General features: G+C 70.8%; 56 protein-coding genes (2 of these 56 cut by a window edge). 28 read left to right on the top strand and 28 right to left on the bottom strand.

Translation table 11 applies throughout. The features are described 5' to 3' along the window. Positions 1-101, top strand: the 3' portion of a protein-coding gene (gene paaE, locus FFS15_RS10595) for a 1,2-phenylacetyl-CoA epoxidase subunit PaaE (RefSeq protein WP_137844992.1). The gene continues 1,054 nt to the left of window position 1, outside the view; 101 of the gene's 1,155 nt are visible here — the last part of the coding sequence; its start codon lies off the left edge, out of view; the stop codon is at positions 99-101. A 16-nt stretch (positions 102-117) separates the two neighbouring features. Next, positions 118-885, top strand: coding sequence for an enoyl-CoA hydratase/isomerase family protein (locus FFS15_RS10600; RefSeq protein ID WP_137844993.1), 768 nt, complete (start codon positions 118-120; stop codon positions 883-885). Between the two features lie 10 nt (positions 886-895). Here FFS15_RS10600 and FFS15_RS10605 read toward each other — a convergent pair whose 3' ends face one another. Genes FFS15_RS10605 through FFS15_RS10625 form a run of 5 tightly spaced genes read right to left on the bottom strand, consistent with a single transcriptional unit; the run spans position 896 to position 5,398 of the window. Next, entirely contained in the window at positions 896-1,594 is a 699-nt protein-coding gene (locus FFS15_RS10605) for an ABC transporter ATP-binding protein (protein WP_137844994.1), read from the bottom strand. 2 nt (positions 1,595-1,596) lie between these two features. Then, positions 1,597-2,292, bottom strand: a complete 696-nt coding sequence (locus FFS15_RS10610; protein ID WP_137844995.1) for an ABC transporter ATP-binding protein — start codon at positions 2,290-2,292, stop codon at positions 1,597-1,599. After that, positions 2,289-3,272, bottom strand: a complete 984-nt coding sequence (locus FFS15_RS10615; RefSeq protein WP_137844996.1) for a branched-chain amino acid ABC transporter permease — start codon at positions 3,270-3,272, stop codon at positions 2,289-2,291. The genes FFS15_RS10610 and FFS15_RS10615 overlap by 4 nt, the downstream gene beginning before the upstream one ends. 1 nt (position 3,273) lies before the next feature. Then, complete coding sequence (locus FFS15_RS10620; RefSeq protein WP_137844997.1) at positions 3,274-4,134, bottom strand: branched-chain amino acid ABC transporter permease; 861 nt, start codon at positions 4,132-4,134, stop codon at positions 3,274-3,276. 1 nt (position 4,135) lies between these two features. Next, on the bottom strand, positions 4,136-5,398 hold the full coding sequence (locus tag FFS15_RS10625) for an ABC transporter substrate-binding protein (protein ID WP_137844998.1): 1,263 nt from the start codon (positions 5,396-5,398) through the stop codon (positions 4,136-4,138). Between the two features lie 247 nt (positions 5,399-5,645). On the opposite strand from FFS15_RS10625, the gene FFS15_RS10630 reads away from it, so the two are divergent. The 4 genes from FFS15_RS10630 to FFS15_RS10645 are packed head-to-tail and all read left to right on the top strand — an operon-like array spanning position 5,646 to position 10,707. Beyond that, positions 5,646-6,200 carry a PadR family transcriptional regulator gene (locus FFS15_RS10630; RefSeq protein ID WP_137844999.1) on the top strand — a complete coding sequence of 185 codons (555 nt, stop codon included), beginning with the start codon at positions 5,646-5,648 and terminating at the stop codon, positions 6,198-6,200. A gap of 11 nt (positions 6,201-6,211) precedes the next feature. Continuing rightward, positions 6,212-7,042: an alpha/beta hydrolase gene (locus FFS15_RS10635; protein WP_137845000.1), complete on the top strand. Its 831-nt coding sequence runs from the start codon at positions 6,212-6,214 to the stop codon at positions 7,040-7,042. Next, positions 7,039-9,090, top strand: a complete 2,052-nt coding sequence (locus tag FFS15_RS10640; RefSeq protein ID WP_137845001.1) for an NADPH-dependent 2,4-dienoyl-CoA reductase — start codon at positions 7,039-7,041, stop codon at positions 9,088-9,090. Before FFS15_RS10635 ends, FFS15_RS10640 begins: the two co-directional genes overlap by 4 nt. Before the next feature lie 42 nt (positions 9,091-9,132). Next, positions 9,133-10,707, top strand: coding sequence for an AMP-binding protein (locus tag FFS15_RS10645; protein WP_137845002.1), 1,575 nt, complete (start codon positions 9,133-9,135; stop codon positions 10,705-10,707). Here FFS15_RS10645 and FFS15_RS10650 read toward each other — a convergent pair. Continuing rightward, a complete protein-coding gene (locus FFS15_RS10650; protein ID WP_171013165.1) occupies positions 10,691-11,263 on the bottom strand; it encodes a TetR/AcrR family transcriptional regulator in 573 nt (190 codons plus the stop codon). The two genes, FFS15_RS10645 and FFS15_RS10650, sit on opposite strands and share 17 nt — an antisense overlap. Positions 11,264-11,376: 113 nt before the next feature. Between FFS15_RS10650 and FFS15_RS10655 the strand changes: the two genes are divergently transcribed. Together FFS15_RS10655 and FFS15_RS10660 are read left to right on the top strand one after the other, a co-directional pair. After that, on the top strand, positions 11,377-13,059 hold the full coding sequence (locus FFS15_RS10655) for a CocE/NonD family hydrolase (protein ID WP_249353956.1): 1,683 nt from the start codon (positions 11,377-11,379) through the stop codon (positions 13,057-13,059). After that, positions 13,056-13,511, top strand: a complete 456-nt coding sequence (locus FFS15_RS10660) for a DUF3237 domain-containing protein (RefSeq protein ID WP_137845004.1) — start codon at positions 13,056-13,058, stop codon at positions 13,509-13,511. Before FFS15_RS10655 ends, FFS15_RS10660 begins: the two co-directional genes overlap by 4 nt. Here the strand turns inward: FFS15_RS10660 and FFS15_RS10665 are convergent. Continuing rightward, entirely contained in the window at positions 13,496-14,095 is a 600-nt protein-coding gene (locus FFS15_RS10665; RefSeq protein WP_137845005.1) for a TetR family transcriptional regulator C-terminal domain-containing protein, read from the bottom strand. The two genes, FFS15_RS10660 and FFS15_RS10665, sit on opposite strands and share 16 nt — an antisense overlap. A 95-nt stretch (positions 14,096-14,190) precedes the next feature. On the opposite strand from FFS15_RS10665, the gene FFS15_RS10670 reads away from it, so the two are divergent. The 6 genes from FFS15_RS10670 to FFS15_RS10695 are packed head-to-tail and all read left to right on the top strand — an operon-like array spanning position 14,191 to position 21,293. Then, the gene (locus FFS15_RS10670; RefSeq protein ID WP_249353959.1) at positions 14,191-15,846 is read left to right on the top strand and encodes an ABC transporter substrate-binding protein; all 1,656 of its coding nucleotides are present in this window, start codon (positions 14,191-14,193) and stop codon (positions 15,844-15,846) included. 45 nt (positions 15,847-15,891) lie between these two features. Next, positions 15,892-16,851 (top strand): ABC transporter permease, encoded by a 960-nt coding sequence (locus FFS15_RS10675; protein ID WP_137845006.1) that lies wholly within the window; start codon positions 15,892-15,894, stop codon positions 16,849-16,851. Further along, entirely contained in the window at positions 16,848-17,711 is an 864-nt protein-coding gene (locus tag FFS15_RS10680; protein WP_137845007.1) for an ABC transporter permease, read from the top strand. Before FFS15_RS10675 ends, FFS15_RS10680 begins: the two co-directional genes overlap by 4 nt. Continuing rightward, positions 17,708-19,405, top strand: coding sequence for an ABC transporter ATP-binding protein (locus FFS15_RS10685; RefSeq protein WP_137845008.1), 1,698 nt, complete (start codon positions 17,708-17,710; stop codon positions 19,403-19,405). The genes FFS15_RS10680 and FFS15_RS10685 overlap by 4 nt, the downstream gene beginning before the upstream one ends. Beyond that, entirely contained in the window at positions 19,402-20,835 is a 1,434-nt protein-coding gene (locus tag FFS15_RS10690; protein WP_137845009.1) for an amidase, read from the top strand. Before FFS15_RS10685 ends, FFS15_RS10690 begins: the two co-directional genes overlap by 4 nt. Then, positions 20,832-21,293: a DUF3237 domain-containing protein gene (locus FFS15_RS10695; protein WP_137845010.1), complete on the top strand. Its 462-nt coding sequence runs from the start codon at positions 20,832-20,834 to the stop codon at positions 21,291-21,293. The genes FFS15_RS10690 and FFS15_RS10695 overlap by 4 nt, the downstream gene beginning before the upstream one ends. Before the next feature lie 19 nt (positions 21,294-21,312). Here FFS15_RS10695 and FFS15_RS10700 read toward each other — a convergent pair whose 3' ends face one another. The 5 genes from FFS15_RS10700 to FFS15_RS10720 all read right to left on the bottom strand — a co-directional run bounded on the left by FFS15_RS10700 (position 21,313) and on the right by FFS15_RS10720 (position 26,727). Next, a complete protein-coding gene (locus FFS15_RS10700; RefSeq protein ID WP_137845011.1) occupies positions 21,313-21,780 on the bottom strand; it encodes a DUF3237 domain-containing protein in 468 nt (155 codons plus the stop codon). Next, positions 21,777-23,456 (bottom strand): CocE/NonD family hydrolase, encoded by a 1,680-nt coding sequence (locus FFS15_RS10705; RefSeq protein WP_137845012.1) that lies wholly within the window; start codon positions 23,454-23,456, stop codon positions 21,777-21,779. Before FFS15_RS10705 ends, FFS15_RS10700 begins: the two co-directional genes overlap by 4 nt. Next, the gene (locus FFS15_RS10710; protein ID WP_137845013.1) at positions 23,453-23,944 is read right to left on the bottom strand and encodes a MarR family transcriptional regulator; all 492 of its coding nucleotides are present in this window, start codon (positions 23,942-23,944) and stop codon (positions 23,453-23,455) included. The genes FFS15_RS10705 and FFS15_RS10710 overlap by 4 nt, the downstream gene beginning before the upstream one ends. 85 nt (positions 23,945-24,029) lie before the next feature. Then, positions 24,030-25,406 carry an MFS transporter gene (locus tag FFS15_RS10715; RefSeq protein ID WP_137845014.1) on the bottom strand — a complete coding sequence of 459 codons (1,377 nt, stop codon included), beginning with the start codon at positions 25,404-25,406 and terminating at the stop codon, positions 24,030-24,032. Between the two features lie 22 nt (positions 25,407-25,428). Next, on the bottom strand, positions 25,429-26,727 hold the full coding sequence (locus FFS15_RS10720) for an MFS transporter (protein ID WP_212743140.1): 1,299 nt from the start codon (positions 26,725-26,727) through the stop codon (positions 25,429-25,431). A 74-nt stretch (positions 26,728-26,801) separates the two neighbouring features. Between FFS15_RS10720 and FFS15_RS10725 the strand changes: the two genes are divergently transcribed. Then, on the top strand, positions 26,802-27,491 hold the full coding sequence (locus tag FFS15_RS10725) for an RraA family protein (RefSeq protein ID WP_137845016.1): 690 nt from the start codon (positions 26,802-26,804) through the stop codon (positions 27,489-27,491). 216 nt (positions 27,492-27,707) lie between these two features. On the opposite strand, the gene FFS15_RS10730 is transcribed toward FFS15_RS10725, so the two are convergent. Continuing rightward, positions 27,708-28,373: a GntR family transcriptional regulator gene (locus tag FFS15_RS10730; RefSeq protein WP_171013166.1), complete on the bottom strand. Its 666-nt coding sequence runs from the start codon at positions 28,371-28,373 to the stop codon at positions 27,708-27,710. Positions 28,374-28,494: 121 nt separating this feature from the next. Here FFS15_RS10730 and FFS15_RS10735 point away from each other — a divergent pair, with 121 nt between their 5' ends. Both FFS15_RS10735 and FFS15_RS10740 read left to right on the top strand, forming a co-directional pair. Continuing rightward, positions 28,495-29,913, top strand: coding sequence for an acyclic terpene utilization AtuA family protein (locus FFS15_RS10735; RefSeq protein ID WP_137845018.1), 1,419 nt, complete (start codon positions 28,495-28,497; stop codon positions 29,911-29,913). Continuing rightward, positions 29,903-30,217, top strand: coding sequence for a DUF4387 domain-containing protein (locus FFS15_RS10740; protein WP_137845019.1), 315 nt, complete (start codon positions 29,903-29,905; stop codon positions 30,215-30,217). The genes FFS15_RS10735 and FFS15_RS10740 overlap by 11 nt, the downstream gene beginning before the upstream one ends. A gap of 6 nt (positions 30,218-30,223) precedes the next feature. Here the strand turns inward: FFS15_RS10740 and FFS15_RS10745 are convergent, their stop codons facing one another. From FFS15_RS10745 to FFS15_RS10765, 5 genes are all read right to left on the bottom strand, one after another. Continuing rightward, entirely contained in the window at positions 30,224-30,982 is a 759-nt protein-coding gene (locus FFS15_RS10745) for an ABC transporter permease (protein WP_137845020.1), read from the bottom strand. Continuing rightward, positions 30,979-31,749: an ATP-binding cassette domain-containing protein gene (locus tag FFS15_RS10750; RefSeq protein ID WP_137845021.1), complete on the bottom strand. Its 771-nt coding sequence runs from the start codon at positions 31,747-31,749 to the stop codon at positions 30,979-30,981. Before FFS15_RS10750 ends, FFS15_RS10745 begins: the two co-directional genes overlap by 4 nt. After that, the gene (locus FFS15_RS10755; protein WP_137845022.1) at positions 31,746-32,114 is read right to left on the bottom strand and encodes a DUF1048 domain-containing protein; all 369 of its coding nucleotides are present in this window, start codon (positions 32,112-32,114) and stop codon (positions 31,746-31,748) included. Before FFS15_RS10755 ends, FFS15_RS10750 begins: the two co-directional genes overlap by 4 nt. A 1-nt stretch (position 32,115) precedes the next feature. Beyond that, on the bottom strand, positions 32,116-32,445 hold the full coding sequence (locus tag FFS15_RS10760) for a PadR family transcriptional regulator (protein WP_137845023.1): 330 nt from the start codon (positions 32,443-32,445) through the stop codon (positions 32,116-32,118). A gap of 114 nt (positions 32,446-32,559) precedes the next feature. Beyond that, a complete protein-coding gene (locus FFS15_RS10765) occupies positions 32,560-33,492 on the bottom strand; it encodes a diacylglycerol kinase family protein (protein WP_137845024.1) in 933 nt (310 codons plus the stop codon). A gap of 153 nt (positions 33,493-33,645) precedes the next feature. Between FFS15_RS10765 and FFS15_RS10770 the strand changes: the two genes are divergently transcribed. Together FFS15_RS10770 and FFS15_RS10775 are read left to right on the top strand one after the other, a co-directional pair. Further along, positions 33,646-34,959, top strand: a complete 1,314-nt coding sequence (locus tag FFS15_RS10770; protein ID WP_137845025.1) for an aspartate aminotransferase family protein — start codon at positions 33,646-33,648, stop codon at positions 34,957-34,959. After that, entirely contained in the window at positions 34,956-36,326 is a 1,371-nt protein-coding gene (locus FFS15_RS10775; protein WP_137845026.1) for a threonine/serine exporter family protein, read from the top strand. The genes FFS15_RS10770 and FFS15_RS10775 overlap by 4 nt, the downstream gene beginning before the upstream one ends. A gap of 16 nt (positions 36,327-36,342) precedes the next feature. Here FFS15_RS10775 and panB read toward each other — a convergent pair whose 3' ends face one another. From panB to coaA, 4 genes are all read right to left on the bottom strand, one after another. Next, complete coding sequence (gene panB, locus FFS15_RS10780; RefSeq protein WP_137845058.1) at positions 36,343-37,251, bottom strand: 3-methyl-2-oxobutanoate hydroxymethyltransferase; 909 nt, start codon at positions 37,249-37,251, stop codon at positions 36,343-36,345. A gap of 49 nt (positions 37,252-37,300) precedes the next feature. Continuing rightward, on the bottom strand, positions 37,301-38,149 hold the full coding sequence (gene panC / locus FFS15_RS10785; RefSeq protein WP_137845027.1) for a pantoate--beta-alanine ligase: 849 nt from the start codon (positions 38,147-38,149) through the stop codon (positions 37,301-37,303). Continuing rightward, a complete protein-coding gene (locus tag FFS15_RS10790; protein ID WP_137845028.1) occupies positions 38,146-38,913 on the bottom strand; it encodes a DUF2520 domain-containing protein in 768 nt (255 codons plus the stop codon). Before FFS15_RS10790 ends, panC begins: the two co-directional genes overlap by 4 nt. Before the next feature lie 84 nt (positions 38,914-38,997). Next, the gene (coaA, locus tag FFS15_RS10795) at positions 38,998-39,948 is read right to left on the bottom strand and encodes a type I pantothenate kinase (protein ID WP_137845029.1); all 951 of its coding nucleotides are present in this window, start codon (positions 39,946-39,948) and stop codon (positions 38,998-39,000) included. 66 nt (positions 39,949-40,014) lie between these two features. On the opposite strand from coaA, the gene FFS15_RS10800 reads away from it, so the two are divergent. Together FFS15_RS10800 and FFS15_RS10805 are read left to right on the top strand one after the other, a co-directional pair. Next, positions 40,015-42,600, top strand: coding sequence for a hypothetical protein (locus tag FFS15_RS10800; RefSeq protein WP_137845030.1), 2,586 nt, complete (start codon positions 40,015-40,017; stop codon positions 42,598-42,600). Then, a complete protein-coding gene (locus FFS15_RS10805) occupies positions 42,597-43,907 on the top strand; it encodes an SWIM zinc finger family protein (RefSeq protein ID WP_137845031.1) in 1,311 nt (436 codons plus the stop codon). The genes FFS15_RS10800 and FFS15_RS10805 overlap by 4 nt, the downstream gene beginning before the upstream one ends. Before the next feature lie 4 nt (positions 43,908-43,911). Here FFS15_RS10805 and FFS15_RS10810 read toward each other — a convergent pair whose 3' ends face one another. Next, on the bottom strand, positions 43,912-44,955 hold the full coding sequence (locus FFS15_RS10810; protein ID WP_249353961.1) for a LacI family DNA-binding transcriptional regulator: 1,044 nt from the start codon (positions 44,953-44,955) through the stop codon (positions 43,912-43,914). 88 nt (positions 44,956-45,043) lie between these two features. Between FFS15_RS10810 and FFS15_RS10815 the strand changes: the two genes are divergently transcribed. The 5 genes from FFS15_RS10815 to FFS15_RS10835 are packed head-to-tail and all read left to right on the top strand — an operon-like array spanning position 45,044 to position 48,536. Next, positions 45,044-46,159, top strand: coding sequence for a Gfo/Idh/MocA family oxidoreductase (locus FFS15_RS10815; RefSeq protein WP_137845032.1), 1,116 nt, complete (start codon positions 45,044-45,046; stop codon positions 46,157-46,159). Further along, a complete protein-coding gene (locus tag FFS15_RS10820; RefSeq protein ID WP_212743141.1) occupies positions 46,156-47,076 on the top strand; it encodes a PmoA family protein in 921 nt (306 codons plus the stop codon). Before FFS15_RS10815 ends, FFS15_RS10820 begins: the two co-directional genes overlap by 4 nt. Beyond that, positions 47,073-47,825 (top strand): cupin domain-containing protein, encoded by a 753-nt coding sequence (locus FFS15_RS10825; protein WP_249353963.1) that lies wholly within the window; start codon positions 47,073-47,075, stop codon positions 47,823-47,825. The genes FFS15_RS10820 and FFS15_RS10825 overlap by 4 nt, the downstream gene beginning before the upstream one ends. Next, on the top strand, positions 47,809-48,192 hold the full coding sequence (locus FFS15_RS10830; RefSeq protein ID WP_137845034.1) for a DUF202 domain-containing protein: 384 nt from the start codon (positions 47,809-47,811) through the stop codon (positions 48,190-48,192). The genes FFS15_RS10825 and FFS15_RS10830 overlap by 17 nt, the downstream gene beginning before the upstream one ends. Further along, entirely contained in the window at positions 48,189-48,536 is a 348-nt protein-coding gene (locus tag FFS15_RS10835; RefSeq protein ID WP_137845035.1) for a DUF202 domain-containing protein, read from the top strand. Before FFS15_RS10830 ends, FFS15_RS10835 begins: the two co-directional genes overlap by 4 nt. On the opposite strand, the gene FFS15_RS10840 is transcribed toward FFS15_RS10835, so the two are convergent. Beyond that, complete coding sequence (locus FFS15_RS10840; RefSeq protein WP_137845036.1) at positions 48,511-50,232, bottom strand: glycosyltransferase; 1,722 nt, start codon at positions 50,230-50,232, stop codon at positions 48,511-48,513. The two genes, FFS15_RS10835 and FFS15_RS10840, sit on opposite strands and share 26 nt — an antisense overlap. Positions 50,233-50,435: 203 nt before the next feature. On the opposite strand from FFS15_RS10840, the gene FFS15_RS10845 reads away from it, so the two are divergent. Both FFS15_RS10845 and FFS15_RS10850 read left to right on the top strand, forming a co-directional pair. After that, the gene (locus tag FFS15_RS10845; protein ID WP_137845037.1) at positions 50,436-51,362 is read left to right on the top strand and encodes an ROK family protein; all 927 of its coding nucleotides are present in this window, start codon (positions 50,436-50,438) and stop codon (positions 51,360-51,362) included. Positions 51,363-51,491: 129 nt separating this feature from the next. Continuing rightward, positions 51,492-52,406 (top strand): alpha/beta hydrolase, encoded by a 915-nt coding sequence (locus tag FFS15_RS10850; protein WP_137845060.1) that lies wholly within the window; start codon positions 51,492-51,494, stop codon positions 52,404-52,406. Between the two features lie 16 nt (positions 52,407-52,422). Here the strand turns inward: FFS15_RS10850 and FFS15_RS10855 are convergent, their stop codons facing one another. The 4 genes in view from FFS15_RS10855 to FFS15_RS10870 are tightly spaced (at most 4 nt apart) and all read right to left on the bottom strand, a layout consistent with a single transcriptional unit that may run on beyond the window. Next, the gene (locus FFS15_RS10855) at positions 52,423-52,920 is read right to left on the bottom strand and encodes a hypothetical protein (protein WP_137845038.1); all 498 of its coding nucleotides are present in this window, start codon (positions 52,918-52,920) and stop codon (positions 52,423-52,425) included. Further along, on the bottom strand, positions 52,904-53,710 hold the full coding sequence (locus tag FFS15_RS10860) for a prolipoprotein diacylglyceryl transferase family protein (RefSeq protein WP_137845039.1): 807 nt from the start codon (positions 53,708-53,710) through the stop codon (positions 52,904-52,906). The genes FFS15_RS10855 and FFS15_RS10860 overlap by 17 nt, the downstream gene beginning before the upstream one ends. A 4-nt stretch (positions 53,711-53,714) precedes the next feature. Continuing rightward, complete coding sequence (locus tag FFS15_RS10865) at positions 53,715-54,032, bottom strand: hypothetical protein (protein ID WP_212743142.1); 318 nt, start codon at positions 54,030-54,032, stop codon at positions 53,715-53,717. Further along, on the bottom strand, positions 54,029-54,764 hold the 3' end of the coding sequence (locus tag FFS15_RS10870) for a radical SAM protein (protein ID WP_249353966.1). 863 nt of this gene lie beyond the right edge of the window; 736 of the gene's 1,599 nt are visible here — the last part of the coding sequence; its start codon lies off the right edge, out of view; the stop codon is at positions 54,029-54,031. Before FFS15_RS10870 ends, FFS15_RS10865 begins: the two co-directional genes overlap by 4 nt.

Raw genomic sequence — 54,764 nt, forward strand, 5'->3', positions numbered from 1 at the left:
AGAACTACGCCCTGGAGCCAGACGAGCTCGAACGCGGGTACGTGCTCACCTGCCAATCCCACCCGACGAGCGACCGTGTCGCCGTCGACTACGACGTGTGACGACGAGGAGTCCCTGATGATCGACCTCCGCATCGACGGCGACGTCGCCCACGTCGTGCTCGACAACCCCGCGAAGCTCAACGCGCTCGACGAGCAGGCCGTGCGCGATCTCGATGCCGCCTACGCCGAAGCCGAGGCCGCGGGAGTTCGTGCCCTCGTGTTGCGCGGCGAGGGGCGCGCGTTCTGCGCCGGGCGCGACATCGCCGGCGTCGATCCGCGCGACGACGACGTGCTCGGGTACCTCGGCGGTCTCGTGACGCCACTCCTGCAGCGCATGTCGGCGTTCCCCGCCCCGACCTTCGCCGCCGCCCACGGGGCGTGCCTGGGCGTCGGTCTCGGCCTGCTCATCGCGACCGACGTCGTCTACGTCGCCGACACCGCGAAGATCGGCTCGCCCTTCGCCGCGCTGGGCGCGACGCTCGACTCGGGCGGCCACGCCCTGTTCTTCGAGCGCCTCGGCGCGCACAAGACCCTCGACCTCATCTACACCGGTCGGCTCATGTCCGGCAGCGAAGCCGTCGCGTCGGGCCTGTTCTCTCGCGTGATCCCGGCCGACGAGCTCGTCCCGACCACCGTCGAGGCCGCCGAACGCGCGGCGACGGGCGCGACGGGTGCGTTCCGGGCGAGCAAGGAGCTCGTGCGGCAGCTGCGCGACGAACGCTTGGGCCTGTGGCGATCGATGGATGCCGAGAACGCCGCACAGGCCGCGCTCTGCGACACCGACGACTATCGGGAGGGCTTCGCCGCCTTCCAGGAGAAGCGGAAGCCGCAGTTCAACGGCTGAGACGCCCTCGTCAACCCAGGTACGCGTCCGACAGCAGGTCGTCGGCGACGAGGTTCTCGACGGTGTCGTGACCGACGACCCTGCCCTCCGCGAGCACGTACGCCGACGAGCACAGGCGCTGCACGAGGTGGGTGTTCTGCTCGACGAGCAGCACGGTGAGCCCGCTCGAGCAGATTCCCTCGAGCAGCTCGCGCACCTCGATGACCGCGACCGGCGAGAGCCCGCTGGATGGCTCGTCGAGCATCAGCAGACGCGGCGCCGACATCAGGGCTCGGGCGATGGCGACGAGCTGCTGCTGGCCGCCGCTCAGGCGGCCGGCCGACTCGCGGCGTCGCGCCGCGAGCCACGGCGTCCGCGCGTATGCCTCGTCGAGCCGAACCTTCGTCACCGCGGTCGAGGCGCCCTGGGCGCCGAGCACCAGATTCTCCTCGATCGTCATGCCGGCGAACAGCCGCCGGTTCTGCGGGCACAGCGCGACGCCCGCGCCGACGACCTCGCGCGTCGTCGCCGACGAGAGGTCGCGGCCGTCGACGGTGAGCGTGCCCGAGATGCGCGGCGCCGCGCGCATGATCCCCATCAGGGTGGAGGTCTTGCCGGCGCCGTTCGCGCCGAGGATTCCGGTGACGGTCGCCTCCGGCACGTCGAGATCTATGCCGCGCACCGCGGAGACCGCGCCGTAGCCGACGGTGAAGTCGTGGACGGAGAGCATGCTCAACCTCCGAGGTAGGCGGCGATGACCGCCGGGTCGTTGCGGACGATCTCGGGACGGCCGGCCGACAGCACGCTCCCCGTCGCCATGACGACGACCGAGTCGGCGAGCGCCATGAGGAAGCGCATGTTGTGCTCGACCACGATGACCGAGATGCCGTGGTGATCGCGGATGCCGCGCACGACGGCGCTCAGGTGGTCGGTCTCGCCGACGCCCATGCCGACGGCGGGCTCGTCGAGCAGGATCGCCGCGGGACGCGAAGCGAGGGCGCAGCCGACCATCACGAGCCGCTGCTGCGCGTTGGAGAGGTCTCCGACCCCGCGGTCGAGCACGTCGTCGATGCCGACGTCGGTCGCCACCTCACTGACGCCCATGCCGCCGCGACCGGCGGCGAGGGCGAGCGAGTCCTCGACCGTCCACGTCGGCATGACACGCGTCGTCTGGAAGGTGCGCGTGATGCCGCGGGCGCTCTTGCGGTGCGGCGGCAGCGCGGTGACGTCGCCCCCAGCGAGACGGATGCTCCCGGCCGTCGGCCGCGTGGTGCCGGCGATCATGTTGAGGAGGGTGGTCTTGCCCGATCCGTTGGGCCCGATCAGCCCCAGGATGTGGCCGGGCTCGACGGTGAAGGAGACGTCGTCGACGGCGCGCACGCCGCCGTACAGCTTCGTGAGGCCGTGTACTTCGAGAGTCGCGGTCACCGGTTCCCACCCTTCGGAAGGGCGCGCCCGCGGAGTGCACGTTCGACACCGCCGATGATGCCGCCGGGAACCAGCAGCGTGATGAGGATGAAGATGAGCCCGAGCGCGATCTGGCTGACGCCCGGCTGCAGCTTGAGCAGCTGCGAGAGCCCGACGACGATGATCGCTCCCACCAACGGCGTCAGCAGGCGCCCGTACCCGCCGAGGCCGATGGCGACGAACATCAGGAAGCCCTGCACGAAGGTGAACTGCGACGGCGCGATCACCCCGTTGTACTGGGCGAGCAGCACGCCCGCCCAGCCGCCGAAGACGGCAGAGGCCACCACCGCGATCGCCTTGGTGCGCGCGGTCGGCACGCCGAGGTGCTCCGCGAGGTCTTCGTCGGCGCTGATCGCCTTCAAACGGCGTCCGAAGGCCGATCGGGCGATCACGTCGAAGGCGACGAGGCTCGCGCCGACCGACAGCGCGATGGCGATCAGGACGACGGGGAGCGGCATCCCGAGCCCCACCGGCATGCCGTTCGGGCCGCCGGTCAGCTGACTCTCGTTCGTGAAGACCAACGAGCACACGGCGCCGAAGAAGAGCGTGCCGATCGCGAAGTACTGGCCGCGGGTTCGGCTGAACACGAGGGCCACGAGGGTTCCCGCGAGCGCCGCGGCGACCACGCCCCCGATCGCGGCGAGCCAGAACGGCAGGCCGGAGGCCAGCAGGATCGACGAGCTGTACGCCCCGATGCCGAAGAAGGCCGCCTGCGCGAGGCTCGGGTAGCCGCCGAGGCCCTGCACGACGTTGAGGCCGGTGAGCGCGATCGCCCACACCGCGATGAGGATCGCGACAAGCCCCTGATCGCCGCGGAGGAGCGTGATCGCGAGGTAGACGACGACGGTGATCGCAGCAATCGCGGCATAGGTGCCGGCGGCACCGCGGCGCCTGGTCGCAGCCACGGTCGGGGCGGGGCGGGAGAGGATGCTGGTGCTCATGTCATCCGACTCTCTGTGAGGCGACGGAGCGGATGCCCGTCGGGCGGAAGATGAGGACGGCGACCAGGAACAGGAACCCGAATGCGCTCTGATAGGCCGGATCGATGAACGCGGCGCCGAGGCTCTCGACGAGCCCGAGGGTCATCCCGCCGATCACGGCGCCGAGGACGCTTCCGAGACCCCCGACGACGATCACGACGAACGCGCTCAACAGCAGCGAGTCGGCCATGAACGGCGAGATCTGGAAGGTGGGGGCGAACACGACCGCGGCCAATCCGCCGAGGAGCCCGGCGAGGAGGAACGCGAGCACATACTGCCGTTTGACCGAGATGCCGAGCAGCGCCGCAGCCTCGCGATCCTGCGCGACCGCCCGGATGGAGCGACCGAGCGTCGTGCGGTTGAGCACCAGCGCGAGCACGGTGACCGCGACCGCGGCGGTGATGACGACCACGACTTTCACCCCCGAGATCGCCACGTCGCCGACGTGGAGGATCCAGGTGTCGTAGGGGGTGTCGAGGGCCTTCCCCTCACCGCCCCAGATCACCAGTGCGGTGTTCTGGAGGATGAGGAGAAGACCGAGGGCGATGGCAGGCGCTGCTGCCGGATTGCTGCGGATCCACCGGTAGGCGAGCACTTCGGTGAGCACCGAGAGGATGCCGGCCACCGCGATTCCGGCGGCGGCGGCGAGCAGGAAGGGTGCTCCCGCGTTCTCGACCGACCACGTGGTGTACGCGGCGAGCACCATCACGCCCGCATGCGCGAAGTTGGGGATCTCCATGACCCCGTAGACGAGGGTGAGGCCCAGGGCCACGAGGGTGAAGAGGCTTCCGAGGAACAGCCCGTTCAGCAGCGCCTGCGTCATCTCAGCCCGCCGAGCAGGGGTCGTCGATGACGGTGGCGTCTCCGACCTCGCCGCCGAGCCCGTCGAAGACGAGCGCGGTCGCGATCGACGACGACGCGGTGCACCACTGGGTGACCTCCGACAGGGTGCGCGCGTTGCGGTCGGCGAACAAGGCATCGTCGGGCGAGGCGATCCAGCCGCTGACGGAGGCCGCCGGCACCTCGATCTCAGCGAGGGCGGCACCGATCGCGGCGCGATCCGTGGTCGTCCCCGCCATCGACATCGCCGCGGCGATCACGAACGGCAGGTCGTACGACCACATCGTGAGGTCTTGCGGGTACTCGTCGTACCGCTCCTGGTACGCCTCGGCGAAGGCGCGCGTGGCGTCGCTGTCGGCCGTGAGCGGCGTGGTGCCGGCGCAGTCGTAGTTGTCCGCCATCAGCTCGTTGAAGCCGTCGCCGAGGATCGCCTCGGCTTGCTGCGGGTTCACTCCCGCGCTGTGCATCACGGCGCCCGCGTAGCCCGCCTGGCGCAGCTGCTTTAGCACGGGCAGGATGACGCCCGTGACGCTGCTGAGATAGACGACGTCGGGGTCTGCGGCGAGAGCCGCCGAGATCGCGCTGCCGTAGTCGGCGGTGCCGAGAGGGGCGGACGACACGGTGACGTCGAGTCCGGCATCCGTCCCCTGCTGTTCCATCAGGAGCGTGAGTCCCTCGCCGTACGGCTCGCCCTTGGCATCGATGATGCTGATCGCCGAGGCGCCGAGGACGTCCTCAGCCCATTCGACGCAGCCGATCGTGTAGGTCTCGGACGCGCCCCGCATGAGCACGATCTGATCGCTGTAATCGAGGATGCTCGGGAACGTGCTGTCGAGGATGTTGATCATCGGCACCGGCGTGCGCTCCAGCTGCGGAGCGTAGGTCGACGAGCCGAGGCCGAAGGCGATCACGGGCAGCGCGTCGGATTCCACCATCTGGCGCAGGGCCGCGACGCCGGTCGTGGCGGGATCGCTCTTGTCGTCGGCGTAGTCGAACGCGAGGGTGTACGTCTTTCCGGCGACCTCGAACCCGGTCTCGTTGAGGGCTTCGACGCCCATCTCGATCGCGTTCTTCTGCGCGGGGCCGAGGGTGGAGTACACCCCCGACATCGACAGGATCGCGCCGACGGTCACTTCGCCACCCTCGCCGCCGCCGCCGTCGGCGGCTGGCGCAGGCGAGCTGCAGGCTGTCGTGGCGGTGAGCAGGGCGGCGGCGCACACGGCCGCGCTGAGCGCTCGAATCTTCATTGACCTCTCCTTTGAGTGCAGGGCTCCGGCATCGCCGGAAACGGGAGGGCAGCCCGTCTGCGATGGACAGTAGTCCATTGCAACAAGTTTCACAAACAAGTTGCAAAACCGATGATCGTCGATGCAGGATGGGGATGCAAGAAGTTGCAGAAGCCCGCGACGGCAACGCCGATCGAACTCGACGAGGAGGCAGGAGGTGAGTGGTGTCGACAATGTGACCGAACGGTCGCGTTCGTATGCTGACCGTATGTCGCTCGCCCACGCCATCCTCACCGCGCTCAACGAGAAGTCCGCCTCGGGCCTCGAGCTCGCGCGCCGGTTCGACCGCTCGATCGGCTACTTCTGGCCGGCATCCCACCAGCAGATCTATCGAGAGCTGGCGAGCCTCGAGCGCGACGGCCTCATCCGGCAGCTCGACGTCGATGCTCCCGCCCGGGGGGGCAAGCGCACGTACGAGATCCTGGACGAGGGCCGCGATGAGCTGCGGCTGTGGCTGCTCGCCTCGGAGGAGCCCAAGCTCACGAAGGATGCGCTCATGGTGCGGGTGCGCGCCTCGGCGTCGCTCGGCGGCGACCTGCGCGACGAGATCGCGCGGCACCGCGCCCTGCACGCGGAGCTGCTCGAGGAGTACCGCCGCATCGAACAGCGCGACTTCGCCGCCGACGTCCTGTCGTTCTCCGCGGGCAGGCAGTACCTCGTGCTGCAGTGGGGCCTGCACCTCCAGAAGGCACGTGTCGATTGGGCGGATGCCGTCCTCACCCAGCTCGATGCCGAAGAAGAGCGCGACGCCGCTCCCGAGTGAAGAAGGACCGCATGAACCAGCTGACCGAACCGACGACGACGTCGTTCACGGGTGTCACCGGCGACGAGATCGTCGTGTGGCGATGGGAGAACCCGGGTGCGGCGTTCGTCGCCGTCATCGCCCACGGCTACGGCGAGCACGCCCGGCGCTACGACCACGTGGCCGAGCGCCTCGTCGACGAGGGCGCCGAGGTCGTCGCGCCCGACCACTTCGGCCATGGCCGCTCGGGCGGCGAGCGTGTCGCGGTCGAGACTTTCGACGACTTCGCCCGCGACCTTGCCGTGGTCATCGACGACGCCCGCGCGGCCCGTCCCGGTCTGCCGATCGTGCTGATCGGCCACTCGATGGGCGGCGCGATCGCCACCCGGTTCGTCCAGCTCGGCGGCGCCGGTTCTCTCGACGCTCTCGTCCTCAGCGGGCCGTACATCGGCGGCAACCCGGATCTGCAGGCGCTCGCCTTCCTCGATCCGATCCCCGACGTGCCGATCGATCCGGCGTCGCTCTCGCGGGATCCGGCGACCGGCGAGGCATATGCCGCCGACACCCTCGTCCACCACGGCCCGTTCCTGCGCCAGACGCTCCTGGCGATCGGCACCGGCCTCGACGACATCTCGGCCGGGCCGAGTGCCGGCATCCCCGCCATCTGGCTCCACGGCGGCGACGACTCGGTCGCGCCGTACGTCCACGCCGAACCCGCCGCGCGCCACGTGATCGGCGTCGACGGAGCACACATCCGCTACGACGGCGCGCGGCACGAGATCTTCAACGAGATCAACCGCGACGAGGTGCTCGACGACGTGGTGCGCTTCATCCGCGCGAGTGTTCCCGCTCTCGCCCGATGACCGCGTACCCGCTGCTGCTGTCGCCGCTGCGCGTCGGGCCGCGGACTCTGTCCAGCCGCGTCGTCATGGGCTCGATGCACCTCGGGCTCGAGGAGCGGCCCGGCGGCTTCGAGCGCATGGCCGCCTTCTACGCCGAACGCGCTCGCCGCGGGGTCGCGCTCATCGTGACCGGCGGCGTCTCGCCGAACGCCGACGGGCGCCCGTGGCCCGACGGTGCGGTGCTCGCCGATGAGGGGCACGTACCGCCTCATCGGACGGTGACGGATGCCGTGCACGCCGAAGGCGGGATCATCCTGCTGCAGCTCCTCCACTTCGGCCGCTACGCCGAGCACGACGACCTGGTCGCACCCTCCGGGCTCGGGGCGCCGATCTCACGCCGCGTCCCGCGCGAACTGACGGCCGCCGAGATCGACCGGACGATCGCGGACTACGGCAACGCTGCGCGTCTCGCCCGCCTCGCCGGCTACGACGGGGTCGAGATCATGGGATCGGAGGGCTACCTCGTCAACGAGTTCCTCGCGCCGGCGACGAACCGCCGGGACGACCGCTGGGGCGGAGACAGCGCTCGCCGACGCGCGTTCGCGCTCGCCGTGGTCGCGGCCGTGCGTAAGGCGCTCGGCGCCGACGCCGTCCTGTCGTTCCGGCTCTCGGTCGCCGACCTTGTGCCGGGCGGCAGCACGCTCGACGAAGTCCGAGACCTCGCGCGCGGACTCGAGGAGGCAGGCGTCGACATGATCGTGACCGGCGTCGGCTGGCACGAGGCGCGCGTGCCGACGATCGCCACGAGCGTTCCCCGCGCGGCGTTCGCGGTGTTCACGCGTGCGGTGAAAGAGGCGGTCGGCATCCCGGTCGCCGCATCGAACCGCATCAACACTCCGCAGACCGCCGAGGACATCCTCAGCGCCGGCGACGCCGACCTCATCTCGCTCGCGCGGCCCCTCTTGGCCGATCCCGCCTTCGTCGCGAAGGCGCGCGCGGGCAGCCCCGACGCGATCAACACCTGCATCGGCTGCAATCAGGCCTGCATCGACCACACCCTCGCGGGTGAGGTGAGCTCGTGCCTGGTGAACCCGCGCGCGTGCCACGAGACGGTGCTCGTCCTCGGACGCACCCGCAACGCCCTGTCCGTCGCGGTCGTCGGCGCCGGTCCGGCGGGTCTCGCAGCAGCCACCGCTGCCGCGGAGTGCGGGCATCGCGTCACGCTGTTCGAAGCTCGCGACGACATCGGCGGTCAGTTCGATCTGGCCCGCCGCATCCCCGGCAAAGAGGAGTTCGCCGAGACGCTGCGCTACTTCCGCGGCGAGCTCGCGCGTCGGGGCGTCGAGGTGCGCACGGGCACGGCGGTCACCGCCGCGGATCTGGTCGCCGAGGGTTTCGACGAGATCATCCTCGCGACCGGTGTCGCGCCGCGCGTGCCCGAGATCCCCGGACTCGCCCTGCGGCACGTGGTCGACTACGCCCGGGTGCTCCGGGGCGAGGCGCCTGTCGGCGATCGCGTCGTGATCCTCGGTGCCGGCGGCATCGGCTTCGACACCGCCGTCTTCCTCACCCAGGACGGCGCCTCGACAGCACTCGACCGTGACCGCTTCTTCGCGAACTGGGGCGTCACCGCAGACCCGTCGATCCGGGGCGGGCTCATCGCCCCCGGCCCCGCGAAGAGTCGCCGGACCGTGACGGTGCTGCAGCGCAAGGCCACCAAGCCCGGCGCCGGCCTCGGCCGCACGACCGGATGGATCCACCGCGCCGAGTTGCGCCATCGCGGGGTCGCCTTCTACGCCGGCGTCGCGTACGAGCAGATCACGGATGCCGGCATCGAGGTCACGATCGACGGCACGCGTCGGCAGCTGGATGCCGACACCGTCGTGCTGTGCACCGGCCAGGTCTCGGTCGATCATCTTGACCGAGAACTGCGCGCCCTCGGCGCGCGCCCGATCATCATCGGCGGCGCGCGGCTGGCCGGCGAGCTCGATGCCAAGCGCGCGATCCGCGAGGGCACCGAGGCCGCCGTATCTATCGGCTCGCGCGAGCGCGTCGCCGCAGCATCCTGAGTCGTTCCCGTCCCCATCCCACCGCAGACGAAGAGGTCTCTCGTGACGTTCTCCAGCCCGTTCCCCGATCCCGTGATCCCCGACTGCTCGCTCCAGGAGTTCGTGCTGGGCGCGGTCGATGCCGCCGACGCCGACCGGCCGGCCGTCATCGACGGGCCGAGCGGCGAGGTGCTGACCTACGCCCAGCTCATCGCCCGCGTCGACGCCACCGCCGCGGCCCTCGAAGGCCGGGGCGTCGTCGCCGGTGACGTCGTGGCGCTGCACGCTCCGAACTCGCCGCAGTTCGTCATCGCGTACCACGCGTGCGGCGCGATCGGCGCGACCGTCACGACGGTGCCGGTGCTCTCGACCGCCGATGACGTCGAGCGTCAGCTACAGGCGGCCCGCGCGCGCTGGGTGATCTCGCACCCGGATCTCGTCGCGGTCGGGCGTGCCGCGGCGGAGGTGGGAGGGATCGCGGAGGACAGAGTCTTCGATCTGGTCGCCCTGACCGCGTCGCCCGGTGACCACCCTGTCGGCTGGGCCCCGCCGGAACATGATGCGGTGCTGCCGTTCTCGTCGGGCACGACGGGGCACCCCAAGGGCGTGCGGCTGAGCCACCGCAACCTCGTCGCGAACGTCGTGCAGATCGAGGACCGCATGGGGGTCGACCGCGACGACGTCGTCATCGCCGTGCTGCCGTTCTTCCACATCTACGGCATGACGGTGCTGGTGAACCTCGCGCTACGTCGGCGTGCGACCCTCGTCACCATGCCGCGGTTCGATCTCGCTCAGTTCCTGGCGCTCGTCGAGCGCCATAGCGCCACATTCGCCTTCATCGCCCCGCCGATCGCCCTCGCGCTCGCCAAGCACCCGAGCGTCGACGACGCCGACCTGTCGAGCCTGCGCGAGCTGTTCTCGGGGGCGGCGCCGCTGGACGAGGCGCTCAGTGCGGCTGTCGAGCGCCGGCTCGGCGTGATCATGCGGCAGGGCTACGGGATGAGCGAGATGAGCCCGGTCTCGCATTTCGTCGGCCGCGGCGAATCGGCGCCGCACGCGAGCGTCGGCACACCGGTGCCGGGCACCGAGAACCGCATCGTGGGGCTCGACGGGCGGTCGATCCATCCACCGGCGGAGGGCGTGAGCGAGGTCGGCGAACTGTGGGTGCGGGGGCCGAACGTGATGAGCGGGTACCTCGACAATCCCGCGGCGACGGTCGAGACGCTCGACGCCGACGGCTTCCTGCACACCGGAGACCTCGTCACGGTCGACGCGGATCGCAACGTCTACATCGTCGACCGGCTGAAAGAGCTCATCAAGTACAAGGGCTACCAGGTGCCGCCGGCCGAGCTCGAGGCCATCCTTGTCGCGCATCCACTGGTCGCCGACGCCGCCGTGATCGGCGAGCAGCAGGCAGACGTGGGGGAGATCCCGGTCGCGTTCGTCGTGCCCCGCGGTGACGACGGACTGAGCGCCGAGGAGCTCATCGACTACGTCGCCGAGCGGGTAAGTCCGTACAAGCGCATCCGCCGGGTCGTCTTCTGCGAGACGGTGCCGAAGTCGGCCGCCGGCAAGATCCTCCGGCGCGAACTGCGCGCGCGGTTGGTGGCGATGCCCGTCGCTACGTCAGTGTCGTGATCAGGCGCTCCGCCGCGGCACGCGGCGTCGCGGGATCGGTCGTGGTGGAGGCGATGTCGTTGAGGAACACGTTGTGCAGGGCGATCCCCAGCACGCCGTAGGCGACGGCCTCGCGAGCCGCGGGCTCGGCGGTCGGGTAGGCGACCTCGAGCATCCGGGCGATCGCGCGGTGAGTGCCCTGATAGGCGGCCGTCAGCAGCTCGGCGAGTGCCGGGTCGCCGCGGGCGGCTTCGACGAAGCCGAACACGACCGCGTTGTCATTGCCGGGAGCGGAGAAGTCCGCACCGAACAGGTAGTCCAGGGTGCCGGCGATATCGGAGATTCCGAGGGGGAGGATCGATTCGTCCTGCGCACCCTCGTAGTAGAACTGGCGGGCGCTCACCCGAAGCAGCTCGTCGCGATTGCCCACGAAGTGGCGGACGTGGCCGCGTGACATCCCGGCTTCCTCGGCGATGCGCTCGAGGCTCGCCCCGGTGATGCCGTGCGTGCCGATCGCGCGGATCGTCGCTTCGACGATCTGCTGCGTTCGCTCCTGTGCGACGGACGGACGAGCCATCGGTGCCTCCTTCGGACTCGGCATCCCGACCTTATCGCATTTATTGTCTAGTCGGCCTTGACTAACTACGTTTCGCGCCCTAGCGTGTCTCTCACCGTGAGAGGAGAGACGACGTGGTGGAGATCGTGCATGTGGGGCCGGCGCCCGTCAGTCCCGCCGCGACCGAGGAGCGCGTGCGCATGCGCGACGGCGTGCACCTCGCCGCCGACGTCTATCTCCCCGGAGGCGCGGACCTGCCCGATGATTCACCGGGCGACACGATCCTCATCCGCCTCCCATACGACAAGAGCGGCGACTACACCTACATCCCGCTGATCGCCGAGTACTTCACGGCGCGCGGCTACCGGGTCGTCGCGCAGGACGTGCGGGGCAAGTTCCGCTCCGACGGCGAGGCGCTGCTGTTCGTGAACGAGGTCGACGACGGTTTCGACACGATCGAGTGGGTCATCCGGCAGCGCTGGTCGAACGGGCGCGTGGCGATGTGGGGCGACAGCTACTACGGCTACACGCAGTGGGCGGCCGCGGCATCCGGTCACCCTGCGCTCAAGGCGATCGCGCCTCGCGTGACCGGCACGCAGCTGGGGGAGCCGGTGCGCTTCGCCCCCGGAGAGCGCATCGGGCCCGTCGAGTGGGCGATCACCCTGCTGTACCCGCTGACCTACTTCCACTCCCGAGACGCGTACTTCTGGGACCTCGACCTCGAGCGGCGTCCCTTCAGCGCGCAGGCCGAAGAGGTGATGGCGGAGCTCGGCAGCCGATCGCCGTCGTACGACCTGTGGTACCCGCACCCGGTGCACCTGCCCCGATTCCCCGACGGCAGCCCCTTCGCGGCGCGAGCGGTGCCGACCCTCCACACCATCGGCTGGTGGGACAACTGCGCACCGCTGTCGTGGGCAGACGTCTCCGAGATCGACCGCCACCCGGCGTGGGCGCTGAATCACTTCCTGCGCATCGAGTCGATGGACCACGAGTCGTACTACCTGGACGATCCGGAGTCCGCGCGTGTGGAGCACCGCTCCGAAGCGCAGCTGCGCGCCGAACTGTCGCGCATGCTCGATCCGGCGCTCGACTTCTTCGAGGTGTTCGTGCGCGGCGCCGGTTCGCCCGGCGACATCGCCCGGGTGAGCTGGAACCTCGCGGGTACGCACGGCATGCGACAGTCGGACACGTGGCCGCCGGTCGGGGCCCGAACCTCGGTGCTCTTCGCGACGGCGGACGGGCGACTCGCGGCCGAACCGCCGCTCGAGCGCTCCGTCGTGGAGTGGATCCATGACCCGCGGGATCTCGTGCCGTCGAGCGTCCCCGACGCCTTCTCGTTCCTCCGCTACGCGCCGGACGAATCTCCGCTCGGCTCCCGGGAAGACGTGCTGGTGTTCACGACCGACGTCTTCGAGCGCGCCGTCGACTTCACCGGACCTGTGCGGGCCGTGCTCGTCGCGAGCTCGGACGGGCCGGTCATGGACGTCTTCGTGCGCCTGCTCGACGTCGATCCCGACGGCTCGGCGCTGCGGATCGCGCGAGGGCAGATCCAGATCCGGGATGCCGGGACCCCGGCGCGGGTCGAGATCGACCTGGGGCAGATCGGCTATCGAGTGGATGCCGGGAACCGCCTGCGCGTGCACGTGTCCAGCAGCGACTTCCCCGAGTTCCTGCCGCAGCCGGGCACCGGCGAAGAGCCCTGGGGTGCGGTCGAGACCCGTGTCAACCGTCAGCAGCTGACCCTCGGCGGGGAAGACCCCTTCTGCCTCACCGTGACCGTTTCCGCCACCGACCAGCCATCAGGAGCGTCGTCATGAACGAACCCGTCCTCGAGTACGCCTTCGAGATCCGCGTCGACATCGCGCCCTACCTCCGTATCGGCCGGAGCGTCGACGAGGAACTCACCTTCACCCCCATCACCGGCGGATCCGTCGCCGGTCCGCTGCTCCGCGGCGAGGTGATCGCGGGCGGTGGGGACTGGGCCGTCGAGCGGTCGGGAACGGCGCAGCTCGAGGCGCGGTACCTGCTGCGCGCCGACGACGGAGCCGTCATCGACATCCTTAACCGCGGCTACTACCGGGCCACAGCCGAGGTGATGGCGCGCGTGGAGGCGGGGGAGGCGGTTGCGGAGGAGGAGTACTACTTCCGCACGGCTCCGGTCTTCCAGACCGACTCCCCGCGTCACCGCTGGCTCGCCGAGCACCAGTTCATCGGCTTGGCGCGAGACGAAGACGGCCAGGTCTGCATCCGCGTCTACGTGGTGCGGTGATGGCCCGCATCCACTGCGCGCGGGAGCGCGTCGATCGCGGCGTGGACGAGGCCGCGCACGTGCGCCTCGCTCCAATGCTCGGAATCCTCGATCGTCGCGATGTATGCGCCGCGGACCAGGAGGTAGGCGAGCTGCGCCGCACTATGAGGATCGGCGAAGCCGGACTCGGCCGCGGCCTGCTCGAGGAACGCCTGGAACTCGACCGACTCGTGCTGCAGCGCCTCACGCATCACCGGTTCGACGCTCGCGTTGGCGACGATCTCGAGGATGAGGGTGCGCAGCACCGGATCGTCGCTGGTCGAGCTCAGCGACCAGTCGAGGAGGATGCGGAGCCGGTCGCCGGGCGCCGCCGCAGCGAGCGCCGCATCGCGTTCTCCGCGCCAGCGGTCGCGTCCGTGATCGAGCGCGTTGAGGATGAGCGCCGCGCGCGTGGGCAGGTAGTTCGTCACGAGCGTCGTCGACCCGCCCAGCTCCCCGGCTACCGAGCGGATCGTGACGGCGTGCGCACCCATGGTGCGGGCGACCTGGACGGTCGCTTCGGCGATGTCGGCAAGCCGCTGGTCGGCATCCACCTCTCGAGGCATGTCACACACCCTAACCGTGACCGTAATCTAAATGCAACATTGATATACAACACTGTTGTATAAAGTTGAACCACTTCCACCCGAAAGGATCCGAGATGAGAACTCGAGGCAAGGTCGCCGCGACCGTCGCGGCAGGTGTCGCGCTCGCGATGCTGGCAGGATGCACGCCGCGTGATGCGGATGCGAACCCGACCGACGAGGCCGCGCCCGGCCCGATCGAGCTGGTCACCGCACTCCCCGCCGGAACCGAGGAGATCGACGAGGTGATCTGGGGACTCGTCGAGGGCGAGCCGCGCTCGCTCGTGCCGGGCCTCGACTACAACTTCGTCCAGCCCAACCTCTGCGACAGCCTGCTGCGCGTTCAGCCCGACTTCACCGTCGGCCCCGGCATCGCCGAGAGCGCCGACTGGGTCGACCCGGTCAGCTTCGTCATCGATCTGCGGCCTGACGTCACCTTCTGGGACGGCACCCCGGTGACGCCGGAGGACGTCGTGTACACGCTCGAGCGTCATCGCACCGATGTGACGTCGGCGTTCTACGGCGCGTTCGTGCTCGTCGCACCCGAGGGCGGCATATCGGTCACGGGGGAGCGTCAGGTGACCGTTCGCTTCGTCGCGCCCGACTCGACCTTCCGTGACGCGCTCGCGGGCGGCTCGGGTGCCGTGCTCAGCAAGGCGGTGAGCGAGGCTCAGGGTGCCGCGCTCGGCACCTCGGGCGGAGAGCTGATGTGCGCAGGACCGTTCTCGCTCGAGAGCTGGACGCCGGGGAGCGAGATCGTCCTGGTTGCCAATGAGGACTACTGGGATGGCGCGCCTCTGGTGAAGAAGCTGACCTTCCGGTTCATCCCCGACGGCACCACGCTCACGAACGCCCTCCTCGAAGGCGAGGTCGACGGCGCCTTCAACGTCTCGCCCGCCAGCCGCGACGCCTTCGAATCGTCCGACGAAGGACGCCTCGTCGTGGGGCCCTCCACGGCGTCGTTCTCGTTCGGGCCGACGCGCGACACGGGCGCCGGCGCCAACCCCCAGATCCGTCAGGCGCTGAGCCTCGCCATCGATCGCGAGCTCTACATCTCGACGGTGCTGAACGGCCTCGGACAGCCTCAGAGCACCTTCGTCGCGCCGTTCTCGTGGTCGGGGGCGGCTGCGGCCGAGGTCTACCAGGCCGGCTACGACGCGCTCGCCGCGCCGGCGGTCGATCTGGATGCCGCGCGGGCTCTCGTCGAGGAGTCCGGCGAGGACACCTCCGTTCCGCTTCGGATCGCGATCCCGGCAGGGAGCAAGGAGCTGTCGCAGACGGCGGCGATCATCCAGAGTGCGGCCGAGCAGATCGGCCTCACGGTCGAGATCGACGAGCGTCAGGCCGCTGACTTCGCGGCGATCTTCCTTCCTGACCCCGGTCCCCGCGAGAGCATCGACTTCGTCGCGACCACCGGCTACACCGAGACTCCCGGTGTGCTCGCCTACCCGCAGCTGTTCCTGCTGCCCCCGGCGATGGGCGGGATCTTCAACTGGAGCGGTTACGCGGACCCGGCGGTGACGGCGCAGCTGCAGGCGGCGCGCACCACGCCCGACCCCGTCGGGGCCGCAGAGGCCTACGTCGGAGCGCAGGAGATCTTCGCGCCCGACATGCTCCAGGTGACGCTCGCCGGCTCGTACCACACGACATTCCTGAACAATGCACTCACCGGAGTGACGACGTCGGTGGCCGCATACTCGAGCCCGTGGGCGCTGCGCCTCGGCGGCGAGTGACCGGCGAATGAATCACGCGGCGCTGGAGAGGACGGGAGGGACCGGATGAACGCCCACGTGGCCCGACAGCTCGTCGGCAAGCTCGGTGGACTTCTGCTCACCCTGTTCCTCTCCAGCGTCGTGATCTTCTCGGCTCTGCTGCTCACCCCCGGAGACCCGGTCGTCGCGCTCGCGGGCGGCATCCGCCCGACGCCCGAGATGATCGCGCTCATCCGCGAGCAGCATCACCTCGACGACCCGATCTGGGTGCAGTATCTGCACTGGGTGGGCGGCGTTCTCACCGGCGACCTGGGAACCTCGTTCGTGTACAAGACGCCGGTGGTCGAACTCATCGCGCCGCGGTTCGGGATCACGCTCGTCCTGGTGATCTACACGCTGGTGCTGATCGTCGTCTTCGGCATCGGCTCGGGGATCCTCGCCGCCACGCGCGGCGCGCGAACGGATCGCGCGGTGCTTCTGGCCACGTCCTTCGGCGTCGCGATGCCCACCTTCGTCGTCGCGATCCTGCTGATCTGGGTGTTCGGGCGAGTGCTCGGATGGTTCCCCGTGTACGGCGCGGGCGAGGGGTTCTTCGACATGCTCTACCACCTGACGCTCCCGGCGATATCGCTCGCGGTGCTCTACATCGCCTACCTCAGCCGCATCACGCGCGGCGCGGTCGTCGGCCAGCTCCACTCCGAGCACGTCGACACCGCTCGGGTGCGCGGCATCCCGCGCGGGCGCATCTTCCGTCGCCACGTCTTCCTGAACGCCTCTCCGCAGATTCTCGCGATCTCGGGCGCCACGGTCGCCGGACTCTTCGCCGTCTCCGCGATCGCCGAACAGGCGTTCGGACTCGGCGGGCTGGGGTCGCTGCTGACCGAAGCGGCCGCGCGCAAGGATCTGCCGGTCGTGCAGGCGATCTCGCTGCTGCTCGTGATCCTCTTCGTGGTGCTCAACGCCGCGGCCGACGTCGCGATCGCCGTGATCGATCCGGATTCCGTCAAGCCGAGGAGGCGAGCATGAGCGTCGCGCAGCTCGCCGGCGGTCGGATTCCCTCCTTCGCCCGGCGGATGGCAACGCGGGATCCGCTGCTGATCACCGCCGGGATCGTCCTGGCAGGGGTCGTGGCGATGGCGCTGTTCGGCCCGCTGCTGGCGCCCTACGATCCGAACGAGCTGTTCGTCGGCGACGCGTCGGGCGCGCCGTCACCGGCCCACTGGATGGGCACCGACGACCTCGGCCGCGACATCTTCTCGCGCGTTCTCGTGGGTGCCCGCTCCAGCGTCATCGGCCCCATCGCGGTCGTCATCGCGTCGTCGCTGCTCGGATCGCTGATCGCGATCAGCTCGGCGTGGTTCGGCGGTTGGGTGGACGGGATCAGTTCTCGCCTCATCGAGGTGATCTTCGCGATCCCCGGTCTCGTGCTGGCGATCCTCGCGGTCTCGATGTTCGGCAAGGGGCTCATCGCACCGATCGTCGCGCTCTCGATCGCCTATGTGCCGATCGTGGCGCGCCTGGTGCGGGCGACGGCGAGGCAGGAGCTCGCCAAGCCCTACATCGCGGCGCTGCGGATCCAGGGTGTGGGGTCCTTCGCGATCTGCGTCCGCCACGTCGTGCCCGCACTCCTGCCAGCGATCGTGGCGCAGTCCACGGTCGGCTTCGGCTACGCGATGCTCGATCTCGCAGCGATCTCCTTCCTGGGTCTCGGCGCCCAGCCGCCCGCGTCCGACTGGGGCGTGATGATCGCGAGCGGGCAGCCGTCGCTGCTCAACGGCGCGCCCGAGCAGTCGATGTTCCCGGCGATGTTCGTCGTGGTCACCGTGCTCGCCGTCAACGTTCTGGGCGCACGGCTTTCGATCTGGGCGGAAAGGGCCGACCGATGAGCGATCTCGTCCTCGAACTCGACCACCTGTCGATCGCGGCGCCTGGAGACCGTGAGCCGCACACCCTGGTGCACGACTGCACACTCCAGGTGCGCGCCGGCGAAGCGCTCGGGCTGGTCGGCGAATCGGGCTCGGGGAAGACGCTGTCGGTCCGCGCCGTCGCGGGCCTCCTGCCCGACGGCTTCGTCCAGGGCGGCGTGATACGCCTCGACGGCGAAGATGTGTCGGCGGTGCCGACGACGCGCCTTCGAGACATCCGCGCCCGTCGTCTCGGCATGGTCTTCCAGACCCCGCGAGCGCACCTGAACCCCCTGCGCTCGATCGGCGACTTCATGACGGAGGCGCTGATCTCGGTCGCAGGGGAGAAGCCGGATGCCGCGAACCGGCGCGCCCGGGATCTGCTCGCCGAGGTCGGCATCCCCGACCCGGATCGCCGCATGAAGCAGCGGCCGGGCGATCTCTCCGGCGGGCTGCTGCAGCGCGTCATGATCGCCGCGACCCTGGCGATGGACCCGCTGATCCTGCTCGCCGACGAGATCACCACGGCGCTCGATGTCACCACGCAGGAGGAGGTGATGGCGGTCATCGCCGACCTCCGCAAGCACCGCGACCTCGCCCTGCTGTTCGTCACCCACGATCTCGCGCTGGCCGCTGCGGTCTGCGATCGGATCGCCGTCATGCAGCACGGTCGCACGATCGAGACGGTGCAGGCGGGGCGGATGCGACAGGATGCCGCCGACCCGTACACCCGGCGGCTGCTCTCGGCGTCGCTCCCGGCCGATCTGCTGGTGGGCGCCGGTCCGGCGGCCGCGCCGGTGCTCGTCGTGGACTCCCTGCGCAAGACGTTCCGCATCCGTGCCGCTGCCGGCGGGCGTGAGGAGTTCGTCGCCGTCGACGACGTGGGCTTCACGCTCGCTCCGGGCGGTTCGTTGGGCATCGTCGGCGAGTCAGGCTCGGGGAAATCGACCACCGCGGGCATCATCTGCGGGCTCGAGCAGGCAGACTCCGGCACCGTGACGGTCAAGGGCGAGGACTGGACGATGCCCGCGCGCCGAGCGCGCGACCGGCGCGCACGGGCCCGCATCGCCCAGATGGTGTTCCAGGATCCCTACCAGTCGCTCGACCGTCGTCAGAGCGTGAGGCAGTGCCTCGCCGAGGCGGTTGCGGTCCATCGCCGGTCGGTCCCGCGCGCCGAGGTCGACGCTCGCGTCGATGAGCTGATGACCGCGGTCACACTCGACCTGGCCCTTGCCGACGCGAAGCCGCGCTCGCTGTCGGGCGGACAACGTCAGCGCGTCGCGATCGCACGGGCGTTGGCGGCGGAGCCCGAGATCCTGGTGCTCGATGAGGCCGTCTCGGCACTGGATGTGACGACGCAGGTCGAGATCCTCACGCTCTTGGACAGCATCCGCCGCGAGACCGGTGTCGCGCTTCTGATGATCTCGCACGATCTGACGACCGTGCGCCGCGTGTGCGACAGCGTCGTGGTGATGCGCGCGGGCCGCGTCGTCGAACAGGGGTCGATCGACGAGGTGATGAACCGGCCGCGCGAGGACTACACCCGGATGCTGCTGGATTCCATTCCGCGGGACGGATGGGTGCCACGCCGGCGCCTGCCGAACCGAACCGCGTCGCTGCCCACGGTGGCGACGACGACGACGCCCATCGTGGCTCCTCGAGGAGAGAAGAAATGAACGTTCGACCGCTCTGGCATCTCGATCTCCGCGAGCTCGCGGATGCGATCCGCTCGCGCTCGGCGACGGCACGTGAGGTGATCGACGCGCACCTGGATCGCATCGACGAGGTGAACCCGGTCGTCAACGCGCTGACCGTCGTCTTCCACGAGCGGGCGCGCGCGCTCGCCGATCAGGTCGACGCCGCGCTCGACGCCGGCGGCGACCCCGGCCCGCTCGCGGGCGTGCCGTTCACCGTCAAGGAGAACATCGACCTCACCTGGTCGGCGTCCACCAGCGGCTGGACCTTCCTCGCCGACGCCGTGCCGTTGCACAACGCGACGATGGTGCGGCGCCTCCTCGATGCCGGGGCGATTCCGATCGGGCGCGGCAACATGCCGGACTGGGGGCTGCGGTGGGACACCGACAACGACCTGTTCGGCCGCACGCTCAATCCGTGGGACCCGTCACGGGTGCCGGGCGGCTCGAGCGGCGGCGATGCAGTGGCGGTCGCCACCGGCATGACGCCGCTGGGGCTCGGCAATGACTACGGCGGTTCGCTCCGGCTCCCGGCGTACGCCGCCGGGGTGTGTGCGCTGCGGCCCTCGGCGGGCCGCATTCCGGCGCCGACGCTCGAGGTCACCGAGCCCGTCGCGCTCTCGCTGCTCTTCTTCGCCGTCAACGGCCCGATCGCGCGCACCGTCGACGATCTCGATGTCGCGTTCACCCTCATCCACGGTGCCGACGGCAGCGATCCGACGGTCACGACGATCGCGCATCCCACGTCGTACGACGGCCCCAAGCGCGTCGCCGTCGTGCGCGATCCGCTCGGCTGGGGGGTAGATCCGCAGGTCGAGGCCGCGATCGTGCGGGCGGCCGACGCACTGGCCGCCGCAGGCTGGGACGTCGTCGAGGTCGAGCCGCCCATGCTCGAAGAGGCCGCGACGCTGTGGCGTCAGATCTCCACGACCGAGATGGTGGGGGCGTTCCTGCCCGGCGCGCTGCCGCAGCCGCTGAGTGCCGCGTCGACGCAGTACTTCCTCGACAACGCCAGCGAGACCGAGGTGCTCGAGAGCGGTCAGGCGTATGGCGGAGCCTGGGCTCAGCGTGCGATCGTGGCGGGCGCGTGGGAGAGGTTCCAGGCGGAGTACCCGGTCATCCTCGGACCGGTGTCGGCCCGGCGGATGCCCGAGATCGGGTTCGATCTCTCGGGGCCTGCCGCCACCACTGAACTGTGGCGTGACCACAGGCTGCTCGTCGCGGTCAACTTCCTCGGCCTGCCCGCGGTGGCCCTTCCGACCGGCCTCGACGAGGACGGGCTCCCGACCGGAGTGCAGCTGATCGCACCCCGCAACGCGGATCACATCGCGCTCGCGGCAGCCCGCGACGTCGAGGCCGCGCTCGGGGGCCTCACCCCCGTCGACGCTCGTGTCGGATCGGTCGTCCGGTGAGCGCGTTCGAACCGGGGCTGGAGTTCGTGTTCGAGCTCCAGGTCGCCGTCGCCGATCCGATCCGGGTGGGGCGATCGGCATCCGAGGACCTGAACGTCACGCCGATCACCGGCGGGACGATCACAGGGCCGCGCCTCAGCGGGCGGGTCTTACCCGTCGGTGCGGACTGGTGGGTGACACGCGGCGCGACGACGCAGCTCGACGCCCGCTACGTCATCGAGGCCGCCGATGGCGCGGCCATCGACGTCGTGAACCGCGGCTACTGGCACGCGGATGAAGACATCGAGCGGCGTCTGCTCGAAGGCGAAGACATCGGCGAGGATGAGCTGTACTACCGCACCGCGTTCGTCTTCCAGACGGGCGCCGAGCAGCATCGCTGGCTCACCGAGGGGCAGTTCGTGGGTTATGCCCGCCCCGAGCCCGGGCATGTCTGCATCCGGGTGTTCCGCCTGCGCTGAGTCGACTGAGCCGGCTTCGTCAGGTCAGGCGGTACGCCGCGTACCGCACGTGGTCGGCCTCGCGCACGCACGACGCCACGAAGAGCGCCTGCTCGTACTCGGCCAGGCGCGGCGCCGAGGTCTCGATGCGCAGGGTCGTACGGAAGTAGTACTCCGACGCCTCGACCGACTCGCCCCGCAGCAGGGCCTCGAGGACGGCCGGCGGACCGCTGCGCACCCCCGACACCTGCAGGTAGAGAAGCTCGCCGGCATCGGTCCGCGCCGAGTATCGGCCGTCGATCTCGATCGATCCGTCGGAGCACAGCACCTGCCAGTCGGCGCCGCCGGTGAGGATCTCGGCATCGAGCCCGCCTGAGATGCGCCCGCCGATGATCGGGACGACCCGCCGGTGCCCGACGCGGGTCACGCCGTAGTCGTCGAGAGGGCCGAGATCGACGACGACGTCGAATGCGTGCTCGAGGCCGGGGACCACCGGTGTCGCGCTCATGACGCCCACATCGGAAGGCTCAGTCGCGAGGCTGAGATGCCGTCGTGCGCGATCTCCTGCTCGGCGACGACGACGGATGCCGCCACGGCAGCAGCCTCACCCGTGCCGGGATTCCTCGCATAGCGGGGATGTGCGCCCGAGCTGATCTGCACGCCGATGCGGTGACCCGGCGCGAAGCGGTGGAAAGCCGGCCAGAGGGTGACATCGACCTCGCGGAAGCCGTCGGCATCGGGCGCCGGATCGGTCGCCGTCGTGCCGATCGAGCCGATGCGGCGGATGCCGTCGCAGACCGTCAGCACGCGGCCGTCGGGGTGCACGTCGGTGATGCGGACGAACACGTCGAACGACGTCGCCGACGAGCGCACGCGCACGCGGGCGACAGGCTCGCCCGCGATCGTGACGGGCTCGGCGAGCACCTCACCGCGGAAGACCGCCACGTCGGCGCGCTGCTCGTGGGCGGCGTTGTCCACGGGGAGGGTGTCGGGGGTGAGACTCGGCCCGCCGACGGCGGGCGTCGCGTCGACGGGGTCGTAGCGGTAGCGGGTCGTTCCGCCGGCGGGAGCCTCGATGCCGAACCCGCCGCCCTCGTGCAGGAACCAATCCTGCGCTTCCGACCCGGGCGGAGGCCACGCGGTGAGGTCGTGCCACTGGTCGGCGCCGGTGAGAAACGCGCGAACGGGCGCGGTGCGGCCGGCCGCGGCATCCGTGAAGACCTCGCGGAGGAAGCCGATCGTCTCGGTGTGCGCGGGGATCCCCATCTCGCGCGACGTGTGCCCCCACGGCCCGACCGTCAGCCACGGCTGGTTGCCCGCCGCGACGAGCTGCGCGTACGTGCGCAGCTGCCACGGCAGGAAGATGTCGTACCAGCCGGTGAGCATCGCCACCGGAGCGGTCACGTCGGCCACCGAGGCGGTGTGCGACTGCTGGGTCCAGAACTCGTCGGTGAGCTTCTCGTGGGCGACCCAGTCCTGGTACCAGTGGTTGGGTGCGCCGATGACGGCGCTGTCGCCCGCGCTCAGCGGCAGCACATCGAACGCGCGCTCGAGCTTGGGGTCGGGGAACGCCATGCCGATGAGCGCGAACGGGCCGCGGCGCATGCGGTCCATCATGCGCGTCCAGCCGAGGGCGTTCCGCAGCGAATACGCGCCGTTGTCCCACGTGATCGCGCCGAAGTCGGGCATCGTGATGTGGAGCACGAGGGCATCCTGCGCGGTCTCGGGCTCGTCGCGCTGCAACTTCCCGGCGACGGCCCATTGGGTGAAGCCGAGGTAGCTCGGCCCGAAGGTCGCGAGCTTTCCGGAAAACCACGGCTGGCGCCTCACCCAGCGGAGCGTCGCGATGCCGTCGCGCTGCTCGTCGATCTGCGGCGAGAAGCGGCCCTGCGAGCCCCACGTTCCGCGGCAGCTCTGCACGAACACCGGGAAGCCGTCGTACGCGAGTGCGCGGGCGGTGCCTCCGAAGGGACCGCGGCGGCCGTATGGGCTGCGCATGACGATGGTCGGCAGTCCAGGATCGACGGAGCCGATCGGGCGGATCAGGTCGCCGAGCAGCTCGACGCCGTCGTCCATCGGCACGCGCAGGTCGCGCTCGATCTCGATCCCGTACGGCCCGAGTTCGACGCCCTTGTGGGTTCTGGCGTCGAGCGAGCGCGTGATGCGCTGACGCAGAGTGGTCATTCCGCCTCCTTGCGGGGTGTGGGTCGGGGGGATTCCTCGCCGCCTTCGAGCTGTCGGTCGACGAGCAGATCTCGCAGCCGCTCGAGCGCCGGAACCGCGGCGGCGAGCGCGTCGATGTCGTGGGCCGAGAGCGAGGCTGCGGCAGCCGTCACGATCGACGAGGCCGCTGCATCGAAGCGCCCGAAGTAGCCGAGCGCCTCAGGCGAAGCCTCGACGTCGACCTGGCGTCGATCCTCGGAGCGCGTGCGACGCGTCACGAGACCTGAGCGCTCCATCGCAGCGAGCAGGTTGCTCACCGTCGACCGGCCGAGGCCGAGCCGCACGGCGAGTTCGCTGGGTGAGGCCACGGTGCCGCGCGGCAGCGCCCGGATGATCTCGACCTGCGCGTCAGGGATGTCGGGGAGCCCCTCCTGCGCGCGGGCGGCGGAGAGCAGCGCGCGCCGCAAGGGCGAGATCACGGCGGTGAGCCGTGTCGCGTCGAGGCTCATGGGCGGCTCCGCTCGAAGCGCGACCCCGATGGCGCGCCGTGGCGATAGTTTTGCCTGTGAACTACCTCGGCGTCAAGCGCCGGGATCAGCCCGCCCGCCACGGCAGCCGCCGGTCGAACGTGAGCAGGAGCAGCGCGGCGCCGAGGGCGGCGACCACCCAGCCCTGCGCGTGGAGTCCGGCATTCGTCGGCACGTCGCCGAACGTCACCGCGATCACGCTCGCCGAGAAGATCGCGCCGAGGTAGTTCGAGGTGCGCAGGAGCCCCGCCGCCGTGCCGATCTGGTCGGCCGGGGACTGGATGTACATCGCGGTCTGGGTCGCCACCGTAGTGAGGCCGTACGCGATGCCGTAGACGACCGCGACCGCGACGAGCGATGCCACGAGCGCCGGCGCCTCCGCGTGCACGAGCAGCAGCATCCCGCCCGCCGCGATCAATCCGATCGCGCCGCCGATGAGCGCGCCGCGCACCCAGCCGCGCACCGACACGAGGCGGGCCAGGACCACGCTGACGACCGAGAGCGGCAGCAGGATGACGCCGATCGCGGCGGCGCCCAGGCCCGCCGTGGCACCCATCCACTGGCTGAGGCCGTAGAAGGCGGTGAAGACGGCGAGACCCGTGAGCAGCTGGCGCAGGTACGTGCGGGCGAGGGGGGGCGCGGATGCGAGGAAGCGCACGTCGATGAGCGGGCTGCTGGAGCGCCGCTCCCACACGATGAGCAGGATGCCGAGGGCCGCCGTCGCGCCGAGCAGCCACCACCGCGGGGACTCGAGGTCGACGAGGAACAGTAGGAGCCCGGCCGTGGTCGCGCCGAAGAGGGCGATCCCGGGGAGGTCGAGCTCGGCGAGCAGGGCACGCGGTGGCCGGGGCGTGCGCGGCGGATCGCGGTCGACCCAGCGCAGCACGGCGACGAGGGCGATCACGGCGAGCGGCACGTTGACGGCGAAGAGCCATCGCCAGCCAAGGAGCCCGGTCAGCAGTCCTCCGAGGGGGAGTCCGATCACGAGCGAGACCTGCGCGGCGATCGAGAACAGTCCGAGGGTGCGCGTCGGCGTCTCGAGCTCCGCCCGGTCGGCGCGTGCGCGGACGAGCGTCATCGAGGTGGGGAACGCCGCCGATGTTCCGATGCCGATGAGCGCGCGCGAGAGAACCAGCCAGCCGAACGACGGTGCGAAGGCGCCGACGAGACCGCCGAGCATCACGATGCCGAGCCCCACCGCGAACACCCGGCGGGCGCCGAAGACGGCGCCGAGCCGGCCGACAGCGGGGTTCGCGATCGCGCTGCAGAGGTAGAGCACCGAGACGAGGGCGGCGGCGGCGCCGGGGCTGACGGCGAACTCGCGTCCGATGTCGGTGAGGCCCGTCGCCAGCATCGAGCTGTTCATCGGGTTGAGGGCCGCCGCCAGCAGCAGCGGTGCGGTGAACCGCCAGCCGAAGGCGCGGCGCTCGTCGCGTGCGGTCATGCCGGGCCGGACGCCGCCCGGATCAGCCGGCGCTCTCGGCGTCGACGAACGCCATCTCGTCGAGCTGCGCCTGGGAGTACTCGCGGCGGACGCCGAACGTGAGGGCGAGCCCGACGAGTGAGACGCCGACGAGGAACAGCATGAGGAAGCTCCAGTCGGTCGCATCGACCAGGGCGCCGAGCGCGGCAGGGCCCGCGGACGAGCCGATCGCCTGCGCGACGGCGAAGATGCCCGTGTACACACCGATCATGCGCACCGACGGGGCGAGGTTCCAGAGCATCACGGCGGCGTTGACGGCGAACCCGGCGAAGCCGCACGCGGCCACGAGCACCCCGATGAGGGTCGCGAGTTCCGACGTGTTGAAGGCGAAGGCGATGAGCGCGCCGAGGGCGAACACGACGATCCCGCTGCGCATCATGAGCCGGCGGCCGAAGCGGTCGGAGAGGATCGCGACCGGGATCACGACCACGAGGAACGCGACACCGGCGGGCAGGGTGAAGCCGCCGGCTTCGCCGCGAGACAGGCCGAGCTGCTCGACGCCGTACAGGGTGAGCAGGGCACGGATCGCCGCCCATGCGCCCCACGTGACGATGATGGCGCCGATCATGAACAGGCGGCTGCGATCGCGGTCGGTGAAGATGTCCTTGAACACCGCGAAGAACCCGATCTTCTCGCGGCCCTGCTCGAGGTCTTCGTCGACGACGGCGCGGTAGGCGACGGTGCGCGGTTCGCGCAGCGAGATCAGCAGGATCGCGAAGCAGATCACCATGACACCGGCGGCGATGATGTAGGCGAGTTCGACGCTCTGATCTACGACGAGCAGGCTCAGCAGCGCCGAGACGATGATCGTCAGGCTCGAGGCCGCGCGGCCGAGCGCGTTCGCCTTGCTGCGGTGTTCGGGCACCTGACTGTCGGCGATGAGCGACTCGGTGATCGGCTTGAAGCTGTTCGCCGTCAGGGAGAACAGCACGATGATCGCGATCAGGATCGGGAACGTGCCCGCGGTCGGGATGAGGATGAACAGCAGGGCGGCGATCGGCACCCCCGCCAGGATGAACGGCGTGCGCCGGCCGAAGCGCGAGCGGGTGCGGTCGCTGAAGAAGCCCATGAGCGGCTGGATGAAGATGCCGATGATGTTGTCGAGCCCCATGATGAGCCCGATCAGCGCGATGCTCGTCGTGTATTCGGCGAGGGTCACCGGTGTCTGCGAGTCGTGGAAGTTCCAGACCGATTCCTGCGCGAACACGCCGAGCGCCACGAGCAGGCCGAGGCGGAGATGGAAGCGCCGGCGGGCGGGCGAGGCGACGTTGTCACGGGACACGATTGACTCCATTGTCGTTCGGGCGGCGGGCGAGACCTACGCCCGGTCGGGATGCGAGCACGTTACCATTTGCTATGGCAAATAGAAACCTGCTCGATTCTGAGGTCTCCTACCTCCGCGGAATTGACTCGCCGACGATCGCCAACGCGCTCGAGCGCCTGTCACTGCGCGATCGCAGCGACGGCTACATCGGCGGTTCGGTGCTGTGCGCCTTCCCTGAGCTCGGCCCGATGGTGGGCACGGCGCTGACGGTCACGGTCGACAATGCGGTCGGCCGACCGGCGCGCCAGGACGGGTACTGGGAGCTGTGGGAGGCGCTGGAGGCGGCATCCGGTCCGACGGTGATCGTGATGAAGGATGCCAGCGCGACACCCAGCCGTGTCGCCTACGCGGGCGAGATCATGGTGACCCTCGCCAGCCGGCTCGGCGCGATCGGCATGGTCACCGACGGCGCGCTGCGCGATGTCGCCGAGGTGCGTGCGCGCGGCTTCCACTACTTCATGCGGTACGCCGTCGTGTCGCACGCGAACTTCGAACTGTCGAAGGTCGGCGACCCGGTGCACCTCGACGGGCAGGTCGTCCACACCGGCGACATCCTCCACGGCGACGCGAACGGGATCGTGATCGTGCCGTGGGAGGGGTTGTCCGACCTCCGCGGCGCCGTCGACGCGGTGCGGACGACCGAGCGCCGCGACCTCGACTTCATCGACAGCCCCGAGTTCACGCTCGACGGCTACCGCGCGATGCGCGGCTACGGGCGCTGAGCTTCCGGGCTTCGGTGCCGAAACGACGCAGAGTGTCCTGACGGCGCCCGCAGCCGGCACTCTGCGTCGTCTCGGACGCTTGGGCATCGGCATCCGCTCGCCGAGACGACGCAAAAGGCACTCAGGATGCCGTCACGCAGCAATCTGCGTCGTCCCACCGCCAAACAGCGGGGGACGGATGCTGCGGCCGGCGCAGCCGCGGCGCAGCGCCGCCGCTCAGAGGTCTTCGATCGACGACCGCGCGTGCCCGCGCATGACGCGCTCGGCGGCATCCTCATCGCCATCGGCGAGCACCTCGACGATCGCGCGGTGGTCGGCGATCCGGGCCTCGACCCAACCGGGCGCCTTCGCGTCTTCGGCAGCACGGCTGAGGCGGAAGTCCGAGCCGTAGATCGCGTAGCTGTCGATGAGGCTGCGGAGGGCCGGGTTCGCGGCGGCGCGCGCGATCTCGGCGTCGAAGCGCTGCGCGAGCTCGAACTGCTGCGCGAGGGTCATCGCATCGCGCGAGGCGACGAGGTCGTCGATGTAGCCCCGCATGCGGGCGATCGCCTCGGGCGTGATCTTGCGGGCGGCGATGCGGGCCTCGGCGCCGCGGAGCATGACCTCGACCTCCATCAGCTCCGCCAGCGTCTCAGCCGGGTGGTCGACGACCTGCAGGCGCCGGGGGCCGACCCTCTCGACGAGCCCCTCGTGCTCGAGCTTGCTCAGCGCTTCTCGCACGGGCGTCGGGCTGACGTCGAGGGCGGCGGCGAGCTGGCGCTCGGTGATGCGGCTGCCGGGGGAGAGCCGCCCGTCGGCGATGCTCTCGCGCAGCGACCGGTAGACCTGCTCCGAGAGCGACCCGGCGCGCGCCACCTGCGGCAGAACGTCGTGAAGGCTCACAGGGCCCCGATCCTCGGCATCCCCCCACGCTACTCCCGAGGATTGCGCGACAGCGGCATCGCCGCGCTTGACTCCATTTGCTATAGCAAATAGGTTATGGATGCAGAGAGGATGCTCACCGATGACTTCACACGATGACGTGGAGGATGCCGCGGCCGCACGCCGCCCCGGCTCCGTCCGGATCATCTTCCCGATCGGGATGCTGGGTGGCGGCGTGATCGCCGACACCGTCGCGCGCGGAATCGCGCTCGGGGCCGACGCGATCGCCGTCGACGGCGGATCCACCGACTCCGGTCCTCACTACCTGGGCGCCGGCATCGCCAAGACCTCGCGCGGCTCGCTCAAGAAGGACCTGCGCATTCTGCTCGTCGCGGCGCGCGGCGCGGGGATCCCCCTCGTCGTCACGACCTGCGGCACCTCGGGCACCGACTCGGGCGTCGACTGGGTCGCCGGCATGGCGCGTGAGATCGCGGCCGAGGAGTCGCTCGGCTTCACGATGGCGCTGATCTACAGCGAACTCGACCGTGAGGTCGTCCGCCAGGCGCTTGCCGGGGGTCGCATCACGCCGCTCGAGCCCGCGGGCGAGCTGGATGCCGCGACCATCGACTCCTGCGAGCACATCGTGGGGCTGATGGGACACGAGCCGATCACCGCAGCGCTCGCCGCCGGGTCCGATCTGATCCTCACGGGCCGCGCGTCCGATACGACGTCGGTCGCCGGCATAGCCCTCGGTCGCGGCATCGCCCCCGGACCCGCGTGGCATGCGGCGAAGACGGTCGAGTGCGGCAGTCAGTGCACGACGGATCCGCTCGCCGGCAGCGTGCTCGTCGAGATCGACGACGACGGCTTCACGGTGTTCCCGCTCGACGACTCGGCCGCAGCCACCCCGATGACCGTCGCCGCCCACATGCTGTACGAGAACGCCGACCCGTTCCGCCTGCGCGAGCCTGCGGGCACGCTCGACACGAGCGCCGCCGTGTACGCCGCCGTCAACGACCGCGTGACGCGGGTCGAGGGCTCGGTCTTCGAAGAGGCTGTGCAGACCACGATCAAGCTCGAGGGTGCCGCGATCGGGGGATACGAAACTGTGTCGTTCGTCGGCATCCGTGATCCCCACATCACGGCGCACATGGATGCGTGGCTCGCTCGGTTCTCGGGCGAGCTCGCACGCCGCGCGGGATCGCACCTCGGGCTCGCCGCCGGCGAGTACGACGCCGAGCTGCGCGCCTACGGCCACAATGCGGTGCTCGGCGACCTCGAGCCGGGCGGCGAGCCGCCGCGCGAGGTGGGCGTCATGTTCCGCGCGCGTGCCGCCGATCAGACGACGGCGACGGCGATCGCGAAGATCGCGAACCCGCTCATGCTTCACCTGCCGCTCGAGGGCATGACGCACCTGCCGAGCTTCGCCTTCGCGACCTCGCCCGCCGAGATCGAGCGGGGTGCGAGCTACGAGTTCGTCCTGCAGCACACGATCGACGTCGACGACGAGAGTGAACTCTTCCGCACCGAGTACGAGGAGGTGGGTCGCGATGGCCGCTGAGACCCTCGACGAGATCGCCGACCTCGTCCGCGCCAAGAACGCCGGGCCGTTCTGGATGACCCTCGATGTGTTCCTGCCCACCGACGACGCGTTCACGCGGGTGGCGGCATCCGCTGTCGTCGATCCCGCCGTGATCGCCGGTCTCTACCGGGTCGATGCGGCGCAGGTGCGGGTCTTCCCGATGCCGGCGCTGCGCGCGATCAAGATCTCGTTCCCGCGCCCGGTCGTGCAGGGGAGCTTCGCCGACCGCGACATGCACTCGGGCCAGCAGCACGTGCTGCTGGCCCGAGTTGAGGTGCGCTGACGCGGGCTACCGGATCCGGCGGCGGTAGACCACCATCGAGACGCCGTACGCGGCGATCAGGATGCCGACGCACCACGCCAGCGCCACCCAGATGTCGTCGCCGACGGGCTCCTGCGCGAACAGCGCCCGGATCGTGTTGACGATCGGGGTGACGGGCTGGTTCTCGGCGAACCACGCGACGGGTGCCGGCATCGTGTCCGTGGGCACGAACGCCGAGCTGATGAACGGCAGGAAGATGAGCGGATACGAGAACGCGCTCGCGCCGTCGACGGTCTTCGCAGACAGTCCCGCGATCACGGCGAGCCACGTCAGTGCCAGGGTGAACAGGATCAGGATGCCGGCCACGGCCAGCCAGTTCAGCACCCCCGCCCCGGTGCGGAACCCCATCGCGAAGGCGACGCCGATGACGATGACGAGCGAGATCACGTTGGCGACGAGCGACGTCAGCACGTGCGCCCACAGGGCGCTCGACCGCGCGATCGGCATCGACTGGAAGCGCTCGAAGATGCCGCCCTGCATGTCGCCGAAGAGGCGATACGCGGTGTAGGCGATGCCCGACGCGATCGTGATGAGCAGGATGCCGGGCAGCATGTAGTCGACGTACGAGTACGAGCCCGTGTCGATCGCACCGCCGAAGACGAAGACGAACAGCATCATGATGGCCACGGGGGTCACCGCGGTCGTGATGATGGTGTCGGGACTGCGGAGGATGTGGCGCAGCGACCGGCCGGTGAGGACGACGGTGTCGCCGAAGAAGTGGGTCATGATCGTTCCTTGCTGTCGTCGCCGACGATCGCGAGGAACACGTCCTCGAGGCTCGGCTGCTTCTCCACGTACTCGACCTTCGCCGGCGGCAGCAGGCGCTTGAGCTCGGCGAGGGTGCCGTTCGCGATGATCCGGCCCTCGTGGAGGATCGCGATCCGATCGGCCAGCTGCTCGGCCTCGTCGAGGTACTGCGTCGTCAGCAGCACCGTGGTGCCGCCGGCGGCGAGTTCCTTCACCGCCTGCCACACCTCGAGGCGCGCCTGGGGGTCCAGGCCCGTTGTCGGCTCGTCGAGGAAGATCACCGACGGGTCGCCGATGAGGCTCATCGCGATGTCGAGGCGACGCCGCATCCCGCCCGAGTATGTTCCGGTCCGGCGCCCGCCGGCCTCGGTGAGCGAGAAGCGGGCGAGGAGCGCGTCGGCGATCGCACCGGGGCCGTCGAGGTGGCGCAGCTTCGCGACGAGCACGAGGTTCTCGCGCCCCGTCAGCACATCGTCGACGGCGGTGAACTGGCCGGTGAGGCTGATCGACTCGCGGACGCTCGCGGGCGCCGCGCCGACGTCGAAGCCGTCGACCGAGGCCGCGCCGGCATCCGCCGCGAGCAGCGTCGCGAGGATCCGCACGACCGTCGTCTTGCCGGCGCCGTTCGAGCCGAGCAGGGCGAAGATGCTGCCCCGGTCGACGTCGAAGTCGACGCCGCGCAGCACGTGCAGGTCGCCGAAGGACTTCTCGAGGCCGGCGACCGCGATGGCGGCATCCGTCGTCATTTCGACTCACCCCGCTCCGCGTCCTCGATCGTCTTCGCGAGGCGCGTGCGCTCCTTGTCGATCCACTGGCGACCCGAGTACGCCTGCACGAACGTCTCGCCGAATTCGACGGGGTCGTCGCCGACGATGTCGCGGACGGGCGTGCCGTCGGCGGCCGCGCGCTCCCAGAGGTCGGCGAAGTCGCTCCACATCGTGATGAGGCTGTCGCTGTCGAGCACGCCACCGTAGTACATGAAGTACCGCTGGTAGGCCTTGGAGGTCGTTCGATACGGCTCGGGCAGCGCGTCCATGCGCGCGACGGCCTGCTTGTACTGCTTCTTCTGCTCGAGGGAGCCGGTGAGCATCTCGATCCATTTGGCGGCCATGTCAGTTCTCTCTTCCGTGGAGCTGTTCGATACGTTCTGCGAGGAAGCTCCACGTCCTCCAGAAGTCTTCGAGCTGTTCGCGTCCCTGCGCGTTGAGCGAGTACACCTTGCGCGGCGGGCCCTTCTCGGAGGGGACCTTCTCGATGTCGACGAAGCCCCGCTGCTCGATGCGGATGAGGAGCGCGTAGACCGTGCCCTCGGCGATGTCGGCGAAGCCCTGCTCGCGCAGATCCGCCGTGATCTCGTACCCGTAGGCAGGGCGCGCCGACAGGATCGCCAGGACGATCCCCTCGAGGACGCCCTTGAGCATCTCGGTCACCTGCTTGCCCATGGGCACCTCCGCGTACTACTCAGTGATGTTGACTACCGGTAGATAGTAACACTGAATAGTGGAAGCGCAACAGGGAATGCGCCGACGCCGATCCGGCGCCGTGGGCCGAACGCGTCAGCGCACGCGCAGCGCCGAGGGCTGGATCGTCACGGTGAACGACTTCGTCTGGCCGATGCCCTCGCCGTCGATCTCGAACGCGCGGGGCTCGGGGAGGGTGACGGCGATCGTCTTCGCGCGGGCGTGGGTGACGGCATCCGTGTTCGTGACGTCGTCCTTGTTCGTGATGAGGCGCTTGAGGCCGTTGTCCCACATCATCGTCTTGAGCGTGCCCGCCCACTCGGCGAAGCCCTCGGCGCTGAGGACCAGGTAGTCGAGTTCGCCGTCGGCCGGGTCGGCGTCGGGGAGCAGCGTGATGCCGCCCTGCAGCGTGCCGCAGTTGGCGATGAGGAGCGTGTGGCCCTCCTCGTCGTGGCCGTCCTCGTCGTCGGTCGTGATGTGGAACGGCACGATCTCGCTCGCCGACAGCGCCCGCCCGAGCGACTCGACGTAGGCGAGCCAGCCGGCCTTGTCCTTCAGATCGTCGTCGGTCTCCTCGATCATGTGCGCGTCGATGCCGAACCCGATCATCACGACGAACGCGTGCCGCTCGACGCCGTCCTCGAGCTCGACCTCGACCCAGCCGACGTCGAGAGCGCGCGAGTCGCTCGCGAGCGCCCGCGCGAAGGCGGCGGGCACATCGCCCAGCGGCACGTCGAGGTTGCGGGCGAGCAGATTGCCGGTTCCCAGCGGAATGATGCCCAGCTCGGCCGTCGAGTCCGCGTCCGCCAGGTGCTCGGCGACCGCGCGCACCGTGCCGTCGCCGCCGGCGACGAGGACGAGTTCGGCGCCCGAGGCCAGTGCCTGTTCGGCCGCACCCTGACCGGGGTCCTCTTCGGTGGTCTCCCACCAGGTCACCTCGGCGCCTTCGAGGGCCGCGTCGAGACCCGCCTCGAGCGCCTCCCTGTCGGTCTTCGAGGGGTTCCAGACGACGGCGATCTGCGTGCTCATGTGGGTCTCCAGCCGAGAGGCGGTGCCGGCATCCTGATCGACCCCGACGTTCGAGGCCGAGGCTACACGTCGCCCGCGCGCGTCAGGCGACGGCCGCGCGCGCCCCTGTAGGCCGATCCCGCTCCGTACGAAGGCGCCTGCCATACTTCCGCTGTGGCAGACGACACCTTCTGGAGCGACGCCGAGCGGTACCTCGCGGGGTATGGCGCCCGCTACACACCGCGCATCATCGAACGGGCGGAGGGATCCTTCGTCTACGACGAGACGGGCGCCGCGATCCTCGACTTCACCTCGGGGCAGATGAGCGCGGTGCTCGGCCACGGTCATCCCGACATCGTGCGTGCGGTTTCGGAGTCGGTCGCGTCTCTCGATCACCTCTACAGCGGGATGCTGAGCCGCCCGGTCGTCGACTTCGCCCGAGCTCTCGCACAGACCCTTCCCGAAGCGCTCAGCCGCACGCTGCTTCTCACCACCGGCGCGGAGTCGAACGAGGCGGCCCTCCGCATGGCGAAGCTGTACACCGGCGGGCACGAGGTCGTCTCGTTCGACCGGTCGTGGCACGGCATGACCTCGGGCGCCGCGGGCCTCACCTTCTCGGCCGGGCGCCGCGGCTACGGACCGGTCGTGCCCGGGAGCTTCACGCTTCCCTCACCCGACGCCTACCGCTCGCCGTTCCGGAAGGCCGACGGCTCGTACGACTGGGAGGCCGAGCTCGACTACGGCTTCGCCCTGGTCGACCGGCAGTCCACGGGCGCGCTCGCGGCGTGCCTGATCGAGCCGATCCTCTCCTCAGGCGGCATCATCGAGCTGCCGCTCGGGTACCTCGCCCGCCTCAAGCAGAAGTGCGTCGAGCGCGGGATGCTGCTGATCCTCGACGAGGCGCAGACCGGCCTCGGGCGCACCGGTCATCTGTACGCGTTCGAGCGCGACGGGGTCGCGCCCGACATCCTGACACTGTCCAAGACGCTGGGGGCAGGGCTGCCGGTGGCGGCCGTCGTCACGAGCCCCGAGATCGACGACACCTGCCGCGAGCGCGGCTACCTCTTCTTCACGACGCATGTGAACGATCCGCTCGCGGCGACTGTGGCGCTGACGGTGCTCGAGGTCATCCAGCGCGACGGGCTCGTCGAGCGTGCCGCGGCTCTCGGCGGGCAGCTGCGCGAGCGACTGCTCGGCATGCAGGAGCGGCACGAGGTGGTCGGCGACGTTCGCGGCCGCGGACTGCTGCAGGGCATCGAACTCGTCGCGGATCGGACCACCAAAGCGCCGGCCGATGCCCTCGGCCAGGCCGTCACGGCCGCGTGCCTCGAACGCGGCCTGCACCTGAACATCGTGCAGCTGCCCGGCATGGGCGGCGTCTTCCGCATCGCCCCGCCCCTGACGGTGACGGGCGCCGAGCTGCACCGCGGCATGGACATCCTCGACGCGTCGATCGCCGCGGTGGCGGGCGCCGGTCACCGCCCATGACGGTGGGCATCGAGGTGTGGCTGGCCGAAGCGGTGCTGATCGCGGCGGCGGTCATCCTCGTGCTGCTGCGGCCGAAGGCCGTGCGCGACATCGCCGCGAGCGCCCAGAGCGCGGTGCGCACCGGCGCCGTCGCGCTCTCGCCGACCGCCGAGCCCGATGCGGCGGCGACGCTGGAGGCGGCGGAATCCGCCGGGCGCGCGATGATCGACGCCGGGTTCTCGGTCGAGACGGTGCAGGACGTGCTCGGCGACATCGCACGAGTGAACGGTCTGCCGGCGAGCGAGATGGTGGTCTTCCCGAACGCCCTGATGGTCTCGGCCCGCGGTGAGGGACAGCACAGCACCGGGGCGGTCGTCAGCGAAGGCGGTGGGCTGCTGCTGGTCCAGATCGACGAGGTGCAGCGCGCCGTCGACGCCGCCCGCACCGGCCTTCTCGATCCGCGGTCGACGATCGCCCGGATCGCCGAGATCCGCGCGATGGCGCCGCCCTTCGGGCCCGCACTCCGCGTCGCGGGCTACGCGCTGCTCAGCGCGGCACTCGCCGTCCTCCTCGGATCGTCCTGGGTGGGCGTCGCCATCGCGGCCGGCCTCGGGCTGCTCACCGGCGCGGCGCTCCTCGTGAGCGAGCGCGTGCCGCGCCGCTACGGCGCCCTCATCACCGTGGGCATCGCGTTCGGCGTGTCGATCGCGGTGTTCCTGCTGCTGCGCGCGGGCCTCGGCCCCGGCATCCTCGCCGCCCTCATCGCGCCGCTCGTGGTGCTGCTGCCGGGTGCGCTGCTCACGACCGCGGTGCTCGAGCTCTGCACCGGCCAGATGCTGTCGGGTGCGGGGCGGCTGGCGGCCGGGGCCATGCAGCTGGTGCTGCTCGGGGCGGGCATCGTCGCGGCCGGTGCGGTGGTCGGTGTTCCCGACTTCGACTTCGCCGAGAATCCCGATCTGCTCGGCCCCTTCGCGCCGTGGATCGCCGTGGCCGTCTTCGGCGTCGGCATCACCGTCAACCGCTGCGCGCCGCCGCGTGCGCTGCCGTGGATCCTGCTCGTCCTGTACGTCGCGTACGCGGCGCAGGTGCTGGGCGACCTCGTGCTCGGCGGCGTGCTCTCGGCGTTCGTCGGCGCCCTCGTCGTGACGCCGGTCACGGCCCTCGTCGCGCGCCAGCGCACGGGTCCTGCCGCGCTCGTGAGCTTCACGCCCGCGTTCTGGCTGCTGGTCCCCGGTGCCCTCGGACTCGTCGGGGTGGCCGACCTGCTCGGCGGCGACGCGCGGGCGTCGGCATCCCTCCTCGCGACGCTCGCGACGATGGTCTCGATCGCGCTCGGCGTCCTGGCGGGCTCGGCACTGTCGAACCGCATGCGTCGACCCGCCCTCTGACGGGACTCGCGCCCGGCTACGCGCGCTCGCGCACGATCCCGATCGGCGGGCGGCCGTCGCGTTCGGCGAGGAGGGCTTCCAGCCGGGAAGCCTCGGCAGCCGCCATCGCGTAGCCGTGCCGCGGCTCGGGGTAGCGGTGCTCGCGCACGTCGTCGGCGTAGGCGGCGACCGCCTCGATCATGGGCTCGCGCAGTTCGGCGTAGCGCTTGACGAACCGCGCGGCGCGGCCGTCGTAGATGCCGAGCAGGTCGTGGAAGACGAGCACCTGGCCGTCGGTATTCGGCCCGGCGCCGATGCCGATCACCGGCACGTCGAGGCGCGGCATCATCGCGTCGGTGGCGGCGGTCGGGATCGCCTCGAAGACGATCGAGAAGCAGCCCGCCGCCTGCAGGGCGAGCGCGTCGTCGAAGACCGCGATCGCCTCGTCGGCGGTGCGACCCTGCATGCGGTAACCGCCGAGGGTCGCCGCGGTCTGGGGCGTGAGGCCCACGTGCCCCATCACGGGGATGCCGGCGGCGATGATCGCGCGCGCACGGTCGGCCGACGAGCCGCCGCGCTCGATCTTGACGGCATCGCAGCCTGTGGTCTTGACGAACCGCTGCGCGGTGGCGACGGCCTGCTCGTCGGAGCCCTCGTACGACCCGAACGGAAGGTCGGCGACGAGCAGCGGGGTGGCGAGCCCGCGGCGGACGGCCGCGGTGAGCATGAGCATCTCCTCGATCGTGACCGGCACGGTGCTGTCGTAGCCGAGCACGGTCATCGCCGCCGAGTCGCCCACCAGCACGATGTCGACGCCCGCGGCCTCGGCGATCTGGGCACTCGGGTAGTCGTACGCGGTGACCATCGCGATGGGTTCGCCGTTCGCCTTCTGCGCAGCCAGACTCGCGAACGTCGTGCGCGGACGGGATGCCGCGGCGGCGGCCATCGGCGGGCGGGCGCTCACGACGCCCTCCGGACAGGCATCGGGTTTCGCATCAGCGGGCCTCCAGGATTCGGTTGTCGATCAGACGCGCGGCGCCGACCTGTGCGGCGACGGCGAGGAGCGCGGTGCCCTCCACGCGGGTGAGTTCGCGGAGGTCCTCGGCAGAGCGCAGCTCGAGGTACTCGGGGTCGATGCCGGCGTCGGTGAGCACGGCGCGCGCTGCGGCGAGCACCTCAGGCGCACCCGTCTCGCCGCGGGCGACGACGGCCTCGGCGGCATCGAGCGCGCGATTGAGCGCTGTCGCCCGCTTGCGCGCTGCGGCATCGAGGTAGACGTTGCGCGAACTCATCGCGAGGCCGTCGGGCTCACGTACGATCGGGCACGCCTCGATGCGCACGGGCATGTCGAGGTCGCGCACGAGCCGGCGGATCACGAGCACCTGCTGCGCGTCCTTCTGCCCGAAGTACGCGACATCCGGCGCCACGATCTGGAAGAGCTTCGCGACGACCGTCGCCACCCCGTCGAAGTGCGCGGCGCCGCGGTGCGCGCCGCACAGCACCTCGGTGATGCCGGCGACGTGGATCGAGGTGGCGAAGCCGTCGGGATAGATCTCGGATGCCGGCGGGGCGAAGAGGATGTCGGCACCCGCGCCCGCGGCGAGCTCGGCGTCGCGCTCCTCGGTGCGCGGGTATGCGGCGAGGTCCTCGCCGGGGGCGAACTGGGTCGGGTTGACGAAGAGCGAGACGACGACGAGGTCGCTGCCCTCACGCGCGCGCCGCACGAGCGACAGGTGCCCCTCGTGCAGGGCGCCCATCGTGGGGACGAGCCCGACGATGTCGCCCGCGTCGCGCGCCGCGCTGACGGCGGCGCGCACTTCGGCGATGGTGCGGACGATCCTCATGCCGCGGTCCTGCCCTTCTCGCTCAGCGCGCGCGTGCTCGTGACGAGCTCGTCGAAGAGGGGGAGGAGATCGGGTGCGTTCGTGGTCACGGCATCCCGCTGTCGTCCGACCGTCTGCACGTCGCCGCGCGCGACCGGGCCGGTCAGCGCCGACCCGGCTCCGCGGGCCGCCCAGTTCTCGACCGTCGTGCGCACGAGGGGCGCCAGCAGCGCCCGTGCGTCGGCCCCGGTGAGCCCCGCGGTGGCCGCCAGCTGCTCGGCCGCGGCCAGCAGGGTGACGACGAAGTTCGACGCCACGGATGCCGCGGCGTGATAGCTCGCGCGATCCTCGTCGGCGAGCGGGAAGGGCCGTGTGCCGAGGAGCTCGGCGAGGTGCGCGGCGACATCGAGCGCCTCGGGAGTGCGGCCGGCGATCGCGCAGCCGATGCCATGGAACGCCTCGGGGCCTTCGTCGCCGGTGAAGGTCTGCAGCGGATGCAGCCCGAAGTCGACGCCGGTGATGGGGGTCGCACCCGACACGTGCCCGACGAGCCCGGGGTGATCGGCGCGGTCGGCGAGCGCCGCCGCGGCACCGGCGATCTCGGCGTCGGGCACGCACAGCAGCACGATGTCGGCGAGCGGCACGACCTCGCCTCGACCGAGGGGGCCGAAGACGCGGAGTCCGGCTGCCTCGAGGGCGCGCGCGATCGCGCGGCCGAGACGACCGCGGCCGACGATGGCCACCGTCGCGACCGTGCGAAGCGGGGTGTGCGGTGTGTGGTTCATGGGTGCTGCGCCCCGGCGCCAGGGTGCGGGGTGCGTGTCGAGTATCGCCCAATCCTGCACACGGTACAAAAAGGGCGGTCGGTGTCAGAGCTTGCGCAGCAGCACCCGTTCGACGGCGTGGTCTGCGGCCTTCTGCAGCACGAGACTCGCGCGGTGCTTCGTGGGGAGGATGTTCTCGACGAGGTTCGGCAGGTTGATGCCCTCCCAGAATCCCTTCGCTGTGCGCGCGGCTTCGTCGTCGCTGAGCTGCGCGTACGTGTGGAAGTACGACGACGGGTTGCTGAAGGCACCCGAGCGCAGCGCCATGAAGCGGTCGACGTACCAACGGGCGATGTCGTCGGAGTCGGCGTCGACATAGACCGAGAAGTCGAAGAGCTCGCCGATCGAGACCTCGTTCGCGCCGGGCGGCGGCTGCAGGACGTTGAGGCCCTCGACGATCACGACATCGGGGCGTCTCACGCTCACTCGAGCATCGGGAACGATGTCGTAGCGCAGGTGCGAGTACACCGGCGCGTGCACCTCGGGGGCACCACTCTTGACCTGTGTGAGGAAGTCGACGAGCGCGCGCCGGTCGTACGACTCGGGGAAGCCCTTGCGCGTCATGAGGCCGCGGCGTTCGAGCTCGGCGTTGGGGTGGAGGAATCCGTCGGTCGTCACGAGTTCGACGCGCGATGTCTCGGGCCAGCGACTGAGGAGGTCGCGCAGCAGACGCGCGATCGTCGACTTGCCGACCGCGACCGAACCCGCGACACCGATGACGAACGGGGTCGTGGTGTCGGCCTCGCCCAGGAAGCTGCTGGTGGCGGCCCCCAACTGCTTCGCCGAGCGCGCGTAGAGGCTCAGCAGGCGGCTGAGCGGCAGGTACACCTCGCGCACCTCGCGGATGTCGAGGCGGTCGCCGAGCCCCCGGATCTGGACGATCTCGGTGTCGCTGAGCGGCTGCGGCGTCTCGGGAGCGAGCCGCGCCCAGTCGGAGCGGGCGATCTCGCGGTAGAGCGACAGCGGAGGTGCGTCGGACTCCACGCTGCGGATCATGGCGCCATGCTAGCCGGGATGCCGCGGCGCCACGCTCCGTCGGGGTCGACGCCCTACGCTGTGCGAGTGGACAGAGCGGCGATCGAGCAGGCGATCGAGCTGTCGCGCTGGCGCGAGGTCGTCGAATGGCTGGGCGCGCTCGATGACGCCGGTCTCGACGAGGCGAAGCGCTGGTATCGGGGCACGCTGCGCGCTGCGGCGCAGCACGTCAGCGAGCGGACGTGGAGCGAGTCGCCGCGGCTCGTCCAGCTCGCGCTCGCGCTCGCGCTGAGCGAGACACCGGACGAGGCTTCCCGCAACGGCACGTGGGGTCGGCGGTTCGTATGGACCGATCCTGAGGGAGGGATGCCCAGGCTCGGCGCCCTGCTCGGTGCGCGCGACCCCGCGTGGGCGAGCGCATTCGCCGCGCTGGCGACGGCGACGGTGCTCCGCGGCGAATCGGCGCGCGCCGCCGCCGAGATCACGGCTGTGACGCTGCCCGTCTACGCCGACGGCGACGCGCCGATCCCCACCGGAACCTTCGCCCTCGGGTGGACACAGCTCGTGAGCATGGCGGCGGTCGCGAGTCCTCCCCAGAACGGCGACGGCCGGTGGATCCCGCTGCGGATCCCGCGCGCCGGCGCCGCCGCGCACGCCTACGGGGTCCCGACGACGCTCGCGGAGGTGCTGCGCGCGACGCCGCGACTCGACGACATGCTCGCCGCCGCCCTCGCGACCCCCGACGCGCTCGCCGAGTTCAGCACGATGCGCGGCGCGGGGTGGGACGTCGGGGCGGCGGTGAAGGAGCTCGTTGCGAGCGGCGAGCTCGACCGCGAGCGCGTCGTCGACGGCACGCTCGCCGCACTCACGCGCGCCGATCGCCCGACCGCGCAGCGGGCGATGGCCGCGATCCTGCGTGGTGCCGCATTCGGCGGCGCCGACGTTCGCGCGCGGCTCGCCCTCGTGAGCCACCTCATGCCGAGCGTGCACGGGAGCGTCACGGCGGTGCTCCTGGCGGCCGTGCTCGATGCCGAGCCCGACGAGGCGACTCTCGTCGACGTCGGCGCGGTGATCCTCGCGCGGCCCGAGAAGGCGCAGAAGAATCTGCTGGTCGCCTGGCTCAGCCGCCGCGCTGAGACGCCCGGCGCGCAGACGCTGCTCGCGATGGCGGCGGGTGCCGACGACACCGCGTTCGCGGCGAAGGCGCGCGCGGCGCTGGACGCCCCCGCAGCAGGCGAAGCGCGTGGCGATGCGCCGGACCCCGGCCTCCCGTGGGCACTTCCTGTGGAGGGCTACCGGTCGCACGCCGCCGAACCGTGGTCGCCCGACGCCGCCGGGATGGATGCTGCGCGATCCGACGAGGCGGTCGGGGTGCGAGTCACCACGAATGCTCTGCTGCTCGACCAGGCCGTTCGGTTCGGGTACCGCGATCTCTCACGACTGCGCGATGTCGTGCGGTCCGTCGCGTCCGACAGCGGCATGTGGTGGTCGTCGAATCGGGTGCTGCCGATGCTGCGCCGCTGGGCCGAGGGCGGCTCGACCACGCGCACGCGCACGCACACCACGCCTCCGCCGGCGCACGAGCTGTTCACCGACCGCCTCGTCGAAGAGACGCTGTCGCGACTGGGTGAGCTCTCGGAGCTGGTCAGCACGCCGTCGCGTGCCGACGGCACCGTGACCCTCGACGACCTCGCGGATCGACTTCGGCGAGCGGGCCGGGCAGGCGTCGGCCCGTACGAACTCGTGCAGGCGCTCCTTCGACTCGAGCCGGGCGCTCCGCGCGACGCCGCCCGGTTCGAGGGCTTCTCGGCACCGATGTGGTCGGGCCAGGTCCGGCGCGGCTGGTTCGACCGGCGACCACCGGCGATGGATGCCGCCACGGTCGTCCGCGACTGGATTCTCGCCGGCGGCATCCCTCCTCGCTTCGCCGTCATCGGCCCCGACTCAGTGCGCCTCGCCGCGGTAGACCTGCCGCTGCCGACGCCGCTCCTCGCGCTCGACGGCCTGGCCGAGCTGTGTGCGGCGTCGACGCTCGTCGAGGGTGGCGCGGTGCGCTACGCCCAGAGGCCCCTCGGCCAGGCCGACGACGTCGCCCGCTACCTCGGCGTGGTGCCGTGGTGGACCGACGCGGCGGCGGCGCAGCTCGAGGTCGCGGAGGGCCTCGAGAGCGCCTTCACCGCGAAGGCGCTGACGTTCCTGACGAACGCGGCGGGCGATCCGGGCCCGGGAGCGCACCGGCTGCTGGCGCGGTCGATGAGCCACCCGCGCCCCGACTCGCGCCTGCTCGCAGTCGAGGCGACGGCCGGCTTCGCCGCGCAGGGCCGCCTGTCCGCATCCGTCCTCGAGGATGCCGCGACCACCGCGCTCGCCGAGGGTGCGCTCTCGCTCACGCGCTTCGCCGACGCGTGCGACAACGGCTTCCGCGTCGGGCTGCTCGCGTGGCTGTGGCCGGCGGCGTGGGCGGTGGCCGGCGAGGCCCTCCGTCGCGATCGCCCGCCGTCCGGCACGGCGGATCTTCTCCGTGCGCTCACGCGCGCGGTGCCGGTCGTGCGCCAGCATGGTGAGGTGCCGACGACGCCAGAACTCGACCGCCTCGCCGCCTCGCGGTCGAGCTCGAAGACCGCAGCCGAAGCGCGGGCTCTGCGTGCGGCGCTGGGCGAGGGCGCGTCATGAACGGCTACGCCGCGGCATCCATGCTCGCGCCGAGCGACGAGGGCCGCAGCCTGCTCCTCGAGACGGCCGTCGGGCTCACGCCGGTTGGGCTGCGCGAGCATCCCGCCTTCTTCTCGGGTCTCGTCGTACGCCCCGAGGTGATGGCGGCCGGACTCCTCGCCGTCGCCGATGTCGCGGCGACCACCTACTACGACCTCTCGATGCTGCGGGCGTCGCTGGATCCGGTGGTGACGGCCGGCGGCGACCGGCTGCGATTCGAATCGTTCAGCCGCTGCAACGGCGTCTACGCGCGGTTCGACCTGCTGGAATCAGGGATCGCGTCGGGCGAGATCGGACTCGGCACCACCAACGTCGACATCAACCAGGAACTCCGCACCCACCTCGCGTCGGTGCATGCGACCGAGCTCGTGCACGTCGCCGTCGGCGCCGATCGGCTCGAAGTCTCCACCCCCGATCAGACGCACGTCGAGCGGGAGGTCGATCTCCCCGATCGTTGGGTGCGCGGGCTCGCCGCGGTGCCGTCGATCTCGACCGGGATGGAGCAGGTGGCCGAGCTCACCCCGGCCGCGTCGATGCCGTTCCTCGCCGGACTCCCTCGCAGCGCCCCCGGCCCGTCGCTGAACCTCATGCGCTCGACGCGCGGGCTGCTCCCGGCGGCGACGGCGGCGAGCGCCGACGTGCGGCTGGCGGGGACGGCGCGGCTGTCGACCGCGCGCCGGTTCATGCGCTTCATCACGCGCACACGGGTGTACCGCCATGACTCCGGCGCCAGCGGCTGGGTGTTCGACCTCGACGGTGCGCGCGTCACTCTCGTCATCACCGCCGAGCCGTACCGCGGGTTCTCGGGCGAGGGCAGCGCGCTGCACGATCTGAGTGCCGTCGTCGAGGCTGATCTCGAACGCGTGCGCGAGCAGCTCGCGTGGCAGAGCGTCATCGATCCGGCGGCGCTCGCCACGGACCTGCAGCTCAGCGAGCAGCGCGTTCGCAGCGCCCTCGCGGCGCTCGGCACCTCGGGCCGCATCGGATTCGACCTCGCAGACCAGGCGTGGTTCCATCGCGAGCTCCCGATCGACGCCGACCGCCTCGCGCGCGACAATCCGCGTCTCAGTCGAGCGCGCGAGCTCGTCGACCGTGGCCGCGTGACAAGCGAGGGCGACACCTGGACTGTCGAGACGACGACCGGCACGCGGTGGGTGCGGCCGGAGGGGGAGCGGCTCGTCTGCACCTGCCCGTGGCAGGCGCGCTACGACGGCCGTCGCGGCCCGTGCTCGCACGTGCTGGCTGTCGAACTCGTCCGCGCAGGCTGAGGGGTCACGCGCCGAGTGGCGCCCCACCGGTGGACTCCCTCCAGATCACGCGCGCGAGAGCGGTGGCGGCGGGAGCGGCATCCTCGCCCCGAAGCGCAGCGATCAGACGCGTCATCGCCGATGCGCCGAGCTGCTCGAGATCGACGTCGACCGTCGTCAGCGACGGCAGCAGGTACGCGCCCAGTGCGTGGTTGTCCCAGCCCGTCACGCTCAGGTCGTCGGGCACGCGCCAGCCGCGCCGCACCGCCGCACGGATGACTCCGGCGGCGATCACGTCGTTGCCGGCGATGACCGCCGTGGGGCGGCCCGTCTCGGGCATCGCCTCGATCGCGGCGATGCCGCTCTCGGCGCTCCAGTCGCCCTCGACGACGGATGCTTCGAGCCCCCGCTCAGCGAGGGCGTCGAGGAAGGTCCGTCTACGCGCCCGCGCCGACGCGAACGCGAGTGAACCGGTGACATGAAGGAAGCGGGTGTGGCCCGCTGCGGCGAGCCCGTCGATCAGCTCGACCACCGGTGAAGCGTCGGCGAGCCCGGTGATGCCGCGCATCTCGTCGTCGAAGTCGGCCGAGACGAGGATCGTCGTCCCGCCCACGGTCGAGGCGCCATCTCCGCGGCCCGGCATCGGCTGCAGCGGCGCGAAGCACACGATGCCGTCCACCTGCCGCGAGTCGGCGAGGTCGGCGACGCGCTCTGCCCGTGCCTCGGCGCCGCCGTCGATGCTGAGGATGTCGAGGCTGTACCCCGCGGCATGGGCCTCGGCGCTCGCGCCGGCGAGCAGGCGCGCGGGACTGTAGGTGAGCTTCGGCACGATCACCGCGAGCCGGCCGGTCTGCCGCGTGCGCATCGATCGGGCCACGAGGTTCGGCCGGTAGGCGAGCTCGCGGACGGCGGCGTCCACGCGGGTGCGCGTGTCGGGCTTCAGGCTCGCGTTGTCGCGGAAGTAGCGCGACACGGTCTGGTGCGAGACGCCCGCGAGGTGCGCCACCTCGAGGATCGTCGGCCGGCGCTCGGCAGCGGCATCCGTCATCGTGCCCCCTTCCGGGGTCATCTTGACACAGAAAGTGATCGATCACTATCTTGGGGCGAGACACAAAGTGAACGATCACTTTCCCATCCTCGAAGAGACGCGCCCGACGATGAGCACTGTCCGCCCCCCGTTCCGCATCGGGATCATCGGCACCGGCGGCATCGCGCACGCCCATGCCGATGCGATCCGCGACCTGCATCCCCGTGCCGAGATCGTCGGCGTCGTCGACCTCGACCCCGATCGTGCCGCGCAGTTCGCCGCGGACTTCGGCGTCGGTGCGATCCACGTGACGGCAGACGAGCTGCTCGCGCGTGGCGACGTCGACCTCGTCTGCATCTGCACGCCGCCCGAGACCCACGCACCGCTCGCCGCCGCTGCCGCCCGGTCAGGCATCGCTTCGCTCGTCGAGAAGCCCACCGCGCTGAGCCTCGGCGAGCTCGACGAGCTCGCCCGAGCCGAGGCCGAGACCGGCGCCCCGATCCTCACGGTCTTCCAGCACCGGTTCGGCCCGGCCGCCCGGCACCTGCGATCGCTCGCCGAGAGCGGCGTGCTCGGGCGACCGCTCGTCGCCACGTGCGAGACGCTGTGGTTCCGCCCCGACGAGTACTTCGCGGTGCCGTGGCGCGGCCGCTGGGAGGTCGAGGGCGGCGGGCCCACGATGGGTCACGGCATCCACCAGTTCGACCTCATGCTCGCGATCCTCGGCGACTGGACCGACGTGACGGCGTTCGCCGCGCGCCAGCTGCGACCGACCGATACCGAAGATGTCTCCCTCGCGCTCGTGCGCTTCGCGAACGGGGCGTTGGCGACCGTCGTCAACTCGCTCGTCTCGCCGCGCGAGACCTCGCGGCTGCGCTTCGATTTCGAGTACGCCTCGATCGAGGTCGAGCACCTGTACGGCTACACGAGCGCCGACTGGACGTTCACGCCGGCACCCGGCCACGAGCACCTCACTGCCGCATGGGAGCACCCGAACGAGGCGGGCGCCACGAGCGGACACCGTGACCAGCTCGCGGCGATCCTCGACGCCTTCGAGCACGGCGAGGCGCCGGGCGTCGGCCTCGCCGAGGCGCGCCGCACGCTCGAGTTCGCCGCGGCGACGTATGCCTCGGCGTTCCGCAGTCGCATCGTCTCGGCGGGCGAGCTCATCGGCGACGATCCGTTCGTCGCGGGGATGAGCGGCGGGATCGTGCCGTGGGCGCCCGTAAAGGCGGTGCTCGCATGACGCGCCTTCAGGTCGTTCACACGCTGGATTCCCACGTCGCCGTCATCGACGGCGAGGTCGAGCTGTTCCGGTACACCTATCGCCCCGACAGCCCCGTGCTCGAGTCGCCGAAGCCCTACCTGCATCCGATTCGCACGCGCTCCGGCCACGTCGTGAGCCTCTACCGCCCGCACGATCACGTGTGGCACAAGGGCATCGCGTGGGCGCTCCCCGTGGTCGGCGACGAGAACTTCTGGGGTGGTCCGACGTACGTGCACGGGCAGTTCTACGTGCAGCTGCCCAACAACGGCGAGCAGCGGCACGAGGGTCGCATCGAGCTCGCTTCCGATGGCGACACGGTCTCGATCGCGCACGATCTCACCTGGATCACCGAGTCGGGCGCGCACCTGTTCGACGAGCGACGCGAGCTGACGGCGCGTGCGCTCGACGACGACGCTTGGGTGCTCACGTTCATGACGGCGCTCACGAACGTGACGGACGCCGCGGTCGCGATCGGGTCGCCGACGACGCGGGGGCGTGAGAACGCCGGCTACGGCGGACTGTTCTGGCGCGGACCGCGGTCGTTCACCGGCGGCACGCTCGTCGCACCCGGTATCACGGGATCGGGCGACGACGTGCGCGGTCAGCGTCACGAGTGGATGGGCTTCGCGGGCCGGCACGACCACGTCGACGCGACGTCGCTCGTGCTCATGGTCGACAGCGCCGACAACCCGCACCACCCGCCGCAATGGTTCGCGCGCTCCGAGGAGTTCGCGGCGCTCAACCCGGCACCGTTCTTCAGCGAAGAGGTCGTGATCGATCCCGGCGCGACGACACGCTTCCGCTACGGGGTCGGGATCAGCGACGCGGATGCCGGGGTTGCCGCAGGCCTCGCGAGCGCGGTGCGCGCGGTCCTCGAACAGGCGGCGCGGTCGTGACCGGTGCGGCCGTCTTCCCCGGCGGGACGAGCGTGACGATGCTCGAGGTGTATTCGGATGCCGCGCCCGACGGCATCCGCGGCGGATCACCGCACCTGCACCTCGTCTCGACCGAGAGTTATGTGGTCGTCGGCGGCGAGGGGGCACTGCAGACGATCGACCCGACGGGCTATCGCGAGACCCCGCTGTCGCCGGGCGCGGTCGTGTGGTTCACGCCCGGCACGATCCACCGCGCCGTCAACCTCGGCGGGCTCCGCGTGCTCGTGGTGATGAGCAACGCGGGCCTGCCGGAGGCGGGGGATGCCGTCATGACCTTCCCGCGCGAGACCGTCGCCGATCCCGCGCGGTACGCCGAGGCCGCGCTTCTGCCGCCGGCAGGGGAGCGCGAGCGCGCGCTGGCCGCCGCACGACGGCGCGACCTCGCCGTGGTCGGCTTCCTGGCCCTCCGCGACCGGATCGAGGCCGGGGACGGTGGTGCTCTCGACGAGTTCTACGCCGATGCCGCGCGCATCGTCGCGGGTCGTGCGGCCGCGTGGGAGGGCATCGTCCGATCGGGGCCGCTGCGCGACGCGGAAGCGGGACTCGCCATGGCGACGGCCGTCGCGGGCGGCTCGATCGCGCATCTCTCAGGCGCCGGCGTGCACCGCGCGCAGGCGTCGGGCGGCGACCTCGGATTCGGTATGTGCGGGCGCTTGCGCACCTACGACGTCGGGGGCGGCTACGCTGACGCCGATGTCGACCACACCTGACGACGCGGCCCGCCGGCGATTCCCCGCCGCCGTCTACCGGCGCGGGGTCGAGCCCGACGCGCGCTTCTCGCTCGCGAACGAGCGCACATTCCTCGCGTGGATCCGCACGAGCCTCGCCCTCATCGCGGGCGGCGTCGCCCTCGAGGCGCTCGGCCTCGACATCCATCCCGCGTTCCGCCTCGCCGCGTCGCTCGTGCTGATCGTGACGGGCCTCGTCGCGGCGGTCCACAGCTGGCTCTCGTGGATGAAGTCCGAGCGGGCGCTGCGGCTCTCCCAGCCGCTGCCGGGGGCGTTCGTCGGCGCCACGCTCGCCGTCAGCGTGAGCGTGGTCGGGGTTCTCGTGGCCCTCGGGGTGCTGCTGAGATGAGCGGGCCGCTCTACGACGAGGGGCTCCAGCCCGAGCGCACCGAGCTCGCCTGGCGGCGCACCACCCTGTCGTTCGGTGTCGCGGCGCTCGTCGGCTTCCGACTGGTGTCGGAGGCCTTCGGCGATCCGTCGTGGTCGCTTCCGGTGCTCTTCGCGATCGTCGCCGCCGGCGCCTTGTGGATCGCAGTGCACCGCCGATACACGGCCACGAATGCCGCGCTGCTCGGCGACCGCGCGCACGAGCTGCCGTCGGGCGTTCTGCTGCTGACGGTCGCGGTGATGACCTTCCTCATCGCTCTCGGCGGCCTCGCCGCGATCGTCACCCTCTTGCTGCAGAGGGCGTGACCGCGACGGTCGACGGTCGGCGGATGCCGACGACGCGGGGGCCCGCATCATCGCCGTACCGTGTGCCGAGTGCGACGACGCACACGGCGATCGCGATCGCCGTCAACGCGGGGTAGATCATCCCCTGCAGGGCGAAGACAGCGCCCCACGAGAGCTGGAAGATGACGAAGAAGATCTCGGTGACGACGTAGGGGCGGTGGATACGCACGCGCGACGCTGCGGGACTCTGACCCGGCTGCGCGGCTATGGACGCCGACTTCGGGGTGCGTTCGAACTCGCTGTGCAGGGATCCGAGCAGCCCTTCGGTGAATGCCGTGAACTGGTGGGGCAGCATCCCGGTGCTGATGATGACGTACGGGACGATCCGACCGAGCCGTCGCCAGGGGACACGACGTCGAGGACCCGCCGCGTACAGGTCGCGTGTCTCGATCGATGCGACCAGCGTGGCCCCGATGACCCAGACGACCGGCGGAAGCAGGTACAGCACGATGCCGACTCCGGCTCCCCAGGTGCCGAGCCAGAGTCCGGTGTGGATGAGCACGGGCAGCGTCATGATCCACAGCATCCAGGCCGGCCATTGCCACGGTATGCACATGTGGTAGAGCAGATGCGCCTTGCGCAGCGGCACATCGTCGTGTCGGGTGGCGAGCGTCCGCAGATGGAGACGCTGCACCTGCGCCCAGCCCTGCGTCCACCGCTTCTGCTGTGCCTTGTAGGCGGTGTAGGTCGAGGGGAGCTCCGCGAGCGCGACGACATCCCGGACGAATGTGGTGCGGTAGCCGTGGAACAGGTGCCGAAAGCTCAGTTCGCAGTCCTCCACGAGGCTCGCTGCCCGCCAGCCTCCGGCGACCTCGATCGCCGACGCACGCCACACCCCGGCGGTGCCGGTGAAGTTCACGAACCCCCATCGCGCCGAGCGCCACGACATCTGCACGGTGTGGTGATCATCGACCCACAGCGCCTGGGCGCGTGTGAGAGCGGATTCGTCCTCGTTGAGGTGACCCCACTGCGCCTGCACGAGCGCGAGCGATTCGTCCGCGGTTCCATCGCCCCGATAGAAGTGCGGCACCGTCTTCGCGAGGAAGTCGGGCGTCGGGAGGAAGTCGGCATCGAAGATCGCGATGAACTCCGCGTCGGTTCTCCGGCGTCCCGCTTCGAGTGCGCCGGCCTTGTAGCCCTGTCGCACTTCGCGGCGGAGGATGCTGATCTCCACCCCGCGTTCCCGGCGGGCGCGCTCGCAGGCGGCATCCACGATCGCGCGGGCGACGGGATCCGTCGAGTCGTCGAGGACCTGCACCTCGAGTCGGTGCGCGGGCCACTGCAGTCGGGCGACCGCCGAGATCACGCGGGACGCGACGGCGTCTTCGTTGAACATCGGCAGCTGAACGCAGACCGTCGGCACATCGTTCGGCAGCCGGCCCGGGGCTGCGGCTCGCCGGCCGCGCCAGAAGTAGCCGACCCGTTCGACGGTGCCGGCGCTCAGGAACACGACGATGACGACGAACGGCAGATGCGTGAATGCGGTGACCGCCCACCACGCCGGTGTGCCCGATGCGGGCACGTCGAGCGCACCGGCAGCGGCGGCGATCGAGATCAGCGCGAACACAGATCCCGCCACTGCGCCGGGCAGCCACCAGCGGGCGGGTGCGACAGTGCGCACGGCGACGGATGTCGTCGCGACATGGGTCGTGTGCATGGGGGCTCCGTCCGGGGTCAGTCCGAACGGTGTGTTCGCGACCGTGCCCACGACGCTAGGCACCCCGATGACGACCGCGGCTAAGCCCTCGATGAGGGACTCCTTAGCCGTCGCAGATCGCCGCACGCCGCCGACCGCGGAACAGCGAGAAGATGGAGGGGCGGGTGGCGACACCCGAGCCTTCTGTAGGAGACCCGGAGACCATGGAACAGCTGCTCGCGCTCGCCGTCGACCTCGGCGGCACCAAGGTCGAGAGCGCCCTCGTCGACGCCGACGGTCGTATCGTCGCGGGCTCACGCTTCCGCCTGGCGACCGGCCCCGGCATCACGCCGGATCTGCTGCGCGATGCGATCGACGGGGTGGTGGGCGAGACGCTCGTCGGACTCGGCGCCGGCAGTGCGCTGATCGGCGCGGGTGTGGCCTCGGCCGGGCCGGTCGACTTCCGCACCGGAGAGATCTCACCGGTGAACATGCGGCAGCTCGGCGCGGGGTTCCCGCTCGTGCGCGCCGTCGCCGATGCACTCGGCCCGATCTCGGTGGCCGTCTCGCTCGGGCACGACGGTGGGTGCATCGCGATCGCCGAGAGCTGGCTCGGAGCGACGCGTGACGCCCGTACGTCGCTGTCGTTCGTCGTCTCGACCGGCATCGGAGGCGGCATCGTGCACGAGGGCGCGCTCATGCGCGGCGCGACCGGCAACGCCGGTCACCTCGGCCAGATGCGCGTCGGACCGACGCAATGGATGCTGGAGGAGCTCGCCTCGGGACCGGCGAGCGTGCGGTGGGCTGCGGCGAACGGCTGGTTGGGGCGCACCGGCGAGGACCTCTCCCGCGATGCGGCGGCCGGAGACGCCGTCGCTCGGCAGGCGATCGAGCGCTCGGCCCGCACGATCGGCCAGGCGCTCGCCGACATCGCCGCCCTCATCGACCTCGACGCGATCGCCGTCGGCGGCGGCTTCGCGAAGTCGGCGCCCGACTACATCGACCTCGTCGACGACGCCTTCCGCTCGGCCGTCGTCTTCCCGCACCTCCGCGGGATCGCGATCTCGCCGTCGGCACTCGGCGACGACGGTCCGCTCATCGGCGCCGCGGCGTTGGTGTGGCGTGCGCCCTCTGCTCGACCCCCGCGCTGAAACGGTCCAGACTTCACGAATGGCGGGTTGCAGCATCCGTTGCCCGACATTTCTGAAGTCTCGTCCCAACTCGCGGGCGTGGGCCGAGGCCGCGGCGCGCCCACATAGGCTGTGCCTGTGACTGCGCCGATGAGCCTTCAAGAGGTCGACCCCGCCCTTCACCGGGCACTCCGGTTCACGCCCGACCTCAACCTCGAGAGCCGACTGTCGCTGTGGCTCATCGCCCGTGCGAGCCGTCTCGCGCCCGGCGCACGCGTCGAGGGTGTCGACCGCCGCGTGGTCAAGCGCGACGGCGTCAGCGTGCGCGTGTACATCCCCGAGCAGACCACGGGCGCCGCTCTGCTCTGGATCCACGGCGGCGGCCTCGTGCTCGGCGCCGCGAAGATGGATGACCGCTTCTGCGGCGAGAGCGCCCGCGACCTCGGCGTCGTGGTGGTGTCGGTCGACTACCGAGTCGCGCCCCAGCATCCGTTCCCCGCCGCCCACGACGACGCCTACGCGGCGTGGCAGTGGCTCGAGCGCAATGCGGCCGACCTCGGCGTCGACCGGGGGCGGATCGCCGTCGGCGGACAGAGCGCGGGCGGCGGACTCGCGGCGGCCCTCGTTCAGCGCCTCCACGACGAGGGGACGGATGCTGCCGCACAAGTGCTGCTGTGCCCGATGCTCGACGACCGCACCGCCGCCGATCGATCGCTCGACGCACGGGCGCATCTCATCTGGAACAACCGGTCGAACCTCGTCGGGTGGACGTCATACCTCGGCGGGCCGCCGGGAGATGAGCACGTCCCGCCGTACGCGGTTCCGGCGCGGCGCGAAGATCTCGCGGGCCTCCCGCCGACGTGGATCTACGCGTCCGATCTCGAGCTGTTCCACGACGAGGACGTCGACTACGCCCGTCGCCTGGAAGCTGCGGGAGTGGACACGACCCTCGAGGTGGTCGCCGGGGCGGTGCACGGCTTCGAGGCGTGGGCACCCGACACCCATCTCGCCCGCGACCTCACCGGCCGCGCGCGGGCGTGGCTGGGCGAGCAGCTCGCGCGCTGAGCGCGTCGCGCCGGGGTCAGATTCCGTTCATGCTGGCGGCGATGATCCCCACGCACGGACCGATGACCACGATCCACGTCGCCGCTGACACGATCAGGATGCCGGTGGCGAAGCGACGCCACGTACGGGAGAACATGAGTGCGCCGGCGATCACGGGTATTGCGATGAACGGCCAGATCCATCCCCAGATGCTCCCGATCGTGCCGAGCAAGGTGATCATGAGGATGATCCCGATGAAGTGGAGCCCGCACCCGGTGCCCACTCCGGCCCAGATCCCGGGACGTGTTTCCTTCACCGGGGCGGCGCCTTCGTCGCCCGGCGGCAGCGGCGGCTCGGGCTGCAGCGACGGCCGCGGCTGCGCCTCCACGGGTTCAGGCGCCGGCGGAATCGGCGGCGGCGCCCCGTAGGGCGACTCCGGCTCGGCCGGCGGCGGGGCCGGGGCGGCGGGCTCTTCGGGCCCGGCAGGTTCTTCGGGCTCGGCGGGCTGCTCGGGCTGCTCAGACGGTCTGTCCATGGAGCACCTTCCTCTCTGTAGGCCGGATGAGCTCGCCGCGCCACGACTTGTACGCGATGCGCGCGAGGAGCAGCGGGATCGTCACGATCAGGAACAGCTGCGGCCGGGTCATCCCGAGCCAGGCCACCTCGTTGCCGCGAACGAACTCGACGAAGAAGCGGAAGATGCCGTACGCCGCGATGTAGAGGGTGAGCAACTCGCCCGCCGCGATCGGGCGGTGCCGCAGCCAGAACCACAGCAGGGCGAAGGCCACCGCGTGGAACGCGATCTCGTAGAGGAAGCTCGGGTGGAGGGCCACGCCCGGGATCGCGCCGACGCGGGCGGCGGCTTCCGCATCCAAGACGATGCCCCAGTCCGACCCGGTGGGCGTCCCCGGGTTCTCGGTGAAGAAGCACCCGAACCGGCCGATCACCATCGCGAGGGCGACGGCGGGCGCGAACAGATCGCCGCTTCGCAGGGGGTACTTCACGATGCGCTTGGCGACGTGGACGCCGAGCCACGCCCCGACGAGGGCGCTCAGCATCGAGGCGTGTCCGAAGGCGAGCTGCTCGAACAGGCTCAGGTTCTTCGACGGATCCAGGTGCTGCGCCCACGTCCCGAGCCGGGCGAAGAGGGCGGCGCCCACCAATGCCCCGAGCACGAGGTAGGGGAGTCGCGGATCAGTCTGCTGACGGCGCCGCGACTCTGCGAGGAAGACGAGTCCGGCAGCACCGAGCCCGAGCGCGACGAACACGGAGTGCGTGTCGACAGGGGGTCCCCAGCCGAGAAGATCCGTCAGCGTCGGGAACATGTGCTCAGCTCCAGATCCGGAGCCAGAGCATCACCCAGAAGGGGATCGCGACGGCGGCGAGCACCGCGATGACCGACAGGTACATCAGCACGAGCCGCGTGTCGCCGAGCTTGCACCGAGACCGCAGCAGACCCTCGCGTCGCGCCCGCGCGTAGCCGGCGATCGCGACGCCGGCGAAGGCGAGCACCGCGATCGGACCGAGAAGGCACGCGATCAGCGCCACCGTCGTGTAGACGCACAGCCGCAGCGGATCGAACGGCGCGGGCGCGTGGCCGACCGCCTCGTCGAAGCGGTTGAGGTCGCTGTAGTCGTGGGCGCTCACGGCGCGCTCGCCGTCACCGGGATCTCGCGCCTGCCGCCCGTCGCCGTCGACAGGCGCCGACGCGACAGCGGGGCCCACGCCTGCACGGCGCAGAACGGCGCGCACTGATGCGCGTCGGTGGTCTCGTTCACGGTCGCGACGTGCACGCAGCACTGCGTGAGGCGCTCCTCGATCATGGTGTGGATGTCCATGAAGGGCTTCACGGTGATCCGCAGCACCCGGTCGCCGAGCATCGCCCGCAGGCGCTTGTGCTGACCGGGCAGGGCCGAGGTCGCCAGTGCGGTGAGCGTGCCGATCCCCAGGTCGCAGTTCTGGCAGATGTCGCGCCAGATCGATGTCATCGAGGGGTGCGACAGCGACGACTGTTCGCTCAGCAGGTCGAGCAGCGACCCCTTCACGGCATCCTTCAGCGCTTTGTTGACCCCGCTGTCCGCGATCCGGTTGGCCAGGAGATCGGGCTCGAGGTCGAGGAACTCCTTGAGCCTGTCGTGGCCGATGAGGGCGGTCAGCGACTTCCAGTCACCGGAGTCGTCGCGCAGCAGGTACCCGACCGAGCAGCAGTGCGGGTGACTGCAGGGGAGCGCCGTGAGGTCGCGCCACGTCACCTCGCCGTCGGTCTGGGGTCCGAGCCGGGCGAGCACCCCCGTGTGGGTGAGGCGATCGTCGGGGTCGATGCCCGCTGACCGGCCCGACCCGAAGACCGGCTGGATCGTCACACCCCCGACGTACGGC

The sequence above is a fragment of the Microbacterium sp. 2FI genome, from assembly GCF_005502885.1.
GTDB lineage: Bacteria > Actinomycetota > Actinomycetes > Actinomycetales > Microbacteriaceae > Microbacterium.

What these genes read in the sequence shown, in the direction of transcription:
- FFS15_RS10600 (WP_137844993.1), top strand. Translation starts at nt 118, where the DNA reads ATGATCGACCTCCGCATCGACGGCGACGTCGCCCACGTCGTGCTCGAC.
- FFS15_RS10605 (WP_137844994.1), bottom strand. Translation starts at nt 1,594, where the DNA reads ATGCTCTCCGTCCACGACTTCACCGTCGGCTACGGCGCGGTCTCCGCG.
- FFS15_RS10615 (WP_137844996.1), bottom strand. Translation starts at nt 3,272, where the DNA reads ATGAGCACCAGCATCCTCTCCCGCCCCGCCCCGACCGTGGCTGCGACC.
- FFS15_RS10620 (WP_137844997.1), bottom strand. Translation starts at nt 4,134, where the DNA reads ATGACGCAGGCGCTGCTGAACGGGCTGTTCCTCGGAAGCCTCTTCACC.
- FFS15_RS10625 (WP_137844998.1), bottom strand. Translation starts at nt 5,398, where the DNA reads ATGAAGATTCGAGCGCTCAGCGCGGCCGTGTGCGCCGCCGCCCTGCTC.
- FFS15_RS10630 (WP_137844999.1), top strand. Translation starts at nt 5,646, where the DNA reads ATGTCGCTCGCCCACGCCATCCTCACCGCGCTCAACGAGAAGTCCGCC.
- FFS15_RS10635 (WP_137845000.1), top strand. Translation starts at nt 6,212, where the DNA reads ATGAACCAGCTGACCGAACCGACGACGACGTCGTTCACGGGTGTCACC.
- FFS15_RS10640 (WP_137845001.1), top strand. Translation starts at nt 7,039, where the DNA reads ATGACCGCGTACCCGCTGCTGCTGTCGCCGCTGCGCGTCGGGCCGCGG.
- FFS15_RS10650 (WP_171013165.1), bottom strand. Translation starts at nt 11,263, where the DNA reads ATGGCTCGTCCGTCCGTCGCACAGGAGCGAACGCAGCAGATCGTCGAA.
- FFS15_RS10660 (WP_137845004.1), top strand. Translation starts at nt 13,056, where the DNA reads ATGAACGAACCCGTCCTCGAGTACGCCTTCGAGATCCGCGTCGACATC.
- FFS15_RS10665 (WP_137845005.1), bottom strand. Translation starts at nt 14,095, where the DNA reads ATGCCTCGAGAGGTGGATGCCGACCAGCGGCTTGCCGACATCGCCGAA.
- FFS15_RS10670 (WP_249353959.1), top strand. Translation starts at nt 14,191, where the DNA reads ATGAGAACTCGAGGCAAGGTCGCCGCGACCGTCGCGGCAGGTGTCGCG.
- FFS15_RS10675 (WP_137845006.1), top strand. Translation starts at nt 15,892, where the DNA reads ATGAACGCCCACGTGGCCCGACAGCTCGTCGGCAAGCTCGGTGGACTT.
- FFS15_RS10680 (WP_137845007.1), top strand. Translation starts at nt 16,848, where the DNA reads ATGAGCGTCGCGCAGCTCGCCGGCGGTCGGATTCCCTCCTTCGCCCGG.
- FFS15_RS10685 (WP_137845008.1), top strand. Translation starts at nt 17,708, where the DNA reads ATGAGCGATCTCGTCCTCGAACTCGACCACCTGTCGATCGCGGCGCCT.
- FFS15_RS10690 (WP_137845009.1), top strand. Translation starts at nt 19,402, where the DNA reads ATGAACGTTCGACCGCTCTGGCATCTCGATCTCCGCGAGCTCGCGGAT.
- FFS15_RS10700 (WP_137845011.1), bottom strand. Translation starts at nt 21,780, where the DNA reads ATGAGCGCGACACCGGTGGTCCCCGGCCTCGAGCACGCATTCGACGTC.
- FFS15_RS10705 (WP_137845012.1), bottom strand. Translation starts at nt 23,456, where the DNA reads ATGACCACTCTGCGTCAGCGCATCACGCGCTCGCTCGACGCCAGAACC.
- FFS15_RS10710 (WP_137845013.1), bottom strand. Translation starts at nt 23,944, where the DNA reads ATGAGCCTCGACGCGACACGGCTCACCGCCGTGATCTCGCCCTTGCGG.
- FFS15_RS10715 (WP_137845014.1), bottom strand. Translation starts at nt 25,406, where the DNA reads ATGACCGCACGCGACGAGCGCCGCGCCTTCGGCTGGCGGTTCACCGCA.
- FFS15_RS10725 (WP_137845016.1), top strand. Translation starts at nt 26,802, where the DNA reads ATGGCAAATAGAAACCTGCTCGATTCTGAGGTCTCCTACCTCCGCGGA.
- FFS15_RS10735 (WP_137845018.1), top strand. Translation starts at nt 28,495, where the DNA reads ATGACTTCACACGATGACGTGGAGGATGCCGCGGCCGCACGCCGCCCC.
- FFS15_RS10740 (WP_137845019.1), top strand. Translation starts at nt 29,903, where the DNA reads ATGGCCGCTGAGACCCTCGACGAGATCGCCGACCTCGTCCGCGCCAAG.
- FFS15_RS10745 (WP_137845020.1), bottom strand. Translation starts at nt 30,982, where the DNA reads ATGACCCACTTCTTCGGCGACACCGTCGTCCTCACCGGCCGGTCGCTG.
- FFS15_RS10750 (WP_137845021.1), bottom strand. Translation starts at nt 31,749, where the DNA reads ATGACGACGGATGCCGCCATCGCGGTCGCCGGCCTCGAGAAGTCCTTC.
- FFS15_RS10755 (WP_137845022.1), bottom strand. Translation starts at nt 32,114, where the DNA reads ATGGCCGCCAAATGGATCGAGATGCTCACCGGCTCCCTCGAGCAGAAG.
- FFS15_RS10760 (WP_137845023.1), bottom strand. Translation starts at nt 32,445, where the DNA reads ATGGGCAAGCAGGTGACCGAGATGCTCAAGGGCGTCCTCGAGGGGATC.
- FFS15_RS10765 (WP_137845024.1), bottom strand. Translation starts at nt 33,492, where the DNA reads ATGAGCACGCAGATCGCCGTCGTCTGGAACCCCTCGAAGACCGACAGG.
- FFS15_RS10775 (WP_137845026.1), top strand. Translation starts at nt 34,956, where the DNA reads ATGACGGTGGGCATCGAGGTGTGGCTGGCCGAAGCGGTGCTGATCGCG.
- panB (WP_137845058.1), bottom strand. Translation starts at nt 37,251, where the DNA reads ATGGCCGCCGCCGCGGCATCCCGTCCGCGCACGACGTTCGCGAGTCTG.
- panC (WP_137845027.1), bottom strand. Translation starts at nt 38,149, where the DNA reads ATGAGGATCGTCCGCACCATCGCCGAAGTGCGCGCCGCCGTCAGCGCG.
- FFS15_RS10790 (WP_137845028.1), bottom strand. Translation starts at nt 38,913, where the DNA reads ATGAACCACACACCGCACACCCCGCTTCGCACGGTCGCGACGGTGGCC.
- coaA (WP_137845029.1), bottom strand. Translation starts at nt 39,948, where the DNA reads ATGATCCGCAGCGTGGAGTCCGACGCACCTCCGCTGTCGCTCTACCGC.
- FFS15_RS10805 (WP_137845031.1), top strand. Translation starts at nt 42,597, where the DNA reads ATGAACGGCTACGCCGCGGCATCCATGCTCGCGCCGAGCGACGAGGGC.
- FFS15_RS10810 (WP_249353961.1), bottom strand. Translation starts at nt 44,955, where the DNA reads ATGACCCCGGAAGGGGGCACGATGACGGATGCCGCTGCCGAGCGCCGG.
- FFS15_RS10815 (WP_137845032.1), top strand. Translation starts at nt 45,044, where the DNA reads ATGAGCACTGTCCGCCCCCCGTTCCGCATCGGGATCATCGGCACCGGC.
- FFS15_RS10820 (WP_212743141.1), top strand. Translation starts at nt 46,156, where the DNA reads ATGACGCGCCTTCAGGTCGTTCACACGCTGGATTCCCACGTCGCCGTC.
- FFS15_RS10830 (WP_137845034.1), top strand. Translation starts at nt 47,809, where the DNA reads ATGTCGACCACACCTGACGACGCGGCCCGCCGGCGATTCCCCGCCGCC.
- FFS15_RS10835 (WP_137845035.1), top strand. Translation starts at nt 48,189, where the DNA reads ATGAGCGGGCCGCTCTACGACGAGGGGCTCCAGCCCGAGCGCACCGAG.
- FFS15_RS10840 (WP_137845036.1), bottom strand. Translation starts at nt 50,232, where the DNA reads ATGCACACGACCCATGTCGCGACGACATCCGTCGCCGTGCGCACTGTC.
- FFS15_RS10845 (WP_137845037.1), top strand. Translation starts at nt 50,436, where the DNA reads ATGGAACAGCTGCTCGCGCTCGCCGTCGACCTCGGCGGCACCAAGGTC.
- FFS15_RS10850 (WP_137845060.1), top strand. Translation starts at nt 51,492, where the DNA reads ATGAGCCTTCAAGAGGTCGACCCCGCCCTTCACCGGGCACTCCGGTTC.
- FFS15_RS10855 (WP_137845038.1), bottom strand. Translation starts at nt 52,920, where the DNA reads ATGGACAGACCGTCTGAGCAGCCCGAGCAGCCCGCCGAGCCCGAAGAA.
- FFS15_RS10860 (WP_137845039.1), bottom strand. Translation starts at nt 53,710, where the DNA reads ATGTTCCCGACGCTGACGGATCTTCTCGGCTGGGGACCCCCTGTCGAC.